Origin of the sequence: Microbulbifer sp. NBRC 101763 (genome assembly GCF_040371615.1) — a bacterium.
Taxonomy (GTDB): Bacteria; Pseudomonadota; Gammaproteobacteria; order Pseudomonadales; family Cellvibrionaceae; genus Microbulbifer; species Microbulbifer variabilis.
On record NZ_BAABQV010000009.1, the window covers coordinates 57,672 to 115,342 of the forward strand.

53 protein-coding genes and 1 tRNA gene (2 of these 54 cut by a window edge) are annotated in these 57,671 nt (G+C 52.0%); 23 read left to right on the top strand and 31 right to left on the bottom strand.

Going from position 1 to position 57,671, the window contains the following annotated elements:
* Positions 1-3: the 3' portion of a SpoVR family protein gene (locus tag ABWV76_RS20015; RefSeq protein ID WP_353377068.1), read on the top strand. The gene continues 1,587 nt to the left of window position 1, outside the view; 3 of the gene's 1,590 nt are visible here — the last part of the coding sequence; the start codon falls outside the window, past its left edge; it ends in the stop codon at positions 1-3.
* A gap of 79 nt (positions 4-82) precedes the next feature.
* On the opposite strand, the gene ABWV76_RS20020 is transcribed toward ABWV76_RS20015, so the two are convergent.
* A complete protein-coding gene (locus ABWV76_RS20020) occupies positions 83-655 on the bottom strand; it encodes a helix-turn-helix domain-containing protein (RefSeq protein ID WP_020411519.1) in 573 nt (190 codons plus the stop codon).
* Positions 656-1,191: 536 nt separating this feature from the next.
* On the opposite strand from ABWV76_RS20020, the gene ABWV76_RS20025 reads away from it, so the two are divergent.
* The 5 genes from ABWV76_RS20025 to ABWV76_RS20045 all read left to right on the top strand — a co-directional run bounded on the left by ABWV76_RS20025 (position 1,192) and on the right by ABWV76_RS20045 (position 6,406).
* On the top strand, positions 1,192-2,412 hold the full coding sequence (locus tag ABWV76_RS20025) for a multifunctional CCA addition/repair protein (RefSeq protein ID WP_026304896.1): 1,221 nt from the start codon (positions 1,192-1,194) through the stop codon (positions 2,410-2,412).
* Between the two features lies 1 nt (position 2,413).
* Positions 2,414-3,133, top strand: a complete 720-nt coding sequence (locus ABWV76_RS20030; protein WP_342664441.1) for a pteridine reductase — start codon at positions 2,414-2,416, stop codon at positions 3,131-3,133.
* A 76-nt stretch (positions 3,134-3,209) separates the two neighbouring features.
* A complete protein-coding gene (locus ABWV76_RS20035) occupies positions 3,210-3,905 on the top strand; it encodes a response regulator transcription factor (RefSeq protein WP_353377069.1) in 696 nt (231 codons plus the stop codon).
* Positions 3,889-5,136, top strand: a complete 1,248-nt coding sequence (locus ABWV76_RS20040) for a sensor histidine kinase (protein WP_353377070.1) — start codon at positions 3,889-3,891, stop codon at positions 5,134-5,136. Before ABWV76_RS20035 ends, ABWV76_RS20040 begins: the two co-directional genes overlap by 17 nt.
* Positions 5,137-5,347: 211 nt before the next feature.
* On the top strand, positions 5,348-6,406 hold the full coding sequence (locus ABWV76_RS20045) for a type 1 glutamine amidotransferase domain-containing protein (protein WP_353377071.1): 1,059 nt from the start codon (positions 5,348-5,350) through the stop codon (positions 6,404-6,406).
* A gap of 21 nt (positions 6,407-6,427) precedes the next feature.
* On the opposite strand, the gene ABWV76_RS20050 is transcribed toward ABWV76_RS20045, so the two are convergent.
* Entirely contained in the window at positions 6,428-6,889 is a 462-nt protein-coding gene (locus ABWV76_RS20050; RefSeq protein ID WP_026304897.1) for a winged helix-turn-helix transcriptional regulator, read from the bottom strand.
* A 415-nt stretch (positions 6,890-7,304) separates the two neighbouring features.
* Here ABWV76_RS20050 and ABWV76_RS20055 point away from each other — a divergent pair, with 415 nt between their 5' ends.
* The gene (locus ABWV76_RS20055) at positions 7,305-8,417 is read left to right on the top strand and encodes an NADH:flavin oxidoreductase (RefSeq protein ID WP_282951783.1); all 1,113 of its coding nucleotides are present in this window, start codon (positions 7,305-7,307) and stop codon (positions 8,415-8,417) included.
* Between the two features lie 70 nt (positions 8,418-8,487).
* Here ABWV76_RS20055 and folK read toward each other — a convergent pair whose 3' ends face one another.
* The 3 genes from folK to tsaD are packed head-to-tail and all read right to left on the bottom strand — an operon-like array spanning position 8,488 to position 10,451.
* Positions 8,488-8,979, bottom strand: a complete 492-nt coding sequence (gene folK / locus ABWV76_RS20060; RefSeq protein ID WP_282951784.1) for a 2-amino-4-hydroxy-6-hydroxymethyldihydropteridine diphosphokinase — start codon at positions 8,977-8,979, stop codon at positions 8,488-8,490.
* Between the two features lie 2 nt (positions 8,980-8,981).
* Positions 8,982-9,371 carry a dihydroneopterin aldolase gene (gene folB / locus ABWV76_RS20065; protein ID WP_020411528.1) on the bottom strand — a complete coding sequence of 130 codons (390 nt, stop codon included), beginning with the start codon at positions 9,369-9,371 and terminating at the stop codon, positions 8,982-8,984.
* Positions 9,372-9,416: 45 nt separating this feature from the next.
* Positions 9,417-10,451, bottom strand: a complete 1,035-nt coding sequence (gene tsaD / locus ABWV76_RS20070; protein WP_353377072.1) for a tRNA (adenosine(37)-N6)-threonylcarbamoyltransferase complex transferase subunit TsaD — start codon at positions 10,449-10,451, stop codon at positions 9,417-9,419.
* 173 nt (positions 10,452-10,624) lie between these two features.
* Between tsaD and rpsU the strand changes: the two genes are divergently transcribed.
* The 6 genes from rpsU to ABWV76_RS20100 all read left to right on the top strand — a co-directional run bounded on the left by rpsU (position 10,625) and on the right by ABWV76_RS20100 (position 16,435).
* Positions 10,625-10,840 carry a 30S ribosomal protein S21 gene (gene rpsU, locus ABWV76_RS20075; protein ID WP_020411530.1) on the top strand — a complete coding sequence of 72 codons (216 nt, stop codon included), beginning with the start codon at positions 10,625-10,627 and terminating at the stop codon, positions 10,838-10,840.
* Between the two features lie 199 nt (positions 10,841-11,039).
* Positions 11,040-11,486: a GatB/YqeY domain-containing protein gene (locus tag ABWV76_RS20080; protein ID WP_020411531.1), complete on the top strand. Its 447-nt coding sequence runs from the start codon at positions 11,040-11,042 to the stop codon at positions 11,484-11,486.
* Positions 11,487-11,505: 19 nt separating this feature from the next.
* On the top strand, positions 11,506-13,482 hold the full coding sequence (gene dnaG, locus ABWV76_RS20085) for a DNA primase (protein ID WP_353377073.1): 1,977 nt from the start codon (positions 11,506-11,508) through the stop codon (positions 13,480-13,482).
* A 195-nt stretch (positions 13,483-13,677) separates the two neighbouring features.
* The gene (rpoD, locus tag ABWV76_RS20090) at positions 13,678-15,540 is read left to right on the top strand and encodes an RNA polymerase sigma factor RpoD (protein WP_020411533.1); all 1,863 of its coding nucleotides are present in this window, start codon (positions 13,678-13,680) and stop codon (positions 15,538-15,540) included.
* A gap of 91 nt (positions 15,541-15,631) precedes the next feature.
* A complete protein-coding gene (locus tag ABWV76_RS20095; RefSeq protein WP_353377074.1) occupies positions 15,632-16,051 on the top strand; it encodes a diacylglycerol kinase in 420 nt (139 codons plus the stop codon).
* Between the two features lie 307 nt (positions 16,052-16,358).
* A tRNA-Ile gene (locus ABWV76_RS20100) sits at positions 16,359-16,435 on the top strand.
* Positions 16,436-16,969: 534 nt separating this feature from the next.
* On the opposite strand, the gene ABWV76_RS20105 is transcribed toward ABWV76_RS20100, so the two are convergent.
* Complete coding sequence (locus ABWV76_RS20105) at positions 16,970-17,455, bottom strand: hypothetical protein (RefSeq protein WP_353377075.1); 486 nt, start codon at positions 17,453-17,455, stop codon at positions 16,970-16,972.
* Positions 17,456-18,069: 614 nt separating this feature from the next.
* A complete protein-coding gene (locus ABWV76_RS20110; protein WP_157533303.1) occupies positions 18,070-18,579 on the bottom strand; it encodes a hypothetical protein in 510 nt (169 codons plus the stop codon).
* A 292-nt stretch (positions 18,580-18,871) separates the two neighbouring features.
* Here ABWV76_RS20110 and ABWV76_RS20115 point away from each other — a divergent pair, with 292 nt between their 5' ends.
* Both ABWV76_RS20115 and ABWV76_RS20120 read left to right on the top strand, forming a co-directional pair.
* Positions 18,872-19,417 (top strand): SRPBCC family protein, encoded by a 546-nt coding sequence (locus ABWV76_RS20115; protein WP_353377076.1) that lies wholly within the window; start codon positions 18,872-18,874, stop codon positions 19,415-19,417.
* On the top strand, positions 19,417-20,430 hold the full coding sequence (locus ABWV76_RS20120; protein WP_353377077.1) for a zinc-dependent alcohol dehydrogenase family protein: 1,014 nt from the start codon (positions 19,417-19,419) through the stop codon (positions 20,428-20,430). Before ABWV76_RS20115 ends, ABWV76_RS20120 begins: the two co-directional genes overlap by 1 nt.
* A gap of 339 nt (positions 20,431-20,769) precedes the next feature.
* Here the strand turns inward: ABWV76_RS20120 and ABWV76_RS20125 are convergent, their stop codons facing one another.
* Positions 20,770-21,717, bottom strand: a complete 948-nt coding sequence (locus tag ABWV76_RS20125; RefSeq protein WP_353377078.1) for a GlxA family transcriptional regulator — start codon at positions 21,715-21,717, stop codon at positions 20,770-20,772.
* A 571-nt stretch (positions 21,718-22,288) separates the two neighbouring features.
* Between ABWV76_RS20125 and ABWV76_RS20130 the strand changes: the two genes are divergently transcribed.
* On the top strand, positions 22,289-22,564 hold the full coding sequence (locus ABWV76_RS20130; RefSeq protein WP_353377079.1) for a hypothetical protein: 276 nt from the start codon (positions 22,289-22,291) through the stop codon (positions 22,562-22,564).
* Between the two features lie 60 nt (positions 22,565-22,624).
* On the opposite strand, the gene ABWV76_RS20135 is transcribed toward ABWV76_RS20130, so the two are convergent.
* The 12 genes from ABWV76_RS20135 to ABWV76_RS20190 form a co-directional block, all read right to left on the bottom strand.
* Positions 22,625-23,350, bottom strand: a complete 726-nt coding sequence (locus ABWV76_RS20135; RefSeq protein ID WP_282951792.1) for a CARDB domain-containing protein — start codon at positions 23,348-23,350, stop codon at positions 22,625-22,627.
* A gap of 648 nt (positions 23,351-23,998) precedes the next feature.
* Positions 23,999-25,135 (bottom strand): DUF3667 domain-containing protein, encoded by a 1,137-nt coding sequence (locus ABWV76_RS20140; protein WP_353377080.1) that lies wholly within the window; start codon positions 25,133-25,135, stop codon positions 23,999-24,001.
* A 215-nt stretch (positions 25,136-25,350) separates the two neighbouring features.
* Positions 25,351-26,640, bottom strand: a complete 1,290-nt coding sequence (gene pepB / locus ABWV76_RS20145; protein ID WP_353377081.1) for an aminopeptidase PepB — start codon at positions 26,638-26,640, stop codon at positions 25,351-25,353.
* A 410-nt stretch (positions 26,641-27,050) separates the two neighbouring features.
* On the bottom strand, positions 27,051-27,416 hold the full coding sequence (locus tag ABWV76_RS20150; RefSeq protein WP_282951796.1) for a thiol-disulfide oxidoreductase DCC family protein: 366 nt from the start codon (positions 27,414-27,416) through the stop codon (positions 27,051-27,053).
* A 20-nt stretch (positions 27,417-27,436) separates the two neighbouring features.
* Positions 27,437-27,904 carry a cupin domain-containing protein gene (locus ABWV76_RS20155; protein ID WP_282951797.1) on the bottom strand — a complete coding sequence of 156 codons (468 nt, stop codon included), beginning with the start codon at positions 27,902-27,904 and terminating at the stop codon, positions 27,437-27,439.
* A 77-nt stretch (positions 27,905-27,981) separates the two neighbouring features.
* The gene (locus ABWV76_RS20160; RefSeq protein ID WP_353377082.1) at positions 27,982-29,394 is read right to left on the bottom strand and encodes a rhomboid family intramembrane serine protease; all 1,413 of its coding nucleotides are present in this window, start codon (positions 29,392-29,394) and stop codon (positions 27,982-27,984) included.
* A gap of 148 nt (positions 29,395-29,542) precedes the next feature.
* Positions 29,543-31,708, bottom strand: a complete 2,166-nt coding sequence (locus ABWV76_RS20165; RefSeq protein WP_353377083.1) for a mechanosensitive ion channel domain-containing protein — start codon at positions 31,706-31,708, stop codon at positions 29,543-29,545.
* Between the two features lie 118 nt (positions 31,709-31,826).
* Positions 31,827-32,414, bottom strand: a complete 588-nt coding sequence (locus ABWV76_RS20170) for a DUF6515 family protein (protein WP_353377084.1) — start codon at positions 32,412-32,414, stop codon at positions 31,827-31,829.
* 96 nt (positions 32,415-32,510) lie between these two features.
* A complete protein-coding gene (locus ABWV76_RS20175) occupies positions 32,511-33,635 on the bottom strand; it encodes an efflux RND transporter periplasmic adaptor subunit (protein WP_353377085.1) in 1,125 nt (374 codons plus the stop codon).
* Entirely contained in the window at positions 33,632-36,727 is a 3,096-nt protein-coding gene (locus ABWV76_RS20180) for an efflux RND transporter permease subunit (RefSeq protein WP_282951801.1), read from the bottom strand. The genes ABWV76_RS20175 and ABWV76_RS20180 overlap by 4 nt, the downstream gene beginning before the upstream one ends.
* A 292-nt stretch (positions 36,728-37,019) precedes the next feature.
* Entirely contained in the window at positions 37,020-37,835 is an 816-nt protein-coding gene (locus tag ABWV76_RS20185) for a LytR/AlgR family response regulator transcription factor (protein ID WP_020411554.1), read from the bottom strand.
* A gap of 4 nt (positions 37,836-37,839) precedes the next feature.
* The gene (locus tag ABWV76_RS20190; RefSeq protein WP_020411555.1) at positions 37,840-38,928 is read right to left on the bottom strand and encodes a sensor histidine kinase; all 1,089 of its coding nucleotides are present in this window, start codon (positions 38,926-38,928) and stop codon (positions 37,840-37,842) included.
* Between the two features lie 120 nt (positions 38,929-39,048).
* On the opposite strand from ABWV76_RS20190, the gene ABWV76_RS20195 reads away from it, so the two are divergent.
* Entirely contained in the window at positions 39,049-39,510 is a 462-nt protein-coding gene (locus ABWV76_RS20195; RefSeq protein ID WP_353377086.1) for an EVE domain-containing protein, read from the top strand.
* A gap of 36 nt (positions 39,511-39,546) precedes the next feature.
* Here ABWV76_RS20195 and creD read toward each other — a convergent pair whose 3' ends face one another.
* The 5 genes from creD to ABWV76_RS20220 form a co-directional block, all read right to left on the bottom strand.
* Positions 39,547-40,893, bottom strand: coding sequence for a cell envelope integrity protein CreD (gene creD, locus ABWV76_RS20200; RefSeq protein WP_020411557.1), 1,347 nt, complete (start codon positions 40,891-40,893; stop codon positions 39,547-39,549).
* 113 nt (positions 40,894-41,006) lie between these two features.
* On the bottom strand, positions 41,007-42,431 hold the full coding sequence (gene creC, locus ABWV76_RS20205) for a two-component system sensor histidine kinase CreC (RefSeq protein ID WP_353377087.1): 1,425 nt from the start codon (positions 42,429-42,431) through the stop codon (positions 41,007-41,009).
* Between the two features lies 1 nt (position 42,432).
* Entirely contained in the window at positions 42,433-43,119 is a 687-nt protein-coding gene (gene creB / locus ABWV76_RS20210) for a two-component system response regulator CreB (protein ID WP_282951805.1), read from the bottom strand.
* Positions 43,120-43,189: 70 nt separating this feature from the next.
* Positions 43,190-43,858: a nitroreductase family protein gene (locus ABWV76_RS20215; protein ID WP_353377088.1), complete on the bottom strand. Its 669-nt coding sequence runs from the start codon at positions 43,856-43,858 to the stop codon at positions 43,190-43,192.
* A 10-nt stretch (positions 43,859-43,868) separates the two neighbouring features.
* A complete protein-coding gene (locus ABWV76_RS20220) occupies positions 43,869-44,060 on the bottom strand; it encodes a DUF3094 family protein (RefSeq protein WP_020411561.1) in 192 nt (63 codons plus the stop codon).
* Between the two features lie 476 nt (positions 44,061-44,536).
* Between ABWV76_RS20220 and ABWV76_RS20225 the strand changes: the two genes are divergently transcribed.
* Entirely contained in the window at positions 44,537-46,282 is a 1,746-nt protein-coding gene (locus ABWV76_RS20225; RefSeq protein ID WP_353377089.1) for a S8 family peptidase, read from the top strand.
* A gap of 75 nt (positions 46,283-46,357) precedes the next feature.
* On the opposite strand, the gene ABWV76_RS20230 is transcribed toward ABWV76_RS20225, so the two are convergent.
* Together ABWV76_RS20230 and bioD are read right to left on the bottom strand one after the other, a co-directional pair.
* Positions 46,358-48,139 (bottom strand): acyl-CoA dehydrogenase C-terminal domain-containing protein, encoded by a 1,782-nt coding sequence (locus ABWV76_RS20230; RefSeq protein WP_282951809.1) that lies wholly within the window; start codon positions 48,137-48,139, stop codon positions 46,358-46,360.
* A 120-nt stretch (positions 48,140-48,259) separates the two neighbouring features.
* The gene (bioD, locus tag ABWV76_RS20235; protein WP_020411564.1) at positions 48,260-48,952 is read right to left on the bottom strand and encodes a dethiobiotin synthase; all 693 of its coding nucleotides are present in this window, start codon (positions 48,950-48,952) and stop codon (positions 48,260-48,262) included.
* Between the two features lie 229 nt (positions 48,953-49,181).
* On the opposite strand from bioD, the gene ABWV76_RS20240 reads away from it, so the two are divergent.
* Positions 49,182-49,670, top strand: a complete 489-nt coding sequence (locus tag ABWV76_RS20240) for a L,D-transpeptidase family protein (RefSeq protein ID WP_020411566.1) — start codon at positions 49,182-49,184, stop codon at positions 49,668-49,670.
* Here the strand turns inward: ABWV76_RS20240 and bioC are convergent.
* Genes bioC through bioB form a run of 3 tightly spaced genes read right to left on the bottom strand, consistent with a single transcriptional unit; the run spans position 49,661 to position 53,462 of the window.
* The gene (gene bioC / locus ABWV76_RS20245; protein ID WP_353377090.1) at positions 49,661-51,208 is read right to left on the bottom strand and encodes a malonyl-ACP O-methyltransferase BioC; all 1,548 of its coding nucleotides are present in this window, start codon (positions 51,206-51,208) and stop codon (positions 49,661-49,663) included. The two genes, ABWV76_RS20240 and bioC, sit on opposite strands and share 10 nt — an antisense overlap.
* On the bottom strand, positions 51,205-52,398 hold the full coding sequence (gene bioF, locus ABWV76_RS20250; protein ID WP_353377091.1) for an 8-amino-7-oxononanoate synthase: 1,194 nt from the start codon (positions 52,396-52,398) through the stop codon (positions 51,205-51,207). Before bioF ends, bioC begins: the two co-directional genes overlap by 4 nt.
* Entirely contained in the window at positions 52,395-53,462 is a 1,068-nt protein-coding gene (bioB, locus tag ABWV76_RS20255; RefSeq protein WP_353377092.1) for a biotin synthase BioB, read from the bottom strand. The genes bioF and bioB overlap by 4 nt, the downstream gene beginning before the upstream one ends.
* A gap of 151 nt (positions 53,463-53,613) precedes the next feature.
* Between bioB and ABWV76_RS20260 the strand changes: the two genes are divergently transcribed.
* Positions 53,614-54,306: a ComF family protein gene (locus ABWV76_RS20260; protein WP_353377093.1), complete on the top strand. Its 693-nt coding sequence runs from the start codon at positions 53,614-53,616 to the stop codon at positions 54,304-54,306.
* 159 nt (positions 54,307-54,465) lie between these two features.
* Positions 54,466-55,611: a beta-ketoacyl-ACP synthase III gene (locus tag ABWV76_RS20265; protein WP_353377094.1), complete on the top strand. Its 1,146-nt coding sequence runs from the start codon at positions 54,466-54,468 to the stop codon at positions 55,609-55,611.
* Between the two features lie 46 nt (positions 55,612-55,657).
* On the opposite strand, the gene ABWV76_RS20270 is transcribed toward ABWV76_RS20265, so the two are convergent.
* Positions 55,658-56,221 (bottom strand): PadR family transcriptional regulator, encoded by a 564-nt coding sequence (locus ABWV76_RS20270; RefSeq protein WP_020411572.1) that lies wholly within the window; start codon positions 56,219-56,221, stop codon positions 55,658-55,660.
* Positions 56,222-56,387: 166 nt separating this feature from the next.
* Here ABWV76_RS20270 and alaE point away from each other — a divergent pair, with 166 nt between their 5' ends.
* Together alaE and ABWV76_RS20280 are read left to right on the top strand one after the other, a co-directional pair.
* Entirely contained in the window at positions 56,388-56,960 is a 573-nt protein-coding gene (alaE, locus tag ABWV76_RS20275) for an L-alanine exporter AlaE (RefSeq protein ID WP_353377095.1), read from the top strand.
* Positions 56,961-57,008: 48 nt separating this feature from the next.
* Positions 57,009-57,671, top strand: partial view of an aspartate/glutamate racemase family protein gene (locus ABWV76_RS20280; RefSeq protein WP_353377096.1) — the 5' portion only. Its footprint extends 33 nt past the window's final position; 663 of the gene's 696 nt are visible here — the first part of the coding sequence; its start codon is at positions 57,009-57,011; its stop codon lies off the right edge, out of view.

Consider the following 57,671-nt stretch of genomic DNA (forward strand, 5'->3'; position numbering starts at 1 on the left):
TAAGCGTTCAGCACGGGACTACCTATAGGCAGGTCCCGCACAGAAGGGGTGGGAAACTAAGCCAGTCGCAGCTTGATATACTTTAGTCGTCAGCTTCCAGTAACAACTTCGCTTTAGCTGCCAGCTCTCCTCGCTCCTCGCGATTTGCCAACAAGGCATCGGCCCCCGCATCCAACCAACGAGCCTTATCCAGATCATCGTCAGAGGGCACAACTAGAATACGCAGGTTGGCGTACTCACTGCGGCTTCTCAAATAATCCAGAACCTGGAAGCCGCCATCGCCGACCAAACTCGCATCAATCACTAACAGAGTGGGTTTGGCATCAGCTAACAAAATACCAGCAGAGAAGCTATCACCTGCAACTTCGATCTCACAGCCTATATTCTTTAAGGCTTGGATTCCCGACGAGGTCAGTTCGGGGTCTGTAGTTACCAACAGTACCTTACGGCTGGGCACTGCTAGATCGTTTGGAACAGGCATGGAGTTATCACGTAGGAAACCAACGAAATCCTCCACACAAATACGATGGTCACCGCGACCTGGAAGTTTGTAAGCCTTGAGTTGCCCGCGCTCTATCCAGCGAATCACCGTACGGAAGTTGACGCCGCAATACCTGGCTGCTTCGCCGGTGGTTAGCACATGTAGTTCGCTCATATTATTTTTTCTCCCCAACAACTGCAGTCCTTGATGCTCAGATCAGCCTCTCACGCCCAGACCCCATCCCCCGAAGTCAGGCGCGAAATTATCCTGCCCAATAGAACCGCCCCTTTAAATTATGCTGTTTAATGCTGCAAAACCAGCCCGAAATTCGGTCCATGTAATTTATTAACGAACAGCGAAACAACCCCCTCAAAAAATACTAAAAGATATAGTTGACAGGTATGACAGGTCTCATAGAATGGCCATAGATTACGCGACACCTGACGTGTCGCCTGATCCTCTCCAGTGGGGTGGCCGGTAAGTCAGATACCCCACTTTTGGCAATTAGATGTTTGCTAAGCGAATACCCTAAGACCCTGGGCCCCCTTGTTTTTTCGGGGCCTTTTTTTTATCTTGCCAAAATCTCACTCCTACCTTCCCTGAAATTCCTGCCCAATATCCTGTTTAATGGGCAGTGCCGGAACCAATGGATTTATGGCAGTGCAACTCTTCACCGGGAAACCGGTTTCTCCAGCCTTGGAGCGATTCTATTGAAGACCTATCTCGTTGGTGGCGCAGTACGCGACAAATTACTTAAACGCCCTGTAACCGAGCACGACTGGGTGGTAGTTGGGGGTAGTCCAGAACAGATGTTGAATCTTGGATTCCATCCTGTAGGAAAAGATTTCCCCGTTTTTCTACACCCGGAGACCGGCGAGGAGTATGCACTCGCGCGAACAGAGCGTAAGAGCGGACGCGGCTACGGTGGCTTCTCCGTAAATACGGATGCCAGCATTACTCTTGAAGAGGACCTGCAACGCCGCGACCTTACTATCAACGCGATCGCTGAATCAGAGGATGGTGCCCTGATTGATCCTTACGGTGGGCAAGCCGATCTAGAAGCACGGCTACTTCGCCATGTATCCACAGCATTCGCCGAAGATCCGTTGCGCATCCTGCGTGTAGCCCGTTTTGCGGCGCGCTACCACCACCTTGGATTTACTGTTGCATCGGAGACAATGGCGCTTATGCGCCAAATGGTCGAGGCTGGAGAGGTTGAATATCTGGTAGCGGAGCGAATCTGGAAGGAAGTAAGCCGCGCCCTTACCGAGCCCGACCCCGATGTCTTCATTCAGGTACTGAGGGAGTGCGGCGCCCTGTCCATCCTGCTTCCTGAGCTGGAGAACCTGTTCGGTGTCCCCCAACCACCAGAGCATCACCCTGAAGTGGATACTGGTGAGCATGTTTTACTGGCACTTAACAACGCCCCTGCCGAGCTACCAGTACGATTCGCAGTCTTACTGCACGACTTAGGCAAGGGGTTAACTCCCGAAGAGATTCTCCCTAGCCACCACGGCCACGAATCCGCCGGCGTGCCCCTGGTAAAGGCCGTCTGTGAGCGCTGGCGCACCCCAAAAGACCTGACTGCACTGGCTATCGGGGTCTGTGAATACCACCTGCATTGCCACAGGGCCTTCGAATTGCGCCCACAGACCATTATGAAAATGATCCGCAGTCTGGATGCCTTGCGACGTCCCGAGCGATTTGAAAACTTTCTACGCGCCTGCGAGGCAGATGCCCGGGGTCGTGAGGGGCTGGAGAATAGAGATTATCCACAAGTGGACTTTTTACGTGCCGCTCGCGAAGCAGCATCGGCGGTAACTGCCGAGGAGTTGATTAAACAGGGCTACCAGGGTGCGAAGCTGGGGCAGGCACTGGACCGGGAGCGCATCAAGGCAATCGCCAAAATAAAGGATAATTACATTGCGTAATGTGTTGATTACCGGTGCTGCCGCACGCTTGGGCCGTGCTATTACCAAAGAGCTGCATAGAGATCACAGGGTTGTTATTCACTATCGCAACTCGGCTGATGCAGCCAAGGCCCTGGCAAACGAGCTGAACCGACTTCGCCCCAACTCTGCCATAGCGTTGCACAGTGAATTGAATAGCGCCGAAGCCTGTTCCAATCTGGCCCAGCGCGCACAAGAGGCCTGGGGCGGTATCGATGTTCTGGTCAACAATGCCTCAGCATTTCACCCCACACCTGTGGGAAAGGCGACCGAGGAGGACTGGGATCGGCTGGTAGGCAGCAACCTCAAAGTCCCCTTCTTTCTCATTCAGGCCCTGAAAGAAACACTCAGCCAACAACAGGGCTGCGTTGTTAATATGGCGGATATCCACGCCGAGCGCCCGATGCCCGAGCACACTATTTACTGCGCCGCCAAGGCTGGGCTGGTAATGCTGACAAAAAGCCTCGCTCTGGAGCTGTCTCCCCAGGTCCGGGTCAATGCAGTCGCCCCCGGTGCCATTCTTTGGCCAGAGCAAGAGGCAACTAACGAAGCCAAGAAAGCACAGATCACCCAGCGCATTCCTTTGGCCCGAACCGGTGACCCCAGCGATATCGCCAAAACCGTGCGCTTCCTGGTCTGTGACGCCCCCTATATCAACGGCCAGATTATTGCTGTTGACGGCGGCCGCAACCTCAACATCTAGAGCGGGGCTTCACTTCAATTTCACCGGCACTCTGTCAGAATGTTTGGCAACTTACTCTGCCACAAGAGGTTTGCCGGTGCCCTCACTGAAGATATTGTTGATTGAAGATAACCTCACTATCGCCCGCCAGATTGCCGAATTCCTGCACGCTGAGGACTGGCAGATAGATTACGCCCATCGGGGTCGCCAGGGTTTACAGCTGGCCCTGGAACAAATCTTCGACCTGATCATTCTCGACCTGGGCCTGCCGGATATAGACGGCTTGGAGGTCTGTGAAAAGATCAAGGCACAAGCGCCAGTTAACATGCCAATTCTGATGTTAACTGCCCGCGATGCTCTCGCAGATAAAGAACGCGGATTTGGTATCGGTGCCGATGACTACTTATGTAAGCCCTTCGAACCAAGGGAACTGATACTGAGATGCCGCGCCCTGGCACGTAGACACCAGCTGCATACCAGTGAAGAAATCAAGGTGGGTGATTTACAGATAAACCAGCGCCAGCAAACCGCCTACCGGGATAAACAACCTCTGCCCCTGACAACTATCGGTTTTCGCATTCTCACTATGCTCGCCCAGGCGTCGCCAGCACCAGTAAGCCGCTCGGCAATCATCCACCATATTTGGGGTGACGAACCCCCAGAAACAGACGCCTTAAAATCCCACATTTATAGTCTTCGCCAAACATTGGATAAGCCTTTCCTGGTTCCCATGTTGAAAACTATCACCAATCTCGGTTATCAGTTGGAAATTCCCAATGCGCGAAACCAGTAATTTACAGAGGAAGGTCTTCGCTATTTTTGGCAGTTTTACCCTGCTGCTATGTTTGGTGTTTTTTGCCATCTGTATGATGGTGGCCTATGTAATTGAAGACCATTTACTCGATAACTTATTGGTCGGGGAAGTCCGCTACCTCGAACAGCAGGCAAAACAGGCTAAAACAATCCCAGAGCCACGCCTACCCTATTTAACGCTATACACTGAAAGCAAAGTAATTCCTACTGAACTGCGCACTGCCCTACCAAGTCATGCAGAAAAGGCAGAATGGTTTAGTGATACGGAACATCACTTCCATCTGCGCAGAGTACATTTTCCGGGCAACGATTCCGCCGTTCTCGTAGCTGAAGTCAGTGAATTACTCACTGTTACGCGGCAATCCTCGCAACTTCTCTGGCTCTTTGCAAGCGCCTGTATCTTGACCCTACTCTTAGCCCTCTATTGTGCTTTTCGTATTTCCCGTAAAACCATCGCACCTGTAGTAACCCTCGCTAAAGCAGTTAAGCGGCAGAGAAACTGCGATTCTCAAATTTCCCTGCCCTATAACAATGAACAAGATGAAATCGGTTATCTCGCAAGTACGTTGCAAGATACACTTAACCAGCTCAAGCTGACATTGCGCAGGGAAACTGAGTTTACCCGGGATACAAGCCATGAGTTGCGCACCGGGCTAACCATTCTGAAAAGCACACTGGCTCTCAGTCAAAATCGGGAAATGACTAAAGCTGAGAAAAATGAGCTATTAGAAACTGTTGCCGGTATGGAAAAAACTGTTAAGACACTATTGGCCCTCGCCCGCTCAGAATCTCTACAGTCGGAAGATATCCCATTGCGTGCTTTACTGGAGGAGCGTCTTTTAGTTCAACACCAGGTAATTGTACAAAAGCAGTTTCATGTTGATTTAAAGTTAGGGCACAAAGTCAGAGTCCTGGCCAATCGACACCTGGTAAGTCTGCTAGTCGATAACTTAATCAGCAATGCATTACAGCACGCTTCCAACCCTAAATTGGTTATTACCTATAAGGGGAACACACTCTTTTTTGAGAACGCCACAGACAACCAATTAGATTTAGAAACCTCCCTCTTGCCCGGCCAAAAGAGGGAGGGCAGTGACGGTATAGGTCAAGGCCTTTTCCTGGCCAAGAGAATCTGTGAAGCCTTAAATTGGACCATCGCCGTCAAATGTCGAAAAAATATTTATCAGTGTGCTCTGTCTTTTACACAGTAGTTTTCTAAGGTCCAGATTTTTACCGCAAAAACATACTGCGCTCGAGACGAACAGTGAATTGGCACCCATGCCTTATACGATCCCGAGTGCAGTTTATTATTTCTTCCTATTTAGCAACTACCATCTCACCTGAATTTCACCTTCCACCCCTTATTCTCCTACGAACTCACTAGAAGATTTTCCGTCTGCTACCGCAATTTTGGAGATTAATATGTTGAAGAAAATTGTTATTTCCCTGGCACTGACTTTGTCGGTATTTTTTGGTTTTATTATTTGGATTAAGGGCCTAATTCCACCCCAAGAGCAGGACTTTTCCACTACGACGGTCAGTGATCTACCGTATTTACAACAATTACCCAGGGAAAGCCGAGGAAAAATCTTAGCTGTTGTCACCAGTACTGAAACGATGGGAGATAGTGGCAAGGCCACTGGTTATGAGTTAACGGAACTGGCACGCCCCTATTACATCTTTTCGGCCAACGGATTTATTGTCGATATTGCCAGTCCCAGAGGCGGCAAACCGCCTGCGGTGATCGATAAAGATGACCTTGGGCCTTTCGACTATGCCTTTCTCAATGACCCGGAGGCACAACAAAAGGTCAATAACAGTATTCCTATCGATCAGGTATCGGCAGAGGATTATCGGGCCGTATTTTTTGTCGGCGGTAAAGGCACCATGTTCGATTTCCCCGACAATCCCCATATCCAGTCCCTGGTGCGGGAAATCTATAGCAGCGGCAAAATTATCGGAGCGGTTTGCCACGGGCCAGCAGCCCTTGCCAATGTCACCCTGGGTAATGGCGAGCCCTTGATCGCCGATCGGCAGATTAGTGCTTTTACTAACGAAGAGGAGCTTTTTCTTATTCCCGACGCCAAGCAACGATTTCCATTCCTGCTGGAGGATCGCTTACGTAAGCAAGGCGCGGTGTTCCAGGCTGGGCCCACTTACCTGGAACAAGTCAGCGTGGATGGCCAGCTTATTACCGGACAAAACCCCTGGTCCACCTGGCTGGCGGCTGAGAGTATGGTAAGGGCGATGGGGTATACCCCAGTTCCACGCCAAGTCACCCCGGTGGAGCAGACCGTCAAATTACTACTCACTTATGAGAAGCACGGCTTTACCGAGGCCGCAGAGAAATTACAGGAACTTCAAGAGAAAGGGGAAATAGACCAGCGCCTACTGGCCATGCACGGCGTTGTCTCTGCTATGCGCTGGGAGCCGGGCAGGGCTCTGGACATAATCAGACTGCTGTCCAAGAGCCAGGATTGATAGAGCCCCTCAAAAAGCCAGCTAGCCAGCCTGCTCTAGCGGCTGGCCATTTTCATCCACAAATAATACATCGCGAATACTGAGTTTTTGCCCTTGGGCATTCTGCACAACCATTTCAGGGATAGGTTCGCCGCTGTTTTTATCGACCAGATGCACGCCGTCTTTATTGCCATTCCAGCGCAGATTCCACTGGCGCAGGGCGATTACCACCGTAAACAGGTCGCGACCTTTTTCCGTTAAGCGGTACTCGTAGCGTGTGCCGTGCTCACCCGCATCAAAGCGCACCAGCACCTCGTTATCCACCAGACGGGATAACCGATCCACAAGGATATTCTTGGCGATTCCCAGGTTTCTTTGGAAGTCCACAAAACGACGGGTACCCAGCATCGCCTGCTTAATTATCAGCAGGGACCACCAGTCCCCCACCTCATTCAGGGCGCAAGCCAGGGAGCAATCAAGATCATCAAAGCGTTTACGTGACATATAGGGAGCCTCTGAATAACTCCGTGATACCTCTGGCATGCAGAGCGGTTCACAATCAAGGCGCGGCTTCACAGGAATGTCTAGACCTTTCAAGAAGTCGCAACGCGGAGTGTGAATCGCTCTGCAAGCCCCGAAGGGCGGGCCTTGAAGGCCACAGCTGCTGCGTTGCCGCTCTTGCCAAGGGCTAGGGCCATTCGCGGCGAGCTGCGCCTAACATCTGCAGCCTTCAAGGCCCGCAGAGGCATTACGGAGTTATTCAGAGGCTCCCTAGCCAGTATACCGGCAAAAGAGTTGCAATACGAAACCAGATATTGAACTCAACCTTAAAATAAGGTCTTATAACGCAACCGTTTTAATTGTGACCTAGTGGGACCAGTGAGTCCCAGTGTTGAATCGAGACATTCAGGAGAGAAATATGAGTGGTTCCCTGGACAACCTACTGCGTCCTTTCGAGCATAAATCCCTAAAGCTGCGCAACCGGGTCGCAATGGCCCCCATGACCCGCACTATGTCACCGGGCTATTCAGCCAATGACCAGGTGGCCGGCTATTACCGCCGCCGAGCTGAAGGTGAAGTGGGACTAATTATTACCGAAGGCACCTTCGTTAATCATAAAGCCGCAAACGGCTACGAGAATGTACCGGCAATCTACGGTGAAGCCGCTCTCGCCGGCTGGAAAAAAGTGGTAGACGAAGTACACGCTGCCGGTGGCCAGATTATCCCACAGTTGTGGCACGTAGGTTCCGTGCGCAAAGAGGGCATAGGCCCGGATAAATCAGTACCCGGCTACTCCCCCTCAGGCCTATTCAAACCTGGCAAGCCCAATGGCCAGGCGATGAGCAAAGAGGACATCCAGGAAGTTGTACAAGCTTTTGCGGACGCGGCGAAAGCAGCCAAGGAAATTGGGTTTGACGGTGTAGAGATTCACGGCGCCCACGGCTACCTGATCGACCAGTTTTTCTGGGAAGGTACCAACCAACGCGATGACGAGTACGGTGGCTCCATCGAAAATCGCACCCGCTTTGCAGTGGAAATTATCAAAGCGGTACGTGAAGCCGTAGGCGAAGATTTCGCCATAGTGCTGCGCTACTCCCAATGGAAGCAGCAGGATTACGAAGCCAAGTTGGCGCAAAACCCGGAAGAACTGAAACGCTTCCTGACACCGCTGGTTGAAGCTGGCGTTGATATTTTCCACGCTTCTTCAAGACGCTTCTGGGTGCCGGAGTTCGAGGGCTCTGATCTCAACCTGGCAGGCTGGACCAAGGAGCTGACTGGAAAACCGGTAATTTCCGTCGGCAGTGTCGGCCTCGACGATGATTTTATCGGCGGCAACAACCAGGGCATGGGCGGTACTGCCAACCCTACCGATCTAGGCGAACTGACCCGCCGTATGGACAACCAGGAGTTCGATCTGATTGCCGTTGGCCGTGCACTACTACAGGACCCACACTGGTTCGCCAAGGTACGTGAAGATCGTGCGGAGGAAATCACTCCGTTTACCAAAGAGGCGCTAATGAGCCTGAGTTAATTTTTACTGACAAAAAAAGCAGCCTCTAAAGGCTGCTTTTTTATCTACATTTTTTAAAAATTTTTTGGAATCACGGCCAAATAAATTCTACCGGCCACAATTTCTGCGAAGCCTGATCGTACTCATCCCAAAGCTGCCGGTAAGTCTTTTGCTCAACAGGGTGCGGTACTTCCGGTGCTATCTCTGCCAGAGGCTGCAAAACAAAGGCGTTTTTTACAATCTCACCCCGTGGCAATTTTACCCCGTCGACAATCCCGGTCAGGTGATCATAGGTGAGAATATCAATATCCAGGGTACGCGCGCTGAACTTGGGTCCGGAGCGCAGGCGGCCATTGGCATCTTCGATACCGCGCAAACAAAGAGCCAGCTGCCCTACCGGCAGGTTAGTTTGCAGCCCCACTACCAAGTTGTAAAAATTATCGCCCAGGAAACCCACCGCCTCACTCTCGAAGACCCGGGACACCTGTAATTCGCCAAACTGCCCGGCCAGGGCATCCAGAGCCGCGCGAATATGTTGCGCGCGATTGATATTACTGCCGAGGCTGAGATACACCTGAGCCACGTTTACACTCCCGCAGACATCGCTGCTGCACCTTTTGCTGGCCTTTCGCCACGCTCAATAATGACACCCACATCCCTGGACCCCCTGACCGCACCCGGCTTGGACAAACGCAGTCGCAGCCAGCTTACTGAAAACTCTTCCCTGACAATTGCCGCAGCCTGCTCCGCCATGGTCTCCACCAACAGGAACTCACTGCTTTCAATAAAGGCAATCAAGCGCTTGGCTACCGCCTTATAGTTAAGTGTGTACTCGATATTATCTGTGCGTGCCGCCTCACTGATATCGAAAGCCATCTCCAGATCGAGGCTGACGGTCTGGCGCACTTCCCGCTCCCAATCGTAAATACCAATAATGGTATTCACTTTTAAATCCCGTATATAAACAATATCCATTTATTGGCTCTTTTCTTTTTAACTGCCAGGCTGCTCCTGGGATTTTTAAAGTTCGGTCTTGGGCAATTCTGTCATAGGCCAGCGCGGGCGCACATCCACGGCTAAATCAGTCTGCTCCCCGACTTTTAAACGCAAACTACCGGCATAGGCAATCATGGCACCGTTATCGGTACAAAATTCATGGCGCGGATAATAGACACTGGCACCGTCCTTGCTCAGACTTGTTTCCAGGCGCTCGCGCAGCTGTTTATTTGCGGAAACCCCACCGGCAATCACCAGGGTTTTATAACCGGAGGCCTTAATGGCGCGCCGACACTTAATCACCAGGGTATCCACTACGGCCTCTTGAAAGGCCGCAGCGATATCCGCGCAGGTTTGCTCATCCGGCAAGCCATCTTCGAGGGCGTGCTGGCGCACGGTAGTCAGAGTGAAGGTTTTAAGACCTGAAAAACTGAAGTCCAGCCCTGGCCGATCAGTCATGGGGCGCGGGAAGGTAAAGCGTTTGGAGTCACCTTTCTCCGCCAGGGCAGCCAAACGCGGGCCGCCGGGGTAATCCAGGTCGAGCATTTTAGCGGCCTTATCGAAGGCTTCACCGGCGGCATCATCCAGGGACCCCCCCATCAGTTCGTAGTCACCAAGACCACGCACTTCCACCAGCTGGGTGTGTCCGCCGGAAACCAGCAAGGCGACAAAAGGAAAGGCCGGAGGGTTTTCCTCCAACATGGGTGCTAATAGATGCCCTTCCATATGATGCACCGCCACCGCTGGAACATCCCAACCATATGCTAAGGAGCGGCCAGCACAGGCACCTACCATTAGGGCACCAACCAAACCAGGCCCCGCGGTATAAGCTACGCCATCCAGGTCAGAGGGCTTGGTATTGGTCTTGGCCATTACCTGGCGCACCAGGGGTAGCAGCTTGCGCACATGATCGCGACTCGCCAGCTCCGGTACCACACCACCATAATCTGCATGCAGATCCACTTGGCTGAACAGGGCATGGCCTAGCAGGCCGGATTCTGAATCGTAGATAGCTACGCCAGTTTCATCGCAGGAAGTTTCTATACCGAGGACGCGCACTTGATCTCACACTCGTGACTGCTTCGAGGGGCCGTTATCATACTTGAAAATGGGGTTGCGATCCCGTAGGGGAGTGTTTAGAATTTGCGCCCTCGCTGTGAACCGGCCACCGGATGCAACTGCGAGAGCATTGCCGGAATGGCCGAGAGAAACGAATTTTAACAGGTATCCTAATGCCCTCTGTACGAATTAAAGACAACGAACCTTTCGATATCGCCCTGCGCCGCTTCAAGCGCTCCTGTGAAAAAGCAGGCGTACTGTCTGAAGTACGTCGTCGCGAGTTCTACGAGAAGCCCACCGCTGTTCGTAAGCGCAAAGCTGCTGCCGCTGTTAAGCGTCACGCTAAAAAGCTTCAGCGCGAAAATCGCAAGTTCCAGCGTCTCTACTAAGAGCCGCAGGCTGCATAAGCCTGTCGCAGCGAGACGGCCGGACGGGCTCAGCTCGTAGCGGAGCTATAAAGAACGGCGTGCGAGCCATACTCGCGCGCCGTTTTGCGTTTGGGCTAACGCATTTTCCCCCGCCCAGCAGACAAGCTATTCTAAGCACCCGAAACCAAAATTCATTGCCAACAATCCCGGAACACTCGTTATGAGCACTCTCAAGGAAACCCTGACCCAGGCCACCAAAGACGCAATGAAAGCGCGAGACAAAGAGCGCCTGGCTACCCTGCGCCTGATCAATGCCGAAGTTAAACGCGTTGAAGTCGACGAGCGCATCGACCTTGATGACGCCCGCATCCTCGCCCTGCTGGACAAGATGACCAAACAGCGTCGCGATTCCATCGCCCAGTACGAAAAGGCAGGCCGCGCCGAGCTGGCGGCAGTGGAGCAGGCTGAGATCGAGGTAATCCAGGAGTTCCTGCCCAAGCAGCTGACCGAGGCTGAAATCAACGAAATCGTCTCTTCCGCTGTGCAAGACACAGGCGCCAGCAGCATGGCTGATATGGGCAAGGTTATTGCCCAGGTTAAACCCCAGGTACAGGGCCGTGCAGATATGGGCGCAGTAAGTAAGCTGGTAAAAGCCCAACTGGGCTAATCCTCACACGGGAAGCACTATGCCCAGCAAGATCCCCCAGCATTTTATCGACGACCTGCTCGCCAGAGCAGATATTGTCGAGTTGGTGGACAGCCGGGTTAAATTGCGCAAAACCGGCAAAAACTACTCCGCCTGCTGCCCCTTTCACGATGAGAAAACTCCATCTTTTACCGTAAGTCCAGACAAGCAGTTCTATTACTGCTTTGGTTGCGGCGCCAACGGCAACGCCATTGGCTTTCTCATGGAGTACGACCGCCTCCCCTTCCCTGAGGCGGTAGAAAAACTCGCTGCAACCCGCGGACTTGAGGTGCCCCGGGAGCAACTCGCACCAGGGCAAGAGAAACGCCAAAAAGAGAGCCAGTCCCTCTACCAACTCACAGAGAAAGTCGCAGATTACTACCGCGAGCAACTTCGCAGCCACCCTACCGCCGGCAATGCCGTGGCTTATCTACGCAACCGCGGCCTTTCAGGGGAGATTGCCCGCGACTTCGGTATAGGCCTGGCGCCCCCGGGCTGGGATAACCTGCTCAACGCACTGGCCGATACTCCAGAAAAAGCGGACCAGCTGGAACTGGCGGGCCTGGCCATTCGCCGCCAGGATAGCGATGGCAATACTAAGCCCAACTCGCGCCACCATTATGATCGTTTCCGCAATCGTATTATTTTCCCAATCCGCGACCAGCGCGGACGCGCTATCGCCTTCGGTGGACGAGTACTGGGAGATGAGAAACCCAAGTACCTGAACTCCCCTGAAACCCCTATTTTCCACAAGAGCCGTGAACTCTACGGCCTGTGGGAAGCACGTCAGGCCAATCGCAACCTTGAACGCCTGATTGTGGTAGAGGGCTATATGGATGTGGTGGCCCTGGCCCAGTTCGATATCCGTTGCGCCGTCGCCACCCTGGGGACCGCTTGTGGCGAAGACCATATCCAACTCGCCTTCCGCCACACCACAGAGCTGCTGTTCTGCTTTGACGGCGACCGCGCCGGCCGCACTGCCGCGCGACGTGCCCTTGAGTCTGCTCTGCCACAAATGCAGGATGGCCGCAGCCTTCGCTTCCTGTTGCTGCCGGAAGGTGAGGACCCAGACACCCTGGTGCGCCAGCTGGGCGGAGAGCGCTTTCAGCAGCTAATGGAGGAACAGGCCCTGCCACTGGAAGATTTTCTCTTTGATTTGCTCAGCGAGGATCTCAACCTACAAACCATGGACGGCCGCGCGCGCCTGTCCAAACTCGCCGCTCCTCTACTGGATTTGCTACCAGAAGGTGTTTACCGCCAACTGATGTTCCAACAACTCGCCTCACGCACAGGTCTCGACAAAGAGACTTTGCAGGAGGTTATCCAAGCGGAGAAAGCCCGCAACACCCAGGTACAGCGCAGCCAACCTCAACAAACAACAGCCGAACAAGAACATAGGGCGCCGCTAGAGCCCAATCAGGACTCCCAGCATCGCACTCCGCCAGAGCCCTGGCCACGAGATCGCGCCCCCTATCTGGCGGAAGCCTCCCCACAGGAACCTGGTAACCTGCGACGCAGCGGGCAATACCGCCTGCCACCGGAACGTATGCTTATTGCCCTTCTGCTGCACCATCCACAACTTTCTGCACAAATAAAGGACCTGGAGCACTTCCGGACAAGTAGTGATCCCGATCTGGCACTCTTTGCACAGCTGGTAGAACTACTCAGGAACCGCCCCGAATATAACCTCAATCAGCTACTCGGCTATTGGCGCGCCCATCATGGTGCCGAATCCTGCGATACCCTGGCCCAGCTCGCCGCATCCCAGCTGGTCTCCAGTATTCGCCAGTTAGCACAAGGCAATAGCAACCTGGAATACGATCCACAAACTGAATTCAGCGACTGCCTGCAGCGCCTGAAACAAACCGCTGACAAGCAGCGTAAGCGTGATTTACTCGCCCAACTGAAAAGTGGCACCCAGCTCAGCCAGGAAGAACAGCTGGCGCTTTTGGCCAACTGGCGCAGAAAAGACAATTAATCTGCATTAACCCCTTGAAAACTGTGGGCTCAACACTATATTCACACACCCCGCCGGGCGGGAACGGGAACCCCAGCACCCTAAACTACGCACTAACGCCGTTACTTGACAGCTAGAGTGGTTATTGCTATTGCAAATACGCTATAATCCCGCGTCTTTGTCCCGTATTTTCATCCCCAGAATTCAGGGTTGTGCATGACCGACAAAACCCAGCAACAGACCTCCCGCATTAAGGAACTGATCGCCCGCGGTAAAGAGCAGGGCTATCTCACTTACGCGGAGGTAAACGACCACCTTCCGGAAGATATTTCCGACCCCGATCAGGTGGAAGACATTATTGGCATGATCAACGACATGGGTATCAAGGTGTTCGAAAGCGCACCAGATGCCGAAGAGTTGTTGATGGCTGAAGGCGACAGCTCCGCTGACGAGATCGCCGCAGCCGAAGCAGCAGCCGCACTGGCCGCCGTAGAATCCGATGTAGGCCGCACCACCGATCCGGTACGCATGTATATGCGCGAAATGGGCACCGTTGAGCTGCTCACGCGCGAGGGCGAAATCGCCATTGCCAAGCGTATCGAAGAGGGCCTGCGTGAGCTGATGGCCGCTCTCGCCTATTGGCCAGGTGCAGTACAACAGATCATTGATGAGTACGCGCTAATCGAAAAAGAAGAGCGCCGTGTTCCTGATGTCATTTCCGGCTGGCTCGACCCCGCCGAAGATGTACCACCTGGTGCTCAAGCTGGCCAAGCCGCGGAATCCCGTGAGACCAGCGATAGCGATGACGAATCTGCCGACGACGAGGATGACGACAGTACCTCAGAGGAAGAAGAGGAAAACGCCGGTGGCCTCGACCCAGAGGAACTGGCAGAGCGCATGAATGCGCTAATCACTGCTCAGAAAGTTGCAGACGAAGCCATTACCGCCCACGGACGCGACTCCAAGGAAGCAGGCGAAGCCCTCGAAGCCGTGGCTGAAGTCTTCCGCTACTTCAAACTGGCACCGCGCCAGTTCGATCCGCTCTACGGCGAAGTGCGCGATATTCTCGACAGTGTGCGCAGACAAGAGCGCATCACTATGAACCTGTGCATCAAGCGTGCACGCATGCCGCGTAAGACCTTTATCAAAGAGTTCCCCGGTAACGAAACCAATGAGGATTGGATCCCGGCGATCATCAAAAAGAAGCGCGACTACTCCGACGCCCTGCGCCATGTAGTGGACGATATAGTACGCGCCCAGCGTAAACTGGCCCAGTGCCAGGAACGCTCCGGACTGGACGTAGGCCAGATCAAAGAGATCAACCGCCGTATGTCCATTGGTGAGGCCCGCTCTCGCCGCGCCAAGAAGGAAATGGTGGAAGCCAACCTTCGCCTGGTGATTTCTATCGCCAAAAAGTACACCAACCGCGGCCTTCAGTTCTTGGATCTGATTCAGGAGGGCAACATCGGCCTGATGAAGGCTGTGGATAAGTTCGAATACCGTCGCGGTTATAAGTTCTCCACCTACGCCACCTGGTGGATTCGTCAGGCGATCACCCGCTCCATTGCTGACCAGGCACGTACCATCCGTATTCCAGTGCATATGATTGAGACTATTAATAAGCTCAACCGTATCAGCCGCCAGATGCTGCAGGAAATGGGGCGTGAACCCACTCCTGAAGAGTTGGGCGAGCGTATGGAAATGCCGGAAGACAAGGTACGCAAAGTCCTCAAGATCGCTAAAGAGCCCATCTCCATGGAGACTCCCATCGGCGATGACGAAGACTCACACCTGGGTGACTTTATCGAAGACCAGAACCAGTCCTCCCCAGTGGACACCGCCACCCAGACCGGCCTGCACGATGCCACCCGCTCCGTGCTCTCCGGCCTGACCGCGCGTGAAGCCAAGGTACTGCGTATGCGCTTTGGTATTGATATGAACACTGACCACACTCTGGAAGAGGTGGGTAAGCAGTTCGATGTAACCCGTGAGCGTATCCGACAGATTGAGGCCAAGGCCCTGCGTAAGCTGCGACACCCGTCCCGATCGGAGCACCTGCGGAGCTTCCTCGACGAGTAAGCGCCAACTAAAAAGCCCGGTTTCGACCGGGCTTTTTTATGTGACACAATAAAGACCACCCTCAAGGGTCTACGGATGGCAGGAGAGTAATATGCAAAAAGAAGTCGCCAGCAAACCGGAAAAGTCTGAAGGAGTCGCCAATAAGCCGGGCAAAAAAGGCCTTGCTCGACTGATCGCCGCCGCCAGATATTCGAGCGAAGGCCTCGCCGCCGCCTGGCGTAATGAGGAAGCCTTCCGTATGGAAATCATCCTCGTAATCTTCATTATCCCTCTCGCCATCTGGGTCGGAGATACACCGGCAGAGCGCGCCATACTAATCGCCGTAAGCTTGGTGGTACTGCCCCTTGAGCTAATCAACAGCGCCATTGAGGCTACCGTGGACCGCATAGGTCCAGAAAAACACCCTTTGGCCAAGATTGCCAAGGACACAGGCTCCGCCGCCGTAGCCGTGGCTCTTATTTCATGGCTGATTGTCTGGGGCTGCATAGTAATTCCCAAGCTGCCAATCTAACCGCGACCTGTGTAAAAGCTCGAAGAGAAAAGCGGGAAGCTTAACTTCCCGCCCCATCTAAACGGCAGTACCAGTTAAAACCCTAAAATCATACGGTCGTACTAATATAGAAAGCTGTAAATTCCAACTGCCTTACCATTGACACTAAAATACACCGCCAAGTATTTCGTATAAAAAATAAACGATAAAGTTCACGTTGGCAGGCAAAGGCTGCCGAGAGGAAATCTCTGCCACAAAGGCATTGATTTGAAAGGAAAAATCTTGTACTTTCCCCAACCGCTTGCAACGATCCCCGCAAGCAAAGTGTGGGCCCTTAGCTCAGTTGGTTAGAGCATCCGACTCATAATCGGCAGGTCCTGGGTTCGAGTCCCGGAGGGCCCACCACCTTTAAATCCCCCAGTGAACCCCATGTTGTTGCGATCAAAGCTTGTCCGCTTTGGCCAACTTTTGGTCCCATAGGATAGCTAAATTATCCACCGCATCTTGAGGCCCTATTGAAACCATATAGTGTCCCTTGTGGCCAGGTTATATTCCATAGATAAGCAAAACTGACCGCAGACAAAACAGCAAAGCCCTCTCAAAAATCTCCACTCGCCTTCTCTTCCCAACATCTTCAGTCAGCCCACTACAATCCATACTTACGCTCGTTAGCTTTACATCCTCGGCCCACTTTTCTGGTGACCAATTAAAAACTACGCATAATTTAAAAAAAACCTAAGCTATTTTTAAATATCAGCCCTACAGAATTCAATTTTTATGGGCTAATAAATAGCGCATACTAGTAATTGAATAGACCCTCAATATCATCGCAAGTATTTGGAGGCACATTGCATATGGAATGAACACAAACTCATATATCAGTGATTTAGAAAGTCAATTCGGCTGACGGAGGGACCATATTCCCCCAAAACTTAAAAGCTAATTTCTTAGCTCTTCCTCGCTTTGCCGCTTGGAAATACACTTTTTCAGAACAGTCGGATCACAATAATTTCCAGTATCTACAAAACGACTTCGAATAATTTGTGCCGTAACATCTCCCTTATTCCCTTCATCAAGCTCAATACCGTCAGCACCAACACGCGAAAAAAGTGAGTCAATGACAGTTGTATAGATACTGCCTTCGCCACGTTCATCAATCCAGATACCATCACCATCAAAGGCTCCATACCCGACAGATTCTATCTTTACATTCGCCAAATGTGCAGATATAGACGCTGGTGAACCATCACCACCGCCACCCATGCCACCTCCACATTTATCACGAAGAGCACAGTCGGATATGTGAATACCATGATAAGCCGATCCGCTAACATGAACTTTTTCAAGAATAATATTTACAGTGCCCTTCTGACTCTCGCCTACCTTGAGATAAATACCTTTCCTACCAGGTTCAGCAAGATCCACTCTGTTCTCAATATGAAAACAACCAGGGCCTTCAAAATTCAGATTTGAGAGTGATAAATCAGCTTCCTCACTGATTCGTAAAAGGTCAACATTATTTTGAGTTATAATAATTTGTCCACATCATGGATAACCAAAGGCAATTTACCTGAGTACTCCAAAGGCTCCGCAATTCAAATATCACCGCCTGTTACAATGCTAATTATAGGAGGAGTCGAAAGTTTAGAGGCTATGGAAAGTACAGCGCGAAGAGAACCGGAACCAGAATCCCCTTAGATGTCACAACCAGAGGCTCGGCATAGGAGTTAAGTGATAGCAAACAACTAATTAAAAAATTCAAAAAACTATGCTGAAAAATATTTTTAGAGCCACTCAATAGAAGAATTTTCTAAAATTCCTGTTAGATTATTACCCTGCCAAAAAACAATCTTAACATCATAAAAATGTACAGTCCGGCCAAACCATAATTCGAAAAGATAAATATAGGCTGTCATAAAATGACACTTATTTGCCTATCAAAGATATTTTAAGAAGTAAAATCTTAACGATCTAAAAAGCTTATATACCATGGCATTTTAAATGCTCAATACCGAATATCATATAAAAGAAAACCTGTACTACAGTGGAGCTACAGTAGTGCGAAATAACGGTTGATTATTCATCCATGGAATTTTTTCAGCAGCATGGCATTTCATACAGGCTGAACGACCATTAGAAAATCCCTGCCATGCCTTTTTGATATCTCTACTCTCAAATGAACCAAGCACATTACCGTATACCAAGTCCAAGAAAATAGCATCGGCATTGGCTTTGCGTGCGGGGCGCTTGAGATAGCCATTTTTAATAGCAGTTTTTATTTTTTCCCAGTGGTATATGGCAAGATCAAAATTCTCATCCTGTAAAGCCAAGAAAATGCTTTTGTATCGATATCCCACTTCCCACATTGAAGCAGAAAAACCACCAAGATAGTTTTGCAGCAAAATCAAGCGATCTTTCTCACTTTCTGCGTTTAACAACCAGTCTCGCTCATTACCAGTGTCGTAACTCTCAGAATATGCAAAATTTGTTACTGATAAACAAACTATCAGAGTCATCAGCAATTTATTCCCATTCAATATCTTCGTCATGAGCGATAACCAGTTAACCAGCGGTGTATGTCTGCTAAATACTTATAGCAGCTTGAAGCAGACAAGAACGCCAAATACTCTTTAATTAGTTAAACAATTGTTGGTTTTTGTAATTTTAACCCTCTGATCAAATTTATTGGGGGAACTCAAAACATCAATCAGATATAAGATTTGGCTATATAAGAAATTATAAATTAAATTTATATTTATCCGCCATTATAATTTTATGAACTCCCTGAAGTAGACCTGCAAGATTGAACGAGATGCCGGTAAACCCGCAGGGAATAAGTGAATGGCCGGTGTCAAAATCGAGAAAATCACAATGAGTGAAATTATTTGGCCTCAGGGCTTTGTTCCAGGATTTACCGATAATTATTGCTCTAATGAGCTAATTGTCGCCGGATTATCTACTGCGGATATATGGCCATTACTCAACACCCCATCGCTATGGCCCCGCTACTATGCGAACTCTGCCAATATCCAATTCCAGGATGGGCTGGGGCCTGAATTGAGAGAGGGTACGCGGTTTTCATTTGAAACTTTCGGCTTTCCGGTTGAAGCGCGCTGTGTAGAGTACCTTGCCCCGGTCAAAGGGCAGCCCGCGCGAGTAGCTTGGCATGGATGGGCTGGTGAAGGAGATGCTCGTCTAGATGTTCACCACGCCTGGTTAATAGAAGATCTATCCGGCGACCGAGTACGTATCCTCACCCAGGAAACACAGAATGGTTTACCAGCCATTGAATTAGCGAAAACACGACCTAACCCTATGATTAACGGCCACCAAGATTGGCTAGAGGGCCTGAGAACAGAGGCACTTAAGATTAAAGGAAGAAAATAATGAAAGCACTGACACTAAAAGCACCTGGTGGACTGGATCACATATCTGTAAGCGATATGCAAGACCCAGGGGGGCCAGGCCCAAATCAAATTCGAGTTGCTATTGGCGCATCTTCACTTAACTACCATGACTTGCTTGTCGCCAACGGCAGTATACCCACGGAAGACGGCCGCATCCTGATGTCAGATGGCGCCGGCACAGTGGAAGCTGTTGGAGAAGGTGTGAGTGAATTTAAAGTTGGCGATTCTGTAGTTTCCTGTTTCTTTCCCCAGTGGCAAGCAGGGCCTGCATGCCACAACGTCTGGGGCTTCGGCAATACGCCGGGCGATGGTATTGATGGAATGGCTGCTCAGTATGTTGTTCGTAGCGCCAACGCATTTACCCTCGCACCTACAGGCTGGAGCCATGCAGAGTCCGCCACGATCACTACAGCCGGCCTCACTGCCTGGCGAGCCCTGGTGAGTGACGGCAAAGTGAAGCCAGGTGACACCATATTAACCCTCGGCACCGGTGGCGTATCAATAGCAGTGATTCAAATTGCCAACATGCTAGGGGCTAAAGTGATCGTGACTTCGTCATCTGATGAGAAGCTGAAGCGGGCAAAAGCCTTGGGGGCGACTGAGGGTATCAACTATAGAACCCATGCCCAGTGGTCAGAAAAGGTATTGGAGTTAACCCATGGAAAAGGTGTCGACCATATTATTGAATTAGGCGGCCCTGCCACCTTGGAACAATCGATTCAATCAGTCAGGGTCGGTGGGCATATTTCACTGATTGGTGTTTTGACTGGGAGGCAGGGTGAAATTCCAACCGCCCTGCTGATGGGTAAACAAGCCCGTTTACAAGGGCTTGTTGTGGGAAATCGCTGTGAGCAACAAGACTATGTGGCCGCATTGGAAGCCAATAATATCCATCCGGTAATTGATAAAACCCTCCCCTTTACTGATCTGGCAAAGGCCTTCGAGCACCAGGCCAAAGGGTCACACTTTGGAAAAATCTGTGTAGAGTGGTAATTACTTTTAAAAAAAATTTTTACCTCCCGCAACAGGATTTTAAAACCCTGATGCGGGGATAAGCTAAAAACTCTCCACTAAATTTAAATAGAGAATTACTGACTTCACTTAGCAAGGGGATATATAACTATCCGAGTATCTATTAATTATGAGAATAAGCCAGGAAATGATTACGTCAGCTTCTCGGAAGATATTGTGTAGCTAATACCCAGTAGAAATAAAAAGTTTCCTTTCGCTACGTTTTAAGCTGCTCTTACACATAACGGCGGAAACAGGAAATCCAGTGATCGCAGATCTAGTGGGTTATTTATTTTCCCAAATGCACAAAGAAATTTCTGTTTAACCATGATTTCTGCTGAAGTAGGAGGGAGATACGCCAAATTGGGCATAAAACGCACGACGAAAGCTATCATAACTAGCGAATCCGACGCGCAAAGCAACCTGTTCCAGGCTGAGACTTTCACAAGTAATAAGGTCCCTCGCGCGATTTATACGTATCTGATTTAGATATTGGCTTGGTGTGCTCTGCAAATGGCGTTTAAATAAGCGAGTAAGCTGGCGCTCACTGATTGATATTCTCTCCGCCATGTCCGGAACACTGATAGATTTCTGGTAGTTCTCAGCCAACCACTCCAATAATGGGTTGAGACGCATACTATCGCCAGACTGTACCTGAAGCAGGTCTGAGTACTGGGCTTGACCTCCTCGACGCTGCAGATATATGACAAGCTCCTTCGCCACACTCGCTGCAATCGTATTACCATGATCCCGACGAATAATCTCCAAGGCCAAATCGACACCGGACAAAACACCAGCGGAGGACCAAATCACTCCACTTTCAATAAACAATGGATCTTGTTCTACCTGGTAATTAATGGCCTGCCGAGCCAGTTGCTGGCAATGACGCCAGTGTGTAGTAACTCTGTGGCTCTGCTCGGGGAAGATCTTAGCCAAAACAAAGGCACCGGTGCAAATACTCACAACCCTACTGGCACTATTTGCAATTAACCTTAGCGCATTGAGCTGTTTGGAGCTCAGCTCTAGTTGCCGCATGCCAATTCCACCACAGATAACCAAGTAGTCCAACTGAGGTAACTGATAAATATCGCCGTCTACAGTTAGAGACTGACCATAAGCGGTTTTGACATGGCCGGCCTCAAGGCCAATCAGGCTACAAATATAAGCCTCACTTACAAAGCTATTTACCTCCATAAATGCATCCAGGGGACCAAAAAGGTCTAAAGCTTGGAACCCATTAGCAATAAAAAAACCTATTCTCTTAGCCATAATGCCTCCTCCGTGACTGCATTTTAAACCCTCATCCAAGTCGGAAAAGACACAAATACGGCCTAAACAGACATTTAATACTCCTAACTCATAAAGATCGTAAAACCTTAATATCAAATACTTCACTGGCTTTGATGGTGGCTTTCATGACGATGTGGTCTTAAGGAGAGATGAAAGTCTACTGCTTTTAGGCAGTTCGATTATTTACTGCCGTTAATGAAATAGATTATTTCACCTAAGAATTTTAAAGTTGAATGTAAAAGCCTTACGAGAAAGTAAATAATCTGAATCTCAACCTGAGAGCGATACTTGTTTTATTGGCTTCACTTGGATTATGCCAAAGATGATACATCAACAAACGAGCTCTATTAAATTCCAACTTGAAACGCACCTGAAATTTCCTCTAGCAACATAAATAGATTAAGTTTCACCTGAGTCATGCTTCAATCACTTCGTCGTCTAAATAGATAGGCATCTAGAGCCATGTACTATAGATATTTCCTACCTTAAGCTATACTCGGGCTTATTCGTCGAGATGTACCACTTTTTCTCAAACTGTAGCCAAACGAGTATGAGCCTTTCTTCTATTGCTATAGCCCTGCTTGCAACCAGTGCAACCCCAGATACCTGCACCGATGGTTTAGCGCTCGCTAGAGGCGTAGCTGCTATTACTTATGAATACCCTTGGCAAAGCGCCAATAAGAAAGACTATCTGGTGCGTAACTATCCACGTATGTATTTGATAGTCCCAAAAAAGCTCGACAAGAAATTGAAAGAAGGGGGCTCCCCCACTGCTACAGTCAATAAACAAAATTGCCAAGTAATTAACGTTTATCTCGCCCGCTAACTCATTAATCTGATCCCAGCCTCCCCAATCACTGTTCTGGGGAGGCCTATTTAAATATTCTTATCCTTGCTTACTGTACACCAAGGTATTATTGGTCTCATCACACTCTTCGACTATTTCCTTATAGTCGGCTGTGACTTCTAGATGCGCATCTGGATCAAACACCCAATAGCCCAAAGTAAAAACCAGTGTCACAGTTGCTCCCGGAGCAATAACCGGCGTAGCCTGAACATCATTTGCCAGAGTATCTGGGTCTATCAGTCGGGCAAAACTGGCTATAGAAGCGGATGCGCCGACATTGGTGATATCCACGGTTATCACCGACTGGCCTGATCCGCCATCCCAAACTGGATCATATATTTTACTCACCACTAAGTCCGGCTTGTCGCAAACACACAAGCACATATAATGATCATCCTCTTTCACTCCATAAGGCGTACCGACATAACAGTTGGCTTTATCATCAAATTGATTTCCATAGAGCCAATGGGAAAGCGGATCATTAATCGGCTTTTCAATAATTTCCGGATCTCGCGTAATTTTACAAACGTTAGTGCGCTCAAATTCCTCAGTCATATCCTTAGTCATTTCTGATTCTGGCACACCTCCCACCCAGATCGAACAGGTTCTACGACAGGTCAAAGGACCTTGACCCTGCCAAAAATTGGGATACCAACCCGCCTCGTAGTTCTGCATACTCAGATCCTGGATTGGATCTGCATAACTAACAGTTACCAAGGACCAAGTTAATCCTAAAGCCAAAAGAGCTAATAAATGCCTCAACATATCATCCTCCCTAAGAAATATTAATATCAAAAAATATGCTCAATCAATAACTGGTAAGAGTTTCAGGATTACTTGATGAGCAAACCGATTTTAAGAAGGCATTTATAAATTTCTATGTACTATCGAAAAATAATGGCGTAGTTTCAATTCATGTATAAGCACTGTAAGGATATATTTCTAGTGAAATAGCTCCTGATAGCCTGCTTATAATTCAAAAACAAATAATTTAAAGATATTTACTTCGATCGAAATAAGCGGTACAACTCTTTAAACGAGCCAAAAACAGTTACTGGCGCTAAACTACTCACATACAGACTCACTTCAACTAACCCTACCCACCCAACAAAAATACTTCTAGGGGAAAAGAATAGAAAACAACGTATTATAGAAGTACAACCTAAATTAATCTTATTTGTTGATTTTTTATATACTAATTTCAGAAGCATCAAATTTTAGAGCAAAATATAACCCCAAACTCAGGCGAATTGATGATTCCCTTAGCAACAGTCACTCCAAAGCAATCACAGAAAGTACTGCATTAGATTTTCCCAGGATTACTATTTTCTTATAAGTGTATTCTGTTTTTTATATCATCGTTCTATGATAAAGGAGCGTTAACGTTGAAAGCCAATTCGTTATTTTCAATATTTAAAGTTCAGCAAGAGTATATAGGGCTGTCAGGGTTGCACCAAATATCAACAATACAGGGTACAAAATACCCAATGCCCAATATTTCATCAGAGTTATAATCCAACCCTGCTGGTAAATCCGTTTTTGCATAAGCAGAAGGTAAATAGGTATCCATAAGATAAGTGCTACCAGGGTCCAATTACATAAAGTATCAATCAAACTGTAGTTAGTTAGCCAATCTTGAAGATCTCCCAGTAAAGTCACCAGCAACAATACAAAACAAATAAAGGCATGACTATGAAGAGCGACTATCAGATGCTCCATATAGAGGCGGCGCTTAAAGAGATAAATTACCCAAAGCATTAGTGCAAAGAGTGGCACCAAAATAAGTAACGTAGAGGGAAGAGAACCCAGAAACGCCTTTTTAAAGCGGTTTGGGTCATCGGAGACTCGTGCAATATTGTCTTGTGCCCTGGCAACCTCTTTATCAAGCCAATTCGTGAACCCCTCCGGTAAACCATCAATTTCTAAAAAATCCCGGTCTACTTCGGTAATTGCCTGTTTTAACCCCGAGGTAACCTCAGCTTTCGTTAATTTCTCCGGCTCACTTGTTCCACTTTCAATAGTGGCTGCCTCATCCTGCAACGCCTCAGTATCATCCGTCAAATTTAGTTGAACTTTATTCAGCTCAGCTAAAAGTTCTGGATTATTAGCATTAGCTAACTTTGCCTGCTCCACTGTATCCAGGGCGTCATTTACTTTTTTTTCAGCAATATTAACTGCCTCTTTCGAGCTACTACTATCAGCACCGAAGTTGATACTCCAGTCGCTACTCATACGCACTACAAAGAATGTAGTTACGCACAAAAAAATAAACAGACGTACAGGACTGACATAACGTACCCTGCGACCTGCAAAGTATTCAGCGGTTAGAAAGCCAGGCTTAAAAAGAAGGGGTGGCAGGGTTTTCCAGATACGGGAGTCTAATGCTAGCAGGGTGTCAAAAAGGTCTCCTATTACAGAGGAAAAGTGCCGAACCATCCCCTTAATAGGTTGGCCACAGGAGTAGCAGTGTGGCCCCAGTAATTCAGTCTGGCAGTTGGCGCAACGGATCTGCTTCACCGAGTTCGTTTCTGTTACCCCAGAGGTACTCATTTACATCTCCCCTTTTATTTTCTTACCAGAGCGCGGATAGTATTACAAAATTCTTTGTTGCTGGTTAACTAGCCACTGGATATTAATCACACTGGATTCAACAAAACACTGGACCACCAGCTGTGCCAATTTCATCAGTCCCAAATAGAAAAACGCGCCTTATAATAGACGCGTTTTTCTACTGTCTCTGTAATCGTTTTGTGCGGTAATAAGAGTCAATTTTCCTGTAAAAAGCGCGCGATAGTGCGTAAGCCGTGGCCCTTGGCACCAGTGGCCCAAAGATCATTAGCTGCTGGCTGGTAGGAACCGGATAAATCCATATGAACCCAGTTGCGGCCTTCCTTGGGCACAAAGCGAGCCAGGAAAGCCGCTGCGGTGGAGGCGCCTGGACTGCCATCAATACCGATATTGGATATATCCGCAAAGCTGGAGGGAGTCTGCTCCAGATGGAAATTTTCTAAAGGTAACCGCCAGGCTTTTTCGTTTTCTTGAGCTGCAGCATCCAGGACTTTTCGGGCCATTTCATCCTCAAAACTGAATACGGAATTAAAATCACGTCCCACAGCCATTTTCGCAGCACCCGTCAGGGTAGCAGCATCTAGCAGCCAGCGCGGTTGCTCCTCTGAGGCCGCGATTAGTCCATCGGCGAGTACCAGACGCCCTTCGGCATCGGTATTCAGTACTTCCACAGTGACATCATTTTTGTATTTAATGATATCGCCCAGCTTGAAAGCATGACCGGATACCAGATTTTCAGCACAGCATAAGTACATCTTCACCCGCTTGTTCAAACCGCGAGCAATAGCCAGAGCGAGGCCACCAGTGACCATGGCGGCACCACCCATATCAGACTTCATGGTGGCCATGTTACTTGACGGTTTAATACTGTAGCCACCGGAGTCGAAAGTAATGCCTTTGCCCACCAAACAGGTATCTACCGGCGCAGTATCCTCTCCGGTTGGGTTGTAGTCCACCTGAAGCATCACCGGTTCACGCACACTACCACGGCCCACGTTATGGATACCCACAAAGCCCTCGCGCAGCAGATCATCTCCCGCAACAATCCGGTAGCTTAAGGCCTGAGGGGCGAGTTTTTGCAACATTTCAGCAGCACTTTCTGCCAGTACACGGGGAGAGACATCATCCGGTGTGCCGTTTGTAATCTCGCGTACCCAACGTGCGGCACTTTCGCGGGCAGCCAGTTCTTTTATCTCTTCGTCATCCTCTGAGCCCCAATGGATAGTCTTGGTTACCTTGGGATTGAAATATCCAGCCCAAAAGGCCCAGCGGCTTTCGATATCCCAGCCGTCGCCACTCAGGGCAACTTCGGTTACTCCCATGCCATCCAGCCGGCGAGCTGCACGTTGTGCAGCTACCAAAGAGGCACCATTGGTTGCGCCAATATGGATAAAAGCATCGCCACCAGTAAAACTCAAAAGCGCAGAATCGCTCCACGGATCACCTGCCTTACCTTCAACCAACTGAACGCGCATAGCTTTTGTCATACAACACCTTTCTTGAAACCTTTATGCCAATTTTTTTGCAGTTCTTTTTACATTCTAACAGTACGTCAAAAATACTCGACGACTACTCCACTATCCCAACGATAAATTTCTCAAAGAGTATTACTACCGTCTTCTTCTCTCCACACAATATTAAATAGGCCTAATAAAGCAACCGAGCTTTATCTCGCCATGGAATCCACTCTAGTGTAAAAAGCTGGGAATTTGTCACGCCCTGCTCCAATTGCTCTATCAACAACACAGTTACCAACTGGTGGCACAAATGCTAAATAGCCTTCACAAGGAAAATATCCGCAACTGGATGCTGTTTATTTGCTACTCACCAAGCACACAGCCAGTGGAAAGTTTTGAGTAACGCAGAAACCACAAACTGATCGATCTGACAGAAGAGATCACCAGTGCTTTAGAGCCTTATTCCACAGATATAGGCAGCGGGCAAATCCATTGTAAGCTTTGTTGAGTCCCCAACGCACTCCTGGAACCTTGGACACTTTTGCTTTCCAATGCTCGCCAGGGGAGTTCTCCCAAATTGTAATAAACGCCTCGAAACCAACCTGTAGCCTCCCTTGTGTATCAATCACGTGCAAACGCTCACGCACAGACTCTAGGTCCACATTGAGCTCTTCTGCCTTGGCATTATCCAGATGTACATCTTCCCAGGCTACTTCACAGGTACTGAGCTTTTTCTTTTGAGCACTAATACCCGCATTGCACACTGGGCAGGCGGAATTATAGAAAACACGAATCTTGGCGGTCATGAGGAAAGAAATCGGTCAATTTACCTGGGTTTCTCGATATCATCGTGATTTACCAGCTCCCAGGGCAGCCCTTTATTGCGGTAAATCCTCTTACTTTTATTGGGGTAGTCGGCCACATCATGATCCAGGCGCTGGCCCACTACAATACAGCGCAAGGTCTCAGTGCCGGTATTTTTCATTGCATGTGGCAGTCCACCAGCCGGATAACCAATAAAATCCCCTTCCGATACCCCGTATACCTTCTCACCAATTTGAACTTGCGCCTGACCTTGCAGGATATAAACACACTCATCCTCGAATTGATGGCAGTGAAATTCCGTAGACTCATAACCCGGTTCTATTTCAATAACATGAAATCCAAAACCGGTAATTCCTGTCATATCTCCGAGAGATTTATTGCGGCGCACGGCATTTGGATTGAGGAAGTGCACCTTCTTTTCGCCTTCCATTTCCAGAATTTCTTCATTCTTAAGAATATTTTTACTCATGCTTTTCCTTAACCTATCCAATTTTTTACTGGTGACCTAAAAATTGTGCTCTTCCTACCAAATTTAAAAGGTCGCTACTAGGATTGCCCCTGTATCTCCACTGCCTGGGTTAATTCTTTCATTTTCCGCGCACTGCCTTCCTCTCCCATACGCCGGTAATAATTTACCAGGGCCAAACCGAGCTTGGGTATTAATGGGTGCTGTACCCCCTGTGAAATTAGTCTCTGAAGCAGCTCCTCCAACCACGGCCAGTTTTTAGCTTCCGCAGCGCGGCGTGCCATTAACAGGCACGCTTTAGAGCTCAATGCGTGAGGTTGTTGAGTAGCCTGCAAATAGCTGCGATATCCATCTGCCAGGACATAAGTATCAATCCGCGAATTGGCCGCCTGGGAAAATAGTGCCAGGTTGGCGCGGTGGTAGGCCTCACTATCCGGGGAAACAGCGGTCAGTTCTATATAGCGCAGGATAAGCGGCAAAAAATCCGGGTACTGCCGCACCGCAGCGGCCGCAGCGTCGGCGGCCTCCAACAATTTGCCCTCCTCCTGAAAGCGATCGATACGAGTGAGAGCACTTTTTTGTGGCGACGGCAGTTCTTCCTCTTCTTCTGGCATAACCCGAACTGGCGGACGCCAGTAAATCAACATTAGCGCCAAGGCAAAACCAGCCAAAAGGCCACCGGTATGAGCCCAGTAAGCAATACCGGCATCTCCGTAGAGATAGCCGAAAATTTCCTTGCCGAGCCACAAGGGCAATACCATTAGTGCCGGGGCACTGAATTCGCCAAACATAAAGCCAACAGTGTAGAAAAAACGCAGGCGCCGCACTCCGTAGATAGCGACAAACATTCCCATAATCGCCGACACGGCTCCAGAAGCACCGACCATTGGCACATAGCTACCAGCCTCCACCAGCATATGTAAGCCAGCAGCGGCCAGGCCCCCAAGCAAATAGAGTGTGATAAACCAGAGCCCGCCAAGCGCCAGCTCTACCGACAAACCAAATAGCAGCAGGAAAATCATATTGCCGATAAGATGATCCCAACTTCCGTGCAGGAACATATGCCCAAACATGCCTCCAATACTCGGCTCCGCCGGTGTTAGGCCCAAGGCCATACTGCTGATACGATCACGTAACCCGGCAAAGTGCTCGCGCTGCTGCAGCCACAGGGTTTGCCCTTCCAGCGCTAATTTAGGTAACAGCCAGTGGTGAAACTCCGGATTCCACAGCAGCTCCCGGTAGACAAACTCCTCGCCTTCCGCATCCATCTGTAGGCGCCATTCGGGATGCATTTCATCGACATACATCAGAAAACGCTGCTCCTCCAGATCCGGAAGATCACTGGCAAAATAGTAATCTTCAGCCTCCAGCCAACGAGCTTCATCACCGCCTTGGTAAAACATAAATACCAGTAAATTTGCGAGTATCAACGCAAAGCACATCAACGGCGGGCGGCGCCAGTCCGGCTTATTCTCGATAGGGATGATCAGCACGGGCGTTTCCTTGTTACTATTGCTCGAGCGCCCGGTAGCAAAACGCAGCAATACAAAGTGAATTGGACGGGGCCGATTGTCACATCGGCCGCAGGGAAAATACTACGCATATTCGCCGAGGCTGAATACCCGCCGCGGTGCTATTGGGCTATTTCCGAGCCGCTCGGCCAATAATGGCCGGTACATCCCAGCTGCGCAGGTGTAGGTCCCGCTGTGGAAAAGGCACCTCGATCCCCTTCTCGCGAAACTCTCTCAACAACTCCAGGTTATAAAGCGCGTATGAGTCCCCCAAAGAAGTGACCATATTGCTGTTTACCCACACGACCAGCTTGAAGTTCAGCGAGTTATCACCGAACTCCATCAACCAAACCTCGGTTTTGCGTTTCCAGTCGGTGTGGGTGATATTGACCCGGTCAGCGGCCTCCAGCGCTGCTTCACGTACCAGGTCTGGATCTGAGGAATAAGAAACACCAAAAGGCACATGGATACGCCGCACCGGATCATCCAGGGTATGGTTGATTACACGACCGGCAACAAATTCGGTGTTAGGCACCAGGATATCCACATTGTCCCGAGTGGTAATACGGGTAGAACGCACGTTGATGTCGCGAATCCGACCAAAGACACCAGACTCCAGCTCCACCAAATCCCCCACCTTCAAGGGCCGTTCGAACAACAAAATAAGCCCGGAAATAAAATTGGAGAAAATGGCTTGCAAACCAAAACCAATACCTACGGAGAGCGCACCAGCCACCAGCGCTAGCTTGGATGTATCCAGCCCAAGCATACTCAATACAATAACAAGGGCGACTGCAACAAAGGTGTAGTGCAACACCCTGCTCAGGTTATACATGGAGGATTCGCTGGCATGCTCCCTGCGCACCAGGCGGCGCAAGAAAGCCCTGGTCAACACCGACAGGAGCCAGGCACACACCAAGACAAATATCATCTTGGCAATCAGGCGCAGGGTAATCGGGTTTTGTGCGATGGTAAATAACTGGTAATCAGCCAAAGTGCGCCAGCGCTTGTATACCTGGCGGGCAGCCAGAGAGACACGCTCACGCACTGTGGCCCACCAACCCTGGCGCTCGCGGTAAACTTCCAGCTGTGCTTTTTCATAGCGCTGGATATCCTGCTCCAGGTCGTTGGCCCGAGCCAAACCACTGCCGATCCGTTCAAAATAATTCCACCAGCGACTGAGGTCCTCGCTCTCATCTTCGCCCCGCCAAGCCACCACTTGGCGTTGACGGATAGCGAGTTCCCGCGACGTAGCATCAATCACTGTATTTGCATTCTCCAAGAGTTCCCTGCTGACAATTAACGGGCGCTCCTCTGCCGCCGGGTCCAGTACGGTGTTAATAGACTGCAGCAATTCGCTCTTGCGCTTGCCGAGGTGCTCCTCCAGCAGATCCACCTCAAGTTGCATCAGGGTGAGATCTTTTTTCATATTGGTATCGGGGTCGGTGGAGGGCTCGGTGGTACTCTGTATACTGGTACGGGTTGCGGCTATACGCTCAATTTTCTTATCTGTATCAGCAATAGCTTTTTCGAGTTCCTTGGCATCTTTTTCGCTGAATTGCAGATCGTCGAGCATGCGTCGCAGCTTGCTTTCAGCCAGTTCAATTTTCTCCTGCCAAGTACCGAGGAAATCATTCACTGTCGCCAGCTGCTCAATAATATTGAGGTGATTAATCTGGGCCAGCAGCAGTGCTTGCGCCGCTTCATCTTCCTCCTTGCCTTTGGCATCGCGCAGTACAATCACCTGCCTGCGCAACTGCGACAGGGACTGGGAGCGGGTATCCCGCAGCTGCCGCGCCTCCAGCTGTACCCCACTCAAACGTCGCCGCCCACGACTGATTGCCGAGTCCGCTCTGGCCCAGTCGAGTACTGTCGGATTTTCCGGGAATTTCACCTCCGGCATCAGTTCTACTTTTAAATATTCCTGACGCTTCTTCCAGGTTATCTCTATCCCATCCAGGCTCTGGGAAATTTTCTTCGCGCCTTTTTGTAGTGCTTCTTCGTCTTCCGGTAACTCTCCTTCCCACTCCGACCAAGCAGTTTGCAATGCGTCCAACCACTCGCGCCGCTGCTCTGGTGAGGCATTGCTCCAACCCGTCCACCAATCCGCGGAAGGTTCAGCAAAGTCGGGTATTTCCGGTTTAAATTCCTTCGGCTTCGATCCAGGCAGTTGTGCACTTGCGGACAGAGAGAATAGCGCGACAACAATGAGGAGAGTAAGGAGAGAAAGCAGGCGAAGCAGCGGGCATTCAGTGGAATTCTTTCGAAGGAGGGAGAAACCGCCAGCGCCCGCCATAGATTACATCTGTCCGTGGAGAAACAATCGCGAGGAAGAAAATATGCCCCCTCGAGGGCATATATTTCAGTGTAGTCGAGAGCGACCAGACTCCAGGGACAGACGGCTCAAAGCGGTATCAATAACGTCTACGACCATACTTACGCATACAATTGAGGTACTGCCTGCGATAGGCGCGCGAGCTGATCACTGACACCCTGCCGGGCTGGTGCACACTTCTCACAAGATTGGCGGCCCTGGCCTTACAAAACAGTTCCCTGCGGCCGATGTTACGATCCGAACTGCGCAGCTGACTAACACGCCGGGGAGATTCATACTTGGGTGGGTAGGCTCGCTGATAGATTTCCACCTGGCGTGCGAGGGGATTGCGATTGTAATTGCGCCAGTTAGCTGGCGGTGTGACTACGACAAATTGGTTGTCCTGCGGGTCAAACTCAAAAAAGGTGCCATTGCCCGCCCGCCGGTAGTCCTTTCCATTTAGGAAAAATGAAGTATCCGTAGGTACTTCCGGCACCCTAGCTCCCAGAGGCGGTTCCACTCGGGTATACCCATCCGGCCCCTGGCGATAGAAGTATCCACCCACGTAGAAATAAATCTCATCATTGGCTTCAACAAGGCGCGCCCCATCCGGCAGGCGCTCCGCCTGCGTTTCCGCTAGGGGTGCTGAGGTAATAGTCATTAACAGCAGCGCAAACAGGAAACGCATGAGACACCTCGACGAGCAATTAAGTGTCGCAGAAGTGTATTGTCAGAGAACACTGTTCCCCAATTTATTTAAATAAAACTGTGACCGTAAAACTGGTCAGCTATCCCCCTCAATACTGGTACCATCCTCATCACGTACCACCTCTGAGAGTATCTTCACTTCCTGCCCCGGCTGCAGGCGCTCAGCACCGCGAACAATCACCCGGTCACCACTATCGAGGTCACCATAAACGGCTATCCACTCTCCATCACCGCTACCAATACGGACCGACAAGCGCTCCGCTTTATCCTCATCGCCCACGCGGAATACAAAGGTGTCACCATTACGCAGAACCAGAGCGTCCCGCGGCACCACCATAGTCGCGCGGGCTTCGGCCAGGGGCACAGCGACCTGGACCGGCATTCCTACAATCCAGTCCCACTGTTGTGGTGCGCTCTGCGGTAACTTCACCATCAGCTTCACCCGCCGCGAATTATCACTGGCCACGGGTACAAACTGGCGCACCTGGCCAGTGAAAACCTGGTCGCTGGTGCGCTCTCCTTCAGAGCGAGATACCACATCACTGCGCACGGCTATGGTATCGCCAGCAGCGATCAACGGCAGAGCGGCTAGCGGGATATCCGCTTCCACTTCGAGTTGCGACATATCCAGGGCGCGCAATAACTCGGAACCAGTGCGCACATACTCCCCTGCCTGTAATTCACGGCTCGCCACCAAAGTATCAAAAGGCGCATCAATTTTGGTTTTGGAGAGTTCGTAAGCTCGCCTGTCTCTTTCAATTTGCGCAGCCAGCAGATCCTGGGCCATTGCCTCGCGCTCGGCGTGCTGTTCCTCCAGCGCCGAGCGCGAAGTACTATTGGTTTCCGCCAGCTTGCTCAACCGCTGCAGCTGGGCATCCATATAAGTGAGGCGTGCCTGCAATTGCGCTATCCGGCTCTCGCTGTTACGTAACTGAAGGCGCCAGTGCGTAGCATCCAGCTGTGCTAGGCGCTGGCCTTTTTTCACCAGGCTGCCCGGCTCGGCGACAAATTCCAGCACGCCATCCAATTCAGAGGAAATCAGGATATCGCGACGACTCACCACCTCCCCGGCAGACCATTGGCTCGGCACCACTTCACGGGTTTGCGCCCTATCGACAGTGACTGCCACTGCCCCACCCTGAGCCAAAACCGGCTCGGCGATGAGCAGGGACAAGGCGGCCCCGGCTAAAAACTTTCTCATTGGGAACTCCTCACAGCCAATCTTTGGCGCAGGCGGGTAAATTGCGGTAGTGGCACACGCCCGGTCTGCAGCAGCGCCGGCAACAATATCAAGGTAAATAGGGTACTGACTGCCATGCCGCCGACGATCACCGCAGCCAGCCCGCGATAGATCACACTGCCCTCACCCGGCGCGACCAGCAGGGGTAACATACCGAACACACTGGTCAGGGTACTCATAAAGATCGGGCGCAGACGCAGGCGCAATGCCTGCTCTACTGCCTCTACCCGGCTAGCGCCGGCATCTTCCGCAGCACGGGTCTGGTGCACCAGCAGAATGGCATTGTTCACTACCAGGCCCAGCAAAATAACGAAGCCAATCATGGTGAGAAGATCGAGAGGCTGGAAGCCAATTAAATTCAGGAATTGTAGAGCCAACACTCCACCCACCGTGGCAAGTGGCACGGTGAGCAAAACCAGCCCAGCATCACGCAAAGAGCGGAATAAGGCACTCATCAACAGGAATAGAATCAACAACGCCAAAACAAAATTCTGTGACAGGGATACCAGGGCCTTATCCAGATCACTGGCATTACCACCCACCAGAATACTGCCATCATCCGGCAGAGCCTCGCGGATTTGCGGCAGCACTTCCGCCTCCAGCTGCGCGCGAACTTCCTCCAGGGACACATCATCGGGCGGCACAATATTCAATGTAATAGTGCGGCGACCATCCACCCTGCGCAGGTTGCCCGGACCCACAGTGCGCTCAACATTGGCAAGCTGGTTGAGCGGCACTACCTCACCGCGGGGCGTGACCAGCGGGGTATTCTGCAACTGCTCCGGGGTGCTCCAGGGCTGTGCCTTGAAAATCACATCCAGACGTTTTTCCCCGTCAAAATATTCGCCCACATAGAGACCATTACCCAGGGTGCGAATCAAGCTGCCCATATCCTGACGGTTCCAGCCCTGCTCCAGCATTGCACGGTCGTTCGGGCGCACAGTTAGCTCAGGTTCCGATAAAGAAAGCCCCGGATTGGTCTGTACCGGTGTGCCCGGCATCACCTCTTCCATGACTTCCACACCACGGGCGGCGGCACGCATCAGGCCATCGGCATCGCGCGACTGTAAGTGCAAAGCTATCCGGCGATCTCCACCGAATTGGCCAAACAGATTGCCGCGGGCAGCAAATCCCTGAAAATCGGGAATATCCACCAGGATTTCCTCACGCAGCAGCCGCTCCATCTCCTTGGCCTGGTCCATATCCTTAACGCGCACACCCATGGTGCCGCCATTGGGCCAGGAAATAATGTAATAGTTCTTCAGGGCTGGCTCCCGCTCACCACTCATATAGGGTGCCATGCGCCGGTCCAGCTCATTGACGATTTCCTTTTCAATTGTTTTGGTGTTGGTGGACGAAGGGAAATTCATCCACACATCCACCGCATCCCTTTTTACCGGGGGTAAATAATCGAGGTTTGGTAAAAGAAAATATGTCGCGGCAACAGGTACCAACAGGAAGCCACCGATGACCTGCCAGCGACGAGCGCGAGTGCTGGTTAGTGCCATTACCTGGGAAGTGATTTTTCCCCAAACGCGCGCCAGGCGATCCTCGCTGGAAATAGGGGGCAGCCAAAGCTTCGCCGCCAGTGGCACTATTGCCACAGCGGCCAGTAGGGAAAACACCACTGCCACGGCAATAGTCAGAGCCAGGTCCCCAAATACCTGCCCTTCGACACTATTGAGGAAAAATACCGGCAGGAAGATCGCCACAGTTGTTGCTGTGCTCGCCAACAGTGCTCCCCAAACCTGCCCGGCTCCCTGCTCTGATGACTCCTCGGGGCCGAGGCCTTTTTCCCGTAGACGCACAATATTTTCCAGCACCACAATCGCGGCATCGAGCACCATACCTGTGGCAAAGGCGAGGCCGGCGAGGGAGATGACATTCACACTGCGTCCGGCAGCGGACAGCACTACAAAGGTCGAGAGCAGGGAAATAGGGATCGCCGCCGCAACAATCAGGGTGGCACGCATACGCCGCAAGAACCACCAAAGCACCCCTACCGCCAGCAGTATGCCCAGTATCAGATTGCCGCCGAGCAAATTCAGGGCGCGGTAAACAAACACCGAGGCATCGAAGGACTGCACCAGCACCAGCTGTTCGTTTTTCAGTTTGGTTTCGTTCAGCTCCGCAACTTTCCGCTTTACCAGCTCCAGGGTGGCAAGCATATTTGCGTCGTTGGTGCGGTTAATGCGCATAGATACCGCAGGATTGCCGTTCTGCGTTGTAACCCCACGGGACTCAGACGGTCCAACCCGCACCTCGGCAATATCGCCGAGTCGCACCGGTTGGCCATCGCGCCACTCCAGCACCAGCTCAGATAAATCGGCCGGCTCATATTCACCGACAAAACGCAATGTGTAGCGGCGACGCCCCACATCGGTAAATCCACCAGAGACGTCCCGCGCCGAGGCCAGCTGACGGCTGATCGCCGGCAACTGAATGCCCAGCTCAGCCGCTTTCCAGGGGTCAAAAATGACTTGCAGCTCCTCCTGTGCGGCGCGACCGGACTGAGCTTCCACACTGGAAACACCTGGTACAGACTCCAGCTCCGGCCGCAGTACATCCTCAATCAGACCTGCATAGTCATCGAGGTGATTGGCGTTACCAGGCAGTTTTTGCAAAAAGAAATAGGTGAGAGCGGTGGCATCGCCGCCCCATCCTCCAAGCATAACCCTCGGCGGCTCCGCATCCCGCGGCAGTGGCGGCAGGCTGCTCATACGACTGATCACATCGATCAGCACCTTATCCATATCGGTGCCCATGGTGAATTCCAGGTTCACCCAGGCGCCGCCTCGACCTGCATTCACCTCCATGGTTTCCAGGCCAGTGAGGCCCTGCAGTACCGATTCGATAGGCTCGACTATTTCCGCCTCTACCTCTTTCGGCGCGGCGGCACGCCAGCCAGCTTGGATGGCAATACGGGGGTTTTCTATATCGGGGAAAAGCTGTACCGGCAGGCGACTGGCAAGAAAAGCTCCCAGTAATACAGCCAATACCACAGCCACGCCGGCTGCGGCGGGGTTTTTCAAAGCGGCTCTCGTCAGCGCCATTCCATAGGCCCTTGTTTTTTAGTTATAAATACAGAATAAGACGGAGCTTCCCGCCCCTGTTTACTGATTTCCGAAAAAACCATGCAGTTTTTTACACAGACTTCATGCTTTCGGGCTCGCACTATTGCTGCACTGTCCTATGCCGCGTAATTCATCCGGAAAAAGCTTGCCGGACCAACCAGTATGAAGGCTAATGCAATAAAAACGGCAAACAAGAGACTTGCGATCAAGTGCCGGGAATTATCGATCAGGCCACATCCGATATTTTCCAATGATGTGGCCCACAGGAAAGTTAAAGGAAGTGCTGCACTTTGCTCTTGTAGCTGCGGCTCATTTTCAGGCACTCACCATTATCCAGAACCAAATGGTATTCCCCATTTATATGCGCTCTAATTTCGCGCACGCGGCTCAAATTCACAATTGTGGAGCGGTGGATACGCTGAAATAGTTTAGGGTCCAGCTGTTGCTCCAATTCTTTCATGGTGATACGCATGACATGGGTTTCACCCTGAGCGTGTACACACATGTAATCCCCGGCAGCATCAATCCAGTCAATCTCACGCGCTGGGACCAGGGTGATTTTCCCCGAATCCTTAACTGCAATTTTGTCTGGATAGGCACTACCGGCAAACTGGCCACTCACCAGCTTTTGCTCTAAGGCCTCCGGAGACTCCTTGGTTAAATCCGCCACAGCCTCCAGCAATTGCTCACGCTGGATGGCAATATCTGCAGTGGACATTTTCTCGCGAGCGCGCGCCAGCGCCAACGCTAAACGCTCCTCTTCAATGGGCTTTAACACATAGTCCACTGCATTAACTTCAAACGCCTCTACAGCGTACTGATCGTAAGCAGTGACAAACACCACTTGCGGCAACTTCTCTAAAGGAATCTGTTGCACAAGCTGCAGGCCATTGATGCCCGGCATCTGGATATCCACAAAAGCCACATCGGGCCCGAATTCGAGAATTTTTTCCAGGGCATCTCGGCCATTACCACTCTCCGCGACCACTTTTACACCAGGCATCTGCTCCAAGCGCAGCCGCAGGCCACGGCGGGCCAGGGGTTCGTCATCGACAATAATTGCGGTCAGGTTTTCAACTGCACTCATCTCGTTATTCCTGTTCATAGGGAATGCGAATGTTTACCGACAGGCCGCCCTCCGGGCGATTGCGGAAACGCACTCTCTGATCCTCGCCATACAATGCGCGCAGGCGCTCGCAGGTATTGCGAATGCCAACACCATAGCCCTTGCCAATCAGGCGCAACTCCTTTTCCGACATGCCTGGACCATTGTCTGTGACTTCCAACAGAAGCTCTCCAGCAAAGACCCGCGCTTTGATACCGATTTCCCCGCCCCACTCCAACTGGGAAATGCCGTATTTAATCGCATTTTCCACCAGAGGCTGCAGCAACAGGCTGGGCACCAGCGCCTGAGGCGACTCTCCCTGTAAATCCAGGCGCACACCGAGACGATCGGCAAAGCGCACTTTCTCAATATCCAGGTAGAGCATCAGTGCCTCCACCTCCTTGGCCAGGGTGACCTTTTGCATGGGGTCGTTGTCCAGGGAGTGGCGCAGGAACTGTGACAAACGCATTACCATATTGTTGGCGGTGCGCCCATCGTTATCCAGGATCAGTGTGGAAATGGCATTGAGAGTGTTAAACAGGAAGTGGGGATTTAACTGGTAGCGCAACATTTTCAGCTGGGCTTGGTGCGCCATAGATTCAGCACGCAGGGCCTTCGCCTGCTGGGTCTGCGAGGTTTGATAATACTTAATGCCGTAATACAGTGCCGCCCAGGTGGTGAGAATCATAAATGAATAGGAAAACCAGTAGGTGGCTTGCCAAACCGGGTTTTCATCGCTCACTTTACCGTACAACCACAGAAAACCTCCGAACTTGATGGCTGCCCAGAGCGCGGCTACCAGCACTACCAAGAGCAGTGACCCCAGGAAACGGGTTGCCGGGGGCTTGTTCCACAGGCGCTGGAAGCCATAGCGCATGGAACCGCTGAGCAAAATCCCGGCAGTGGTGGCCATGGCGATATAGCCCGAATGGACCCAGTGGTCTTTCACCCAGAAAAAACTACTGATAAAAGTCATTAGGGTGTAGCCGGCCCAACCGCTGAGCTGCAGGGCCCAGTATTGGGACTTATGGCTCGAAAGGCGCTGTGAAAGCCACTGAAATGCTTTATTTCCCATAATCTCCCGCTGAAGACATCAAAATATGGCGTCGATTTGACACTTTTGTATGGCTTCATACTAAATGGGGTCGATCGCCGGCGAAACACCAACCGGCGCAGCACAGGGACAAACTGCCGCATGACATACTGGTTATTCAAATCCGAACCGGACGAATACAGCCTGCAGGACCTCGCCGCCGAAAACACTGGCAGCGGACGCTGGGATGGAATCCGCAACTTTCAGGCGCGCAACTTCCTGCGCGATCAGGTCTCAGTGGGCGATGGAGTATTGTTCTATCACAGTGCCTGCAAGGTGCCAGCGGTGGTGGGTACCGCCGAAGTGGTAAGGGCCGCCTATCCAGACCCGGCCCAATTCGACCCTGAGAGCAAATACTTCGATCCCAAGGCCAGCCCCAGCAAGCCTCGCTGGTACTGTGTCGATGTAACCTGGCGCAGTGAGTTTGCACGACCTGTTCCACTGGACGAAATCAAGAAGACCCCTGAACTTGAGGAGATGGTACTGGTTAAGCAGGGGCGGTTGTCGATACAGCCTGTAAAAGCAAGTGAGTGGGACACTATTCTCGAACTCGGACTAAGCTGACGGCATAGCGACGCCTTTGGCGCCGCTGCGGGTAATTTAGTTATCTTCGTGAGGGGAACGTCCCACGCTGTACCAGTCAAGTTTTCTGGTCAACACCATAGTGCAGCTAAGTACCGCGAATACCAGCAGTGACCCCATCAGCAGGGCATAATCCTCAGCACTGAGCAATCCATACAGGAGTCCGTAAAGCGCTGCCAGCAGAGCGGCAAAACCCAAACCCCGACGCCAGCTTCGCAACACAGAACTGGTATAGAAACCAATCAGGCCGACACAGGCTGCTGCAGAAACTGCATAGGCCTTGGCAAAAGCAATATGCTCCGACAACGATAACAACAATAGGTAAAACAACGCCAGCGCCAAACCCACCAGTGCGTATTGCACCGGATGCACGGACAGTCGCTTGAGTACTTCAAACAGGAAGAAAGTGGCAAAGGTCAAAGTGAGGAATAGCAGTGCATATTTAATCGCCCGATCAGTCTTCAGGTACTGATCCACAGGGTCAAGAAAGCTGACGCCAAAGCTGCGCCCGAGTAAATTTGCACACTCGCTATCTTTCCCACACTGCTGCAACACCTCTTCCAGGTTGGTCGCAAAGAAACTGGTCTGCCACTCGGCAGTGAAACCGCGATCGGTGATCTCTCGGCGACTCGGTAGGTACTCGCCGATAAAGCTGGGGTGGGGCCAGTCAGCAGCCAGCATCACCCGGCTATCGCGACCTACCGGCACCAACTGCAAATGCTCGGTACCCTGCAAGTTCAGATCAAAGGCAAATTCCAGGTCCTGACCACCCTCTGGATTTATCATGGGCAGTTGCGCATGAACACCCGCGCCAAGCATAGAGGTACCACTGCCGGGCGCGAACTCCAGACTTTCGTTATTCAAACGCAATTTCAGGTCTTTACGAATACCTCGAATATCACTGATACCAACGGAGAGGAAGGGTGCATCAAAGCGATATTGATCCAGTTTTTCACCCAAACCCAACTTCTGTGGCAACCGAAACACCCCACTCACCTTGCTATCACTATGGTAAAGAAGCGCCTCATAAATACCCCGGGCGCGGCGCTCGGTGCCCAGTTCGGCATCAAAAATAAATCGCTCCGGCAGAAAATACAGCCGCCCACTGGTTTCACGCTGTTCCTGATAACGTTCGCCAGTTTGGTCGTTTATCTTCAGGTGCTGCACTGTTCTGGTATATGGCATTATCAGAATAGGCCCAACGATTTTCTGGCTGTAACTGGAACTTCGGGCAATATCCCGAAGTACTTCTCCCTGGTATCGCTGCCGCTCATCGATCAAACCGCCAATCATAGTCAGCGGTATCAACAGCAATAACACCAAAAAGGCGATCGCGCCCAATTTAAATGCCAGGGTTCGGTTCATGGTTCAGACCTCAGTGTCGAATTTCGATCTGCTGAGTCTGAGCGGCCCGGGTGGGATGCCGATGGGGTCTAAAAGGAGATTTTGTGGAGATTATGTGAACTTTGGCCTTCAACTTAATCAGCTGGCAAAGTCAGGCGCACCTCAACACCTCTCTCCACATTGGCGATAGTCAATTCACCACCGTGCAGTTCGGCCACTTCCTTTACAAAGTTGAGTCCCAGACCAGTACTTTTACGTCCACCACTGGGACGAGGCAGTGAGTAGAAACGCTCCGTCAGGCGCGCCAAGGCATACTCGGGAATAGCTTCAGCCTGGTTGTATAGGCAGATTTCTATCCATCCCTCACACCGCCCGGCGCCAATGCGAAGCAGGCCACCTTGTGGAGTGAAATCCAATGCGTTGTCGAGCAAATTGGCCAGGGCCTGGTTCAATAAGAAACGCTCGCCATACAATCTCAGAGTATCTTCCACTGCCCACTCCACACTAAAACCGCCAGCGGTAATACGCGCCTGTCGGGCCTGCAACAGCTCTTCCACCAAGTGTGCCAGTGGAATGGCCTCCCTCTCCTCCAGCCCCTGACGCTGCTCTACCTGGGCCAAGTGCAACAATCGTTCGCTCAACTGCTGTAAACGAGAGGTCTCCTGTTGAATATTGCTTATGAAACGCCGGCGCTGATCCGCGGGCATCTCACTATCGAGCAGTTCAGCAGCACCGCGAATGGCCGCCAGCGGACTTTTCAATTCGTGGGTCAGAGTATGCACATAGCGCTCAACATAATTCTTGCCTTCCAACTCAGAGCGCATCTGTTCCAGGGCCAGTGCCAGCTGCCCCAGCTCACCATCAGACATTTTCGGTGGCTCGACTCGTTGCCCCGCACTCACAGCCTGGGCATACTGGGTCAGTTTTCCCAGTGAGCGGCCCAGCCACCAGGACAACAGGGCGCCGACCAATAATCCCAGTACGACCAATCCCACCCCCAGCCACATCAAACGCCGTTGCGACCGATCAATATAAGGCTGTAGGGTTTGATTGGGCTTGGCCACGGAGACCACACCGATAATTTCTTCCCGGTCGAGTATGGGCGCCGCCACATACATCACCGAGGAATCCGGGTTGTCAGGATCTTCGCGCGTAGAGCGCGCACCGTAATCGCCACGCAGGGTTAGGTAGACATCATTCCAACGAGAATAGTCCTGGCCGACCGCCCGACCGCTGGAATCCAATAAAACTCGGCCGAAAGCATCAGTGACATAAATTCGGTGATTCACCTGGCTCTTGGTCAGTCCCCAGATATTTGCCTGTGGCTGACGCCGACCATAAGCTTCCAGCAACTCAGGTAGTTGGCTCTGAGCCAGATTACCGCTCCTGACATCATCACGCAGGATTTCCGCCAGCAAGTTGGCAGTATCTACCAGGGTTTCCTCGGTGGATTGGCGTACCCCGGGGCGGATCTCCTCCATCACCGTATTCAATACAAACCAGCTGGCCAAGCCAACAAACAGGAAATAGACAGCGAAAATACGAATGCCCAATGACATTTTAGGATTCCAGGCAGCAGCTATACCCCAAGCCCCGGTGGGTCTGTATTGGCTTGGCATCAGGTGCAATCATTCGCAATTTGGCTCTCAGCCCTTTGATGTGACTATCGATATTACGCTCATAACCCGCCTCCAGTGCCACCCCCAGTGCATCGAGTAATTGTGCACGGGAAAACACTCGTCCCGGCTGGGTTAACAGGGTTTCCAGCAGGCGATATTCATTGAGCGTCAGAGGTAATAACTGCTCGCGGAAATGAATCTGGTAACTCCCCTGCTCTATGCGGAAAGGCCCTTTCAGCTCTGTTTTTTGTGACTTATCGGAGCCCGATGTCATGCGTTTAAGGATGGCCTTAACCCGCGCCACCACTTCGCGCGGACTGAAAGGTTTCACCACATAGTCATCAGCACCGATCTCGAGCCCCACTACCCGGTCTATTTCTGCATTGCGGGCAGTGAGGAATATCACCGGCACTTCGGAGAAACGACGCAACTGCTTACAGGCTTCGAAGCCACTGATATCCGGCAGTCCCACATCCAGGATCACCAAGTCGAAAGGCTCATTCTCAAGCAGTACCAGCGCCTCGCCGGCCACCCCCACCCAGCGAGTGGTAAACCCCTCGGTCTGCAGGGCATAGACCAGGGTATCGGCAATAGCGCCTTCATCTTCAACGATCAGTATTTTTGGCATAGGACCCCAAGCTCAAATTCTGCCAGTGTACCTATTTTTTACTGAGCCCTACGCTTGCTTTAGCCATAACTCAAATAAAATCAGAGATTTCATCCAGGGATTTTCTGGCAATCGCCGGCACCTGGGCGCCCTCCGCCGGCAGCCCGGCCACCAAAATCATATAGGGCTTTTCCTCAACCGGGCGACCGAGAATTTCATTGAGAAATTTCATCGGGCTGGGGGTGTGGGTAAGAGTCGCCACACCGGCATTATGCAAAGCGGCAATCAACATGCCAGTAGCAATACCCACTGATTCTGCAGTGTAATAATTTTTTAATCGCTCACCATTTTCCGCACTGGAAAATTTCTTCAGGAAAATTGCGATCAGGTAAGGGGCGGTTTCCAAGAAAGGTTTGTGCGCATCCGTACCCAGTGGTTCCAAGGCATTGAGCCACTCTTCAGAGGCCCGCCGCTGGTAAAACTCACGCTCTTCCTCCTCTGCTGCCTGGCGAATGCGGCGTTTAACCTCCGCACTTTCAACTACGACAAAATGCCAAGGCTGCATATTAGCCCCGCTGGGAGCACTGCCCGCAGCACGCACGGCATCCTCGATAACTTCACGAGGTACGGGCCTTGCAGAGAAGTCCCGCACCGAGCGGCGCCGGCGCATCAGCCGGAAGAACTCACCGGCACGACGGCACATCTCATCATCGTCAAGGTGGGTAAAACTCAAGGGCTGGAATATTTTTTCAGTCGTCATATCCAGCCCCTCAAACCACGCCTTTGGTCTGTGCGATAAACACACTGAGCAGTGACAAGAGAGTTAGTACAACCACAACCACCAGCAGCAATAACCAGGGCCTGAAGGGCTTTCGCTCCACCTGATTCACACCACTTTGCAGGTACTGATCGACCCGGGCCTGGTCTTCTGCAGACAGTTTCTTTTGGGGGGTATCGGACATTGGCTCTTTCGCTCGTTATTGTTTTGTCCCGAGTGTAGGAGAAAGCGAAAAGTGACTCCACAAAAAACGCCATCTCCTATTGCTTAATATTATGAAACAGCGAAATTCCCGGGAGACTGATATCAGGGCCACTCCCTATACCCAGGTTTCCCAAGCGAAGGGAAGTGGGCCCAAGTTACCCTCAACCGGCAAACAAGTAATAACTTTATTAGATAATTTTATAAGAAAAATTCAATTAAAGCCTGAAGGCTAACGTTATGAATTCGTTACAAAATATGCCCAGGTGAGTATTTATTGAAGAATGAAATTCCTGGACTCTGTGTCTTACATGCACAGAGCCTTGAGGCTAAGGCCGCCCGCTCAGGGATCAGTCAAACTTATTAGGCTAGCGAGCGCATCTGGAGCCAACAATGAAAAACGTACTGACAAAGTAGCCAGTGCGGATAATTCCAAAAGTTGTGGAGAAAACAATAATAATGCGCTCATCAATAAAAGCCCTGATGCAAAAAACAGCAATCGCAACGGCAGTTTCGCTTGCGTGTGCTACCCCTTTCGCGGCTCATGCGAATGAGACCGGCCTGACTGACGGCATCATCATCAAGTACAAGAAAAACTCAAAAATTGGTCATGGTGCCAAGCTTGCACAAGACACTATTGATAAGGCCTCTCAGCGAGCCGGCCACAAGTTACGCCACAAGCGCCGTATGGCTTCAGGAGCCCAGGTCATGCGCCTAGAGGGCCGCAAAAGCAAGGCGGAACTGAAAAAAATAGTTGAGCGGCTAAAGCAGGACCCCAATGTCGAGTACGCAGAACCAGATTTATTGATGCGTCCAATGGCAACTCCGAATGATCCCAGTTATTGGAATCAATGGCACTACCGGGAATCCACAGGTGGCCTCAATCTGCCCTCAGCCTGGGATGTCACACAGGGTGAGGGCGCTGTAGTAGCCGTCCTTGATACCGGCTATCGCCCCCATCACGACCTGGTCGACAACCTGCTACCTGGCTACGATATGATTTCCAATACGTTTGTCTCAGTCGATGGCGATGGACGTGATGGCGATGCCACTGACCCAGGTGACTGGCACACAGACAATGCCTGCCAGAGTGATGACCCCAGAAATTACGAAAGCGACAGCAGCTGGCACGGTACCCACGTTGCCGGCACTATCGCAGCCACTACTAACAATAATATGGGAGTGGCCGGCGTCGCTTACAAAGCCAAGGTGGTCCCAGTTCGGGTACTCGGCCGCTGTGGCGGTCTGACTTCAGATATCGCAGATGCCATCGTTTGGGCTGCAGGGGGCAGTGTTTCCGGTGTACCGACTAATGCCAACCCGGCACAGGTTCTCAATCTGAGCCTCGGTGGTGAGGGTGCCTGTGGCTCGGCCTACCAAACGGCTATTAATACCGCACGCAGTCTCGGCGCAACCGTTGTCGTGGCCGCCGGTAATGACGATGATTACGCAAGTAGATACACCCCGGCGAGCTGTGATGGCGTTATCACCGTTGCCGCAACAGATCGCGATGGCGGCCGCGCTTACTATTCCAATTACGGCAATGCAGTCGATATGGCCGCTCCTGGGGGCGCACAGAGCTTCGCCAATGATTCCAATGGCATCCTCTCGACAGACAATAGCGGTACCAGAAGCCCCGGAAGTGATGCCTACTACTACAGCCAAGGCACCAGCATGGCCGCGCCACATGTTGCCGGCGTAGCCGCTTTGCTTTACTCGGTAGACCCGAACCTGACTCCAGATGAAGTTGAATCCGTACTCAGTAACACTACCCGTAGCTTCCCATCTTCATGTACTGGCTGTGGTGCAGGCATCGTCGATGCTGCGGCTGCGGTAGCGTCTATTACCGGAAATGGCAATACCGGCAACGGCACCAGTCTTGTGGAAACTAATGTTGCAGGTGCGTCTGGCAGTTGGCTGACATACCAGATTGAGGTAGAGCCAGGCATGTCCTCCCTGGATATTGAGATATTCAACGATAACGGTGAAGTCGACCTTTATGTTAGTTACGGAAGCAGCCCGACCAGGGGGAGCGTAGTGAATGATACTGAGAATTGCGTACCTTACGAGTGGGTAGGAAACACCAACGGATATAACACTGAGAGCTGCTCTTTCAATAACCCCTCTGCCGGTACATGGTATATCGCCCTGCATGGCTACGAAGCATTTAACGGACTGACTTTGACTGCTGAAGCCAAGCCGTGACAAGCTTTGAAACCTAAACAACCAAAATAAAAAAGCCCCGCGATGCGGGGCTTTTTGGGACTCTCTCCAGACCCCTTAGAACAGCTCGTCCTCCAGATCCATAAGGGTCGCGCTGCCGGCATTTACACTTGCAGCCAGTGCTTGGGTGCGCGGCAGCAAACGCGCAAAATAGAATCGCGCAGTTTTCACCTGACCTTTGTAGAAGCTATCTGCCTCCTGCTGGTCCAGTGCTACTGCAACCACCTTGGCCCACATAAAGGCGTAGGCCACATAACCGAATAGATGCAGGTATTCTACAGATGCCGCACCAGGCGCGTGGGGATCTTCTTGGGTAGCCGCAATCATCTTCTCGGTGGCCTCGCGCAGGCGCTGCAGCTCGATTGCCAACGGCTGCACGAACTCCGCCATCGCCTCTCGATCCACCTGGCTGTCGATAAATTTCTGTACATCCGCGGCAAACAGCTCAAACAGGGCACCACCGCTGGCGACAGTTTTACGGCCCACCAGATCCAGGGCCTGGATACCGTTGGTACCTTCGTAAATCTGGGTGATGCGCACATCGCGCACCAGCTGCTCCTGACCCCACTCACGAATATATCCGTGGCCGCCGAATACCTGCTGACCGATTACGGTGCAGTCCAGGCCCATATCGGTGGTAAAGGCCTTGGCCACCGGGGTCAGTAATGCCACCATGGATTCGGCATTCTTCTTCTCTTCACCCTCACCAAACTTGGAAATATCCAACCACTGGGCCACATAAGTGGACAGGGCGCGGCCACCACCAACCAGAGCTTTCTGGGTGAGCAGCATCCGGCGCACGTCAGGGTGTACGATAATCGGATCGGCTGCTTTCTCTGGCTGCTGGGCACCGGCCGGAGAGCGGCTCTGAATACGGTCGCGAGCGTATTCCCGGGCATTCTGGTAGGAGCGATCGGAAGCGCCGAGGCCCTGGATACCTACACCCAGGCGCTCGTAATTCATCATGGTAAACATGGCGGCGAGACCCTTGTTCTCTTCGCCCACCAGCCAGCCCTGGGCTCCATCGAAATTCATCGCACAGGTGGCGGAGGCTTTGATGCCCATCTTGTGCTCAATAGAGCCGCAATTCACGTTATTGCTCTCGCCAACACTGCCGTCTTCGTTCACTTTGTATTTCGGCACCAGGAAAAGGGAGATGCCTTTGGGGCCCTGGGGTGCGTCCGGCAGCTTGGCCAGTACCAGGTGAATAATGTTATCGGACAGGTCCTGGTCGCCGCCGGTAATAAAAATCTTGCTGCCGTTTATGCTGTAGCTGCCATCCTCGCGGGGCTCTGCCTTGGTGCGGATAATCCCAAGGTCGGTGCCCGCATGGGGCTCGGTCAGGTCCATGGCGCCAGCCCAGGTGCCCTCATACATCTTGGGCAAATATTTCTGTTTCAGCTCTTCGCTGGCATGGGCATCAATCGCCAGGCAGGCGCCGTTGGTCAATACCGGGTAGAGAGCAAAGGAAATATTGGAGGCATTGATCATTTCCTCGACCTGAGCACCCAACATTTTCGGCATACCCATACCGCCATACTCCGGGTTACCCAGCAGTGCGCCCCAGCCGCCCTCGCAGAAAGTCGCATAGGCTTCCTTGAAGCCCTCCGGGGTGGTTACAACCCCCTCATTCCAGTGACACCCCTCCTCATCGCCGCTGCGATTGATAGGGTCCAGGGTATTGGAAGCCAGCTTGGCCATTTCTTCGAGAATCGCATCTGCGGTCTCGCGATCTACCACCCCAGCAAGTCCGGGCAGTTCCGTCCAGAGTTTTTCTGCAGCAAAGACTTCGTGCAGCAGGAAGTTCATCTCCCGCAGGGGCGCCTTGTAGTCGGCCATGCTCCCAATCCTCATTCAAGTGTTTCAAACGCTTGTTTGAATCTAGGGCCGAAGGCGGGCAAAGTCAACTGGTTTGGGCCCTCTCGGGTCCCGGATGGAACGGCCTTTACGGTGGGTTCTTCAGGCGGGTAGCAACGGGCGGATATCCAGGTTTTCGGCTGCCTCACGATAATCCCGCCCCTCGCTATGGGGCAGTACACCGAGTAATGATGCAGGTATCAGGGCTTCAAGGGTGGCCAGATTCTCCTCGGCTCGCTCCATGCCCGGACGAACAAAGTTAGCCACCCAGCCAGCCAACGGCAGACCATCACGGCGGATAGCCTCGGCAGTAAGTAGAGCGTGGTTGATACAACCCAGCTGCATACCCACCACCAGTACCACAGGGATATTCAGTTCCCTCGGCAACTGGGACAGGAAGCTCCTTGGTCCCAGAGGGGTACGCCAGCCTCCAGCGCCCTCAATCAGCACCAGGTCGGCGCCGGCAGACATCACACCACGGCAAACGCCCGCCATACGTGACACACTCAACTGCTTTCCCGCCTCAATAGCGGCAATATGAGGTGCGATTGCAGGCTCTAGCGCAAAAGGGTTCACCTGCTGGTAAGGCAGCTGCAGGGTCATCGCCTCCCGCAATAGCAGGGCATCTTCATTACGCAATCCATCTTCAGTCCGCTCACAGCCAGACGCTACCGGCTTCACCGCAGCGGTTTGTAATCCCGCGTTTGCGCCTGCTGTAAGCAGGGCTGTACTGACAAAGGTCTTGCCCACTTCGGTATCGGTACCGGCCACAAAATAGGTTCTGCCCAAGGCCATCGCCTCCGCTAATCAAAAAAGTTCAATTTTTTTCTTGTGGTGACTTTTCACGCCATCAACTTGATGATAATTTAGCCATGTAGCGCAGATTTTGAACAAATCAAGCCGAGCACTGATAACAAAGGCACGGGGTAGCGCTAACAAAATAACTCCCCCAAAAGGGGAAAATGCTCTGCAGGGACGCGGAAAATCTCGAAATAACTGAAAACATTCAAGCAGCTTAGAGACCATGCGATACCTGACTCTTGCCCTATTGCTGGCGATGCCACTGCTCGCCTCAGCAAAAGTAACCCCTGTCGATCATGTTGTTGTGTACAAGTCGAAGAAGCTGATGCAGCTCATTCGCGACGGCCGGGTAGTGAAAAGCTACACAGTCTCCTTCGGCGATAACCCCAGGGGACACAAAGTCCGCCAAGGGGACGAGCGAACCCCAGAAGGACGCTACACCCTGGACTGGAAAAACCCCAATAGCCGCTTCTACCGCTCCATCCACGTGTCCTACCCGAATAAACAGGACCGAGCGCGGGCGGCCAGGATGGGGGTCAGCCCCGGTGGCGATATCATGATCCACGGCATCAAACCCGAATGGGCCTATATGGAAAACCACCTGCGCCGTAACAACTGGACCGATGGCTGTATCGCCGTAGCTTCCAACCGGGAGATGGATGAAATTTGGGCTCTGGTGAAAACCCCCATCCCCATCGATATCTACCCTTGATTACCCCCCAGGGCCAGCTTCATATAAATCACCTCGTAACTCACCGGCAGCCCCTTTGGCTGCCGGAGACCTTCATAGGCTTCGGCCAACCGCTGTAACCGGGCTCGCCCAGTCATGCCTCGCTTGGCCGCGCGGTTGATATTATGTGCTCCCACACCTTTCAATTCCTTCATCAGCTGGCGCAGACTGTCGAAATGCAACAGGCGTTGCTCGTCGAGTACTTCACCACAAAGCTGCGATTGCGCCGCTGCCTCACGCCAGTTGGCCAGTGGCAGGAAGCGATTAACGTGAACACCGCTGTCTACCAGAGCCCAGCTATCGCGCAATTCTGCCAGGGTACCCGGCCCCAATGTCGCCACCAGACATTGTCCAGCGGGAGAAAGTACCCGACGCAACTCGGCGAATAACTGCGGCAATCGGTAGCACCATTGCAGTGCCATACTGGAGAACACCAGATCTACAGTACCATCCGCCAGGGGCAGTTGCTCCGCATCCGCAGTGATATAGCCATCTGCCAGCGGCCTCTCTGTGCGGGCAAAGCGCAACATGTCCTCTGCCAGGTCCAGGGCGATAATTTTTGCCTTGGGAAAATGCTGGCGCAGCAACTCACTGCCAAAGCCGGTGCCACTGCCCAAATCAACAATGATACGAGATTCCCAGTGGCGTTCCGCCATTTTCATCAGTTGACGGCACACCGCTCTCTGTATATGTGCGCAATCGTCATAGCTGGCGGCGGCACGGCCGAAGGAGCGCGCCACCGCAGATTTATCAAAGGGCTCTGACGCTAGGGCACTAGAGGGGGATAAACTCTCGACAAAGTGTCGTAATCGCTCTGCCACTTGGCGAGGTTGTGACAACTGTGGTTTGTGGCCGCAGCCCTCCATCACCTCTACTGCCGCACCATAGGCCTGGATTTCCTCTATGGCCGCCAGCGGCACCAGGGCATCCCGCTTGCCAAACAGGTGGAGAGCGGGGATTTCCAGCGACTGCAGAAGATCCCGATTATCCAGCTCTGCCAGGCAGTCCAGGGCCTTAACCCAGGCTCCGGGGTTAATGTTGGGTTTGCGCGCTTTCAGTTGCTTGACCAGGTCACGCATGGCGTTATCACCATGGGACTGCAGGGCGCAAAAGCGCTCCCAGGTAGCATAGGGATCCTGCACGAAAGCGCTACGGAACCTATCAAAAGTGCGACGGGGCATGCCGGGCCAATTGTCCCTCTCTACAAAGCAAGCATTGGCGGAGATGGTGACAACTCCATGGATTTTCTCTTGTCCTGGCCTGGCGGCAATCTGCAGAGCCAACATGCCGCCAAGGGAGTGCCCTACCAAAACACAATTTTGCGGTAGCGCTTGGTAAAGCTGTTGTAGAAGCACCTCTAGCCTTGGCCATGCCTGCTCCCTGCGTTCACCAAACCCCGGTAACTCGATACAAATCAGCGGTAGCCCCAGTTGTTCATGCACAGCCTCCAATAGTGGCTGCCAGGGCCCCTTGTCTCCGCCCCAACCATGCAAGAACACCAGGTTCTCTATCTGGCTCACAAGTGCACCGCCTTGTTTTCCCGGAGGACCTCCGCCAAGGCATTGAGAAGCGCATCGATTTGGTGATGGTTATGTGAAGCACTCAAGGTAATTCTCAGGCGGGCAGTACCCGCGGGCACTGTCGGAGGGCGAATAGCGCTCACCAAAAAACCGCGTTTTTCCAACTGTTCAGAAATAGAAATAGCGGTTTCTTCACAGCCGAGCAGGAGCGGCTGAATTGCGCTGGGGGAGTCAGCCAGAGGTAAATTCAATTGCCTGGCGCAGTGGCGAAAGTGGGCAATGTTAGACTCCAGGCGCCTGGTCAACTCAGGCTGTCTACGCATCAAATCAACAGCGGCAACACAGCCCGCGGCCACCGCCGGAGGCATCCCAGTGGTGTAGATGTACGTACGGGCAAATTGCACCAGATAATCAATCAGCTCGCGAGAACCAGCCACAAAGGCTCCGGCATTACCAGCGGCCTTGCCCAGGGTGCCCATGATCACTGGTGCCTGGGACTGGTCAAGACCCGCCGCAGTACAACTGCCAGCGAAAGGAAATTTTTCGCTGCCCATTACCCCAAATCCGTGAGCCTCATCCACCATCAACCAGGCACCATACTCACGACACAGATCAGCAATCTCTGCCAGCGGCGCCAGGTCACCATCCATACTGTAAACACCGTCGACCGCCACCAGGATATTGCCACCTCGACTGGCAGCACGCCGTAATTGGCGATCCAGACCAATAAGGTCGTTGTGGGGAAAGCGCAAGCTGTTAGCGCCAGACAAGCGTGCTCCATCGATCAGTGAAGCGTGGTTGAGCTTGTCGGAAATAATATTGTCGGCACGGCCCAGTAACGCACAAAGCGTGCCCACATTAGCCATATAGCCACTGGAGAATACCAATGCAGCCTCGCGCCCGGTGACTTCAGCAAGACTGTATTGCAGCTGTTGATGGACTTGCAAGTGCCCATTGACCAGGTGAGAGGCAGTGGTACCAGCGCCCAGCTCAGCTCCGGCCTGCTGGGCGCGGATGACCTCAGGATGGGTTGCCAGCCCCAAGTAGTCGTTGCTACTGAAAGTAAGCAGCTCTCGGCCATTAACCCTGGCCTCAGGCCCCGGCACCGAATCCAGAGTCTTGACTTCCCGGTAGAGGTTACGCCTGCGCCGCTCATCTAGGCGCTGGCGCAGGGTTTGATCCAGGGTCATTTGGCCGCGTCGTAGAAAAAGGCACCGTTTTGTCGCTCGCTGATCTGGGCGGTCAGCTCAGCTTCCACTTCTGATTCGTCAGCGTATTGCTGGTATTCCTCCGGCAGGATTCCCAAGCGGTTGAACAACTGCATATCTTTGTTGGCCTCAGGGTTAGCGGTGGTCAGCAGCTTCTCCCCATAGAAGATGGAGTTGGCACCGGCGAGGAAAGCCATTGCCTGCATTTCATCGCTCATTTGCTCACGTCCGGCAGACAGGCGCACATGGGACTTGGGCATCATAATTCGGGCCACGGCAATACAGCGGATAAACTCGAAGGGGTCCAGATCCTTTTCCTGCTCTAACGGCGTACCCGCTACTTTTACCAACATATTGATCGGCACCGACTCCGGGTGTTCAGGCAGGTTGGCCAGCTGCATCAGTAGCCCTGCGCGATCTTTGTCCCCCTCACCCATACCGACAATGCCACCAGCGCAGACCTTCATACCGGCCTCGCGCACCCTACCCAGAGTCTCAAGACGGTCCTGGTAGGTGCGGGTGGTGATAATCTCACCATAATACTCCGGTGAGGTGTCCAGATTGTGGTTGTAATAGTCGAGCCCGGCATCCGCTAATTCCTGCGCCTGGTCATCATTCAGCATACCCAGGGTCATACAGGTTTCCATACCCAGCGCTTTAACTTCACGCACCATCTGGGTGACGTAGGGCATGTCCTTTTTCTTGGGCGAGCGCCATGCAGCACCCATGCAGAAACGGGTAGCGCCGCCGGCTTTGGCCGCCCTGGCCTCCTCCAAAACCTTTTCCACCTTCATCAGCTTTTCCCGCTCCAGCCCGGTATCGTAGCGAGCACTCTGGGGGCAGTAGGCGCAGTCTTCCGGACAGGCGCCAGTCTTAATCGAGCAGAGCGTGCTCACCTGCACCCGGTTAGCATCAAAATGCACCCTATGCACCTGCTGGGCGGTAAATATCAGGTCGCTAAACGGCAGGGCAAAGAGGTCCAGAATCTGCTGGCGGGTCCAATCGTGGCGGATCTCAGCGGCGGGTAATTGCTGGGCGGCAGTCACAGGGCTTACTCTCTCTAGTTGCTGGAGTTATTCGTACTGTTTTTTTATTCGCAGGGCCGTGGTGACTATCACTAATTGCAGTGGCAGACTCGACCAAACAGACTGGCCAGTTTAGCCAGGCCCGTATCGCTGTCAACTCAATCACCCGATTATGGTTTACAGGATTATCTCCCCACTGTTTATTACCCGAAACCTGGCCCAATGCCTTTTATGTGGTGACCGGGCCGGCGATTATGGGATCTGCCCCGCTTGCATAGAGGATCTGCCCTTTCTGGAAAACGCTTGCGAGACCTGTGCTTTGCCGCTGCTGCCGCCCTCCCAGCTTTGCCCCGCCTGCCTGAGGCAGCCACCACACTACAGCCGAGTCCGCGCCGCCTGGCATTATGCTTACCCGATAAACCAACTGATACAACGCTTCAAATACCATGGCGACATGGCTGCGGGTCACAGCCTTGCCCAGTTGGCCGCCCAAGCGTTAAAACCAGCCAACCAAGGGCCAGACCTGCTTGTCCCCATCCCTCTTCACTGGCGTCGTTATTGGCAGCGCGGCTATAACCAGGCGCAGTTGGTAGCAGCTGAGTTGGGAAAGCAGTGGCAACTACCGGTACGCCCTCGATTACTGCGAAAATTCGGTGCCACCCAGACACAATCTCAATTGCGCCGTAACCAGCGCCTGCGCAATTTACTCCATAGCTTCTCTGTCGATGAGAATGTTGAGAGGCTACACATCGGCCTGGTAGATGATGTGTTGACCACCGGCGCCACTTTGGAAGCAGCAGCGCTGAAACTGCTTGAAGCAGGCGCAACCAAGGTAAGTGCCTTTATTTTGGCCAGAACGCCATGACTCATCGGCGCGACCGCAGATAGACCAGTAGTCACAATAGCGTCACAATATTATGCCTTGCCGTTCTGGCACGAAAGTCCCACATCAGCCAGCGCTGCTAAGGTTCTATTCAGTGACTAATTGCTCGCACGATTTTTGGTGCGGGCCAGGAATTCAGCGATGAGTGAGTACAAATTGCCACAGGGCATTGTCATCAGCGGGACAGGCCTATGGACCCCACCAGAATCTATCAGCAATGAAGAGTTGGTAGATGCTTACAATACCTACGCTACACAGTATAACCTGAAGCACGCGCAGCAAATTGAAGATGGGGAACTGCAAGCCAAACCCCAATCCTCTGCAGAATTTATCGAGAAAGCCTCAGGGATTAAAAGCCGTTATGTAGTTACCCGCGAGGGGATTCTCGACCCAGAGCGCATGCGCCCATTTATCCCCGAGCGCAATGACGACGATCTCTGTGTACAGGCCGAGATGGGCGTGAATGCTGCCAAATTGGCGCTGGAAAAAGCCGGTAAGAAAGCCTCCGATGTGGATATGGTAATCGTCGGCGCCTCTTATATGCAGCGTGCCTACCCTGCTATTGCTATCGAAATCCAGGGTGCTCTCGGTATCGACGGCTTTGCCTTTGATATGGAAGTCGCCTGCTCCTCAGCAACCTTCTCCTTACAACGAGCGGTAGATGCGATCAGCTCCGGCGCCGCGCGCACTGTGCTGGTGATTAACGCGGAGCTGGCCTCCCCTCAAGTGGACTTCACAGACCGCGATAGTCACTTTATCTTCGGGGACGTGGCTGTAGCCAGCGTAATCGAGCGCCGTGAGACATGCTCTGTAGATAGTGCCTGGGAAATACTCGGCACCAAAGCCAAGACCGTCTACTCCAACAATATCCGCTCAAACTTCGGATATGCAGCGCGCGCCGCGGATGTTGATCCCTTCGGCCCTGGCAAACTGTTCCGCCAGAACGGTCGCAAGGTTTTTAAGGAGGTTTGCCCCATGGCTGCAGCCCATATTGAGGCGCACCTGCAGGAAACCGATACCAATCCGCAAAGCGTGAGCCGCTACTGGCTACATCAGGCCAATATCAATATGAACAACCTGATCGCCAAGAAACTGATGGGAGACGAAGCCAGCATCGAGCGCGCCCCAGTAGTACTCGACCGCTATGCCAATACCGCAAGCGCCGGTTCGGTAATCGCCTTCAACCTGCACAGTGACGACTTGCAGGTTGGAGATCGCGGCATTATCTGTTCCTTCGGCGCCGGCTATTCCATCGGCAGTCTGGTGGTAGAAAAGATCGCGGTCTGATTAGACTTACTTCAGACCTGAAAAAACCGGGCCGGGCCCGGTTTTTTTATTTCACTGCCTGGCCATCCTCTTCGCACTTCTCATCCAGCTCTTCGAGCAACTTTTCCGCCCAGGTGATCCAGGTCTTCTCCGCCTCAATACCCAACAACAGGGTCTGGTGCGCGAGCCAGTAGCGCTCTTGCAGGGCAATATCACTATTTAGTACTCGCTCGTTTTGCTCACTGTAGTTATCCAGAAGTCCCCGGTGAAGCCTTAGTTGCGTATTCAGTGCCGAGCGTAGCTCTTCCTGGCTCAGGTGGTGGCCGGCAAACATACGCACCAAGAAGGGCTCGCGGATCTTTTGCGGCGCCGCTGGCTGGGTCACCCAGTCGCGCAGTTCCATTCGGCCTTTATCAGTGAGGCTGTAGACTTTCTTATCCGGCTTTCCCTCCTGGGGCTGTTCCACGCAATTCAACAGACCTTCAGCGTGTAACTTGTGTAGTTCCCGATACATCTGCTGGTGGCTGGCGCTCCAGAAGTGCGAAACGCTGCGCTCGAAACGGCGCTTTAGGTCATAACCGCTGCCGGGCTCGATATCCAGCAAGGTGAGGACAGCATAGCGCAAGGACATAGGAACTCCGATTAAGCTTATGCAAAGAGTTGCATATTAACTGCTGAATAGCCCTTATAGCCAGGAGGCACCAGGAGCCAATAAGATAATTAGATTAATTTTCTAAAAAAATTTAGGATGTTTATCTCGACAAGTCTTACCAGTCGAGATGTAGGGGCTAGCATTTATGCCAATTGTAGATATAATCGCCGGCTTGCCGCCACCCTGTATCAGGCGGCCAGAAGTCTACGAGGTTTCCAGCTCCATGTCCGCGCCCGCAATCACTCCATCCAGCCCAGACGCCGACACAGAAACGCCCAATGCTCGCCGCTGGGACTTTCTGCTGGATATCTTCGCAATGAACAGCTTCTCCTGGGCTGTGGCAATTCCCATTGAGCTGGTCCTGGCCGGTATGAGCTGGAATGAACACCTGAAAGTGCGACTGATGGCGCTGGTATTCAACACTCTGATAGCACGTCCTTTCAGTGTTTATCGCAGCTGGATTGTGAACAGATTTGGCGGAGGCGGTGTGGTCAATGCCTACCTCGTGGACACCTTCGTATTTCTGAGCTTTCAGTTTCCTCTGTATCTGTGCAATATGCGCCTCGGCGGCGCCAGCTGGGATGAAATCGCCACTGCCAGTATCACGTTTATGCTAATCGCCGGCGCTCTCGGGCGCCCTTATGGGATTTATCTCGACTGGGTGCGCCGAGTATGGATTAATAATGTCAGTTCCCTGTGGAGCAGAAGAGTCTCCTAGGCGAACAATAACACTCGACTGAGCATTACGAGAGAGAGGAAATTCGCTGTGTTGACCTATAACGCCATTGAGAAGAGTTCCATGACCATTGGCATAGTCGCCGGCACCCCCACAGATACCCGCTTTGGTCTCGATTTCCTTGCTGCACGACACTTTCGCGGGCTGGGCCTTTCACTTTCAGCATCGCCACAAGCCCAGACCCAACTGCAAGCCCTGGAGCGCGGTGCCCTCACTCAGCAACTGATCGAAGCCATCAAGCAATTGCACGAAGCAGGTGCTGATGCTGCCATGATCTACTGCAACTCCCTTTCCGGTGCGGTAGATATGCCGGCAGTCAAAGCCGCCTCCCCCATTGAGGTTGTCTCGCCCCTGGAAGTCTACGCCGAGCTGACACAGCGCTATCGCAACTTTGGCCTGCTCGCAGCTAACTGCCAGAGTTGCGCCAATATCGAGCGTGAAATCCTCGAGCGCAATAAAACTGCAAAAGTAATTGGCATCGGCAACTTGCAGATTGTCGAGGATATTGAGGACGGTCTCGCCGCGGAAATGATCGTGCAGCAGCATGCCCTCGATGACCTCGTTGCCGCACTGGTAAAAAGCGGCGTGCAAATCCTGATCCTGGGTTGCACCCACTTTGATTATTTCTATCAGGAGCTACTCGCCCACTGCGATGGCATCCGTCTCTTCCTCCCTTCAGAGCGTATGTTACAG

Excerpts from the sequence above, each read along its gene's own strand:
- ABWV76_RS20195 (WP_353377086.1), top strand. The coding sequence starts at position 39,049 with ATGACATACTGGTTATTCAAATCCGAACCGGACGAATACAGCCTGCAG.
- ABWV76_RS20020 (WP_020411519.1), bottom strand. The coding sequence starts at position 655 with ATGAGCGAACTACATGTGCTAACCACCGGCGAAGCAGCCAGGTATTGC.
- ABWV76_RS20165 (WP_353377083.1), bottom strand. The coding sequence starts at position 31,708 with ATGGCGGGCGCTGGCGGTTTCTCCCTCCTTCGAAAGAATTCCACTGAA.
- creB (WP_282951805.1), bottom strand. The coding sequence starts at position 43,119 with ATGCCAAAAATACTGATCGTTGAAGATGAAGGCGCTATTGCCGATACC.
- ABWV76_RS20050 (WP_026304897.1), bottom strand. The coding sequence starts at position 6,889 with ATGTCACGTAAACGCTTTGATGATCTTGATTGCTCCCTGGCTTGCGCC.
- ABWV76_RS20215 (WP_353377088.1), bottom strand. The coding sequence starts at position 43,858 with ATGACGACTGAAAAAATATTCCAGCCCTTGAGTTTTACCCACCTTGAC.
- ABWV76_RS20140 (WP_353377080.1), bottom strand. The coding sequence starts at position 25,135 with ATGAGTACCTCTGGGGTAACAGAAACGAACTCGGTGAAGCAGATCCGT.
- ABWV76_RS20045 (WP_353377071.1), top strand. The coding sequence starts at position 5,348 with ATGTTGAAGAAAATTGTTATTTCCCTGGCACTGACTTTGTCGGTATTT.
- alaE (WP_353377095.1), top strand. The coding sequence starts at position 56,388 with ATGCCAATTGTAGATATAATCGCCGGCTTGCCGCCACCCTGTATCAGG.
- ABWV76_RS20240 (WP_020411566.1), top strand. The coding sequence starts at position 49,182 with ATGCGATACCTGACTCTTGCCCTATTGCTGGCGATGCCACTGCTCGCC.
- ABWV76_RS20095 (WP_353377074.1), top strand. The coding sequence starts at position 15,632 with ATGCAAAAAGAAGTCGCCAGCAAACCGGAAAAGTCTGAAGGAGTCGCC.
- creC (WP_353377087.1), bottom strand. The coding sequence starts at position 42,431 with ATGTCATTGGGCATTCGTATTTTCGCTGTCTATTTCCTGTTTGTTGGC.
- ABWV76_RS20055 (WP_282951783.1), top strand. The coding sequence starts at position 7,305 with ATGAGTGGTTCCCTGGACAACCTACTGCGTCCTTTCGAGCATAAATCC.
- ABWV76_RS20120 (WP_353377077.1), top strand. The coding sequence starts at position 19,417 with ATGAAAGCACTGACACTAAAAGCACCTGGTGGACTGGATCACATATCT.
- ABWV76_RS20135 (WP_282951792.1), bottom strand. The coding sequence starts at position 23,350 with ATGTTGAGGCATTTATTAGCTCTTTTGGCTTTAGGATTAACTTGGTCC.
- creD (WP_020411557.1), bottom strand. The coding sequence starts at position 40,893 with ATGAACCGAACCCTGGCATTTAAATTGGGCGCGATCGCCTTTTTGGTG.
- ABWV76_RS20180 (WP_282951801.1), bottom strand. The coding sequence starts at position 36,727 with ATGGCGCTGACGAGAGCCGCTTTGAAAAACCCCGCCGCAGCCGGCGTG.
- ABWV76_RS20185 (WP_020411554.1), bottom strand. The coding sequence starts at position 37,835 with ATGAGTGCAGTTGAAAACCTGACCGCAATTATTGTCGATGACGAACCC.
- ABWV76_RS20115 (WP_353377076.1), top strand. The coding sequence starts at position 18,872 with ATGGCCGGTGTCAAAATCGAGAAAATCACAATGAGTGAAATTATTTGG.
- ABWV76_RS20265 (WP_353377094.1), top strand. The coding sequence starts at position 54,466 with ATGAGTGAGTACAAATTGCCACAGGGCATTGTCATCAGCGGGACAGGC.
- ABWV76_RS20170 (WP_353377084.1), bottom strand. The coding sequence starts at position 32,414 with ATGCGTTTCCTGTTTGCGCTGCTGTTAATGACTATTACCTCAGCACCC.
- rpsU (WP_020411530.1), top strand. The coding sequence starts at position 10,625 with ATGCCCTCTGTACGAATTAAAGACAACGAACCTTTCGATATCGCCCTG.
- ABWV76_RS20175 (WP_353377085.1), bottom strand. The coding sequence starts at position 33,635 with ATGAGAAAGTTTTTAGCCGGGGCCGCCTTGTCCCTGCTCATCGCCGAG.
- ABWV76_RS20125 (WP_353377078.1), bottom strand. The coding sequence starts at position 21,717 with ATGGCTAAGAGAATAGGTTTTTTTATTGCTAATGGGTTCCAAGCTTTA.
- ABWV76_RS20220 (WP_020411561.1), bottom strand. The coding sequence starts at position 44,060 with ATGTCCGATACCCCCCAAAAGAAACTGTCTGCAGAAGACCAGGCCCGG.
- pepB (WP_353377081.1), bottom strand. The coding sequence starts at position 26,640 with ATGACAAAAGCTATGCGCGTTCAGTTGGTTGAAGGTAAGGCAGGTGAT.
- bioF (WP_353377091.1), bottom strand. The coding sequence starts at position 52,398 with ATGACCCTGGATCAAACCCTGCGCCAGCGCCTAGATGAGCGGCGCAGG.
- ABWV76_RS20230 (WP_282951809.1), bottom strand. The coding sequence starts at position 48,139 with ATGGCCGACTACAAGGCGCCCCTGCGGGAGATGAACTTCCTGCTGCAC.
- rpoD (WP_020411533.1), top strand. The coding sequence starts at position 13,678 with ATGACCGACAAAACCCAGCAACAGACCTCCCGCATTAAGGAACTGATC.
- ABWV76_RS20155 (WP_282951797.1), bottom strand. The coding sequence starts at position 27,904 with ATGAGTAAAAATATTCTTAAGAATGAAGAAATTCTGGAAATGGAAGGC.
- ABWV76_RS20110 (WP_157533303.1), bottom strand. The coding sequence starts at position 18,579 with ATGACGAAGATATTGAATGGGAATAAATTGCTGATGACTCTGATAGTT.
- ABWV76_RS20270 (WP_020411572.1), bottom strand. The coding sequence starts at position 56,221 with ATGTCCTTGCGCTATGCTGTCCTCACCTTGCTGGATATCGAGCCCGGC.
- ABWV76_RS20130 (WP_353377079.1), top strand. The coding sequence starts at position 22,289 with ATGAGCCTTTCTTCTATTGCTATAGCCCTGCTTGCAACCAGTGCAACC.
- ABWV76_RS20190 (WP_020411555.1), bottom strand. The coding sequence starts at position 38,928 with ATGGGAAATAAAGCATTTCAGTGGCTTTCACAGCGCCTTTCGAGCCAT.
- dnaG (WP_353377073.1), top strand. The coding sequence starts at position 11,506 with ATGCCCAGCAAGATCCCCCAGCATTTTATCGACGACCTGCTCGCCAGA.
- bioD (WP_020411564.1), bottom strand. The coding sequence starts at position 48,952 with ATGGCCTTGGGCAGAACCTATTTTGTGGCCGGTACCGATACCGAAGTG.
- folB (WP_020411528.1), bottom strand. The coding sequence starts at position 9,371 with ATGGATATTGTTTATATACGGGATTTAAAAGTGAATACCATTATTGGT.
- ABWV76_RS20040 (WP_353377070.1), top strand. The coding sequence starts at position 3,889 with ATGCGCGAAACCAGTAATTTACAGAGGAAGGTCTTCGCTATTTTTGGC.
- ABWV76_RS20150 (WP_282951796.1), bottom strand. The coding sequence starts at position 27,416 with ATGACCGCCAAGATTCGTGTTTTCTATAATTCCGCCTGCCCAGTGTGC.
- ABWV76_RS20260 (WP_353377093.1), top strand. The coding sequence starts at position 53,614 with ATGGTTTACAGGATTATCTCCCCACTGTTTATTACCCGAAACCTGGCC.
- ABWV76_RS20080 (WP_020411531.1), top strand. The coding sequence starts at position 11,040 with ATGAGCACTCTCAAGGAAACCCTGACCCAGGCCACCAAAGACGCAATG.
- ABWV76_RS20225 (WP_353377089.1), top strand. The coding sequence starts at position 44,537 with ATGCGCTCATCAATAAAAGCCCTGATGCAAAAAACAGCAATCGCAACG.